General features: G+C 70.4%; 48 protein-coding genes, 1 pseudogene and 1 riboswitch (1 of these 50 running past the window's edge). Of the genes and pseudogenes, 21 read left to right on the top strand and 28 right to left on the bottom strand.

What is annotated here, in order from left to right; all coding sequences use genetic code 11:
* Both JI746_RS18110 and JI746_RS18105 read left to right on the top strand, forming a co-directional pair.
* Window positions 1-379: the 3' portion of a glutathione peroxidase gene (locus JI746_RS18110; protein ID WP_201691550.1), read on the top strand. It extends 107 nt beyond the left edge of the window; the window shows 379 of its 486 coding nt (coding positions 108-486); its start codon lies beyond the left edge, outside the window; its stop codon occupies window positions 377-379.
* A complete protein-coding gene (locus JI746_RS18105) occupies window positions 379-876 on the top strand; it encodes an RDD family protein (protein ID WP_201691548.1) in 498 nt (165 codons plus the stop codon). The genes JI746_RS18110 and JI746_RS18105 overlap by 1 nt, the downstream gene beginning before the upstream one ends.
* A 6-nt stretch (window positions 877-882) precedes the next feature.
* Here JI746_RS18105 and JI746_RS18100 read toward each other — a convergent pair whose 3' ends face one another.
* Window positions 883-5,127, bottom strand: coding sequence for an ATP-binding protein (locus JI746_RS18100; RefSeq protein WP_201691546.1), 4,245 nt, complete (start codon window positions 5,125-5,127; stop codon window positions 883-885).
* Between the two features lie 173 nt (window positions 5,128-5,300).
* Here JI746_RS18100 and JI746_RS18095 point away from each other — a divergent pair, with 173 nt between their 5' ends.
* The gene (locus JI746_RS18095; RefSeq protein ID WP_201691544.1) at window positions 5,301-6,086 is read left to right on the top strand and encodes a hypothetical protein; all 786 of its coding nucleotides are present in this window, start codon (window positions 5,301-5,303) and stop codon (window positions 6,084-6,086) included.
* Here JI746_RS18095 and glcF read toward each other — a convergent pair.
* The 7 genes from glcF to JI746_RS18060 all read right to left on the bottom strand — a co-directional run bounded on the left by glcF (window position 6,059) and on the right by JI746_RS18060 (window position 12,877).
* Window positions 6,059-7,312, bottom strand: a complete 1,254-nt coding sequence (glcF, locus tag JI746_RS18090) for a glycolate oxidase subunit GlcF (protein WP_201691542.1) — start codon at window positions 7,310-7,312, stop codon at window positions 6,059-6,061. The genes JI746_RS18095 and glcF overlap by 28 nt on opposite strands.
* Window positions 7,312-8,397, bottom strand: a complete 1,086-nt coding sequence (gene glcE, locus JI746_RS18085) for a glycolate oxidase subunit GlcE (protein ID WP_201691540.1) — start codon at window positions 8,395-8,397, stop codon at window positions 7,312-7,314. The genes glcF and glcE overlap by 1 nt, the downstream gene beginning before the upstream one ends.
* A gap of 43 nt (window positions 8,398-8,440) precedes the next feature.
* Window positions 8,441-9,364 carry an SMP-30/gluconolactonase/LRE family protein gene (locus JI746_RS18080; protein ID WP_201691538.1) on the bottom strand — a complete coding sequence of 308 codons (924 nt, stop codon included), beginning with the start codon at window positions 9,362-9,364 and terminating at the stop codon, window positions 8,441-8,443.
* Complete coding sequence (locus JI746_RS18075; RefSeq protein WP_201691536.1) at window positions 9,361-10,215, bottom strand: aldose 1-epimerase; 855 nt, start codon at window positions 10,213-10,215, stop codon at window positions 9,361-9,363. Before JI746_RS18075 ends, JI746_RS18080 begins: the two co-directional genes overlap by 4 nt.
* A 108-nt stretch (window positions 10,216-10,323) precedes the next feature.
* Window positions 10,324-11,739 (bottom strand): ammonium transporter, encoded by a 1,416-nt coding sequence (gene amt, locus JI746_RS18070; protein ID WP_201691535.1) that lies wholly within the window; start codon window positions 11,737-11,739, stop codon window positions 10,324-10,326.
* 30 nt (window positions 11,740-11,769) lie between these two features.
* Window positions 11,770-12,108 (bottom strand): P-II family nitrogen regulator, encoded by a 339-nt coding sequence (gene glnK, locus JI746_RS18065; protein WP_130374102.1) that lies wholly within the window; start codon window positions 12,106-12,108, stop codon window positions 11,770-11,772.
* A gap of 25 nt (window positions 12,109-12,133) precedes the next feature.
* Complete coding sequence (locus JI746_RS18060) at window positions 12,134-12,877, bottom strand: TorF family putative porin (protein ID WP_201691533.1); 744 nt, start codon at window positions 12,875-12,877, stop codon at window positions 12,134-12,136.
* 224 nt (window positions 12,878-13,101) lie between these two features.
* On the opposite strand from JI746_RS18060, the gene JI746_RS18055 reads away from it, so the two are divergent.
* The 3 genes from JI746_RS18055 to JI746_RS18045 all read left to right on the top strand — a co-directional run bounded on the left by JI746_RS18055 (window position 13,102) and on the right by JI746_RS18045 (window position 15,267).
* Window positions 13,102-14,649, top strand: a complete 1,548-nt coding sequence (locus JI746_RS18055; protein WP_201691531.1) for a YifB family Mg chelatase-like AAA ATPase — start codon at window positions 13,102-13,104, stop codon at window positions 14,647-14,649.
* Window positions 14,650-14,759: 110 nt separating this feature from the next.
* The gene (locus tag JI746_RS18050; RefSeq protein WP_201691529.1) at window positions 14,760-15,035 is read left to right on the top strand and encodes a BrnT family toxin; all 276 of its coding nucleotides are present in this window, start codon (window positions 14,760-14,762) and stop codon (window positions 15,033-15,035) included.
* Entirely contained in the window at window positions 14,959-15,267 is a 309-nt protein-coding gene (locus JI746_RS18045) for a BrnA antitoxin family protein (protein ID WP_201691527.1), read from the top strand. Before JI746_RS18050 ends, JI746_RS18045 begins: the two co-directional genes overlap by 77 nt.
* Window positions 15,268-15,343: 76 nt before the next feature.
* Here JI746_RS18045 and JI746_RS18040 read toward each other — a convergent pair whose 3' ends face one another.
* From JI746_RS18040 to JI746_RS28235, 3 genes are all read right to left on the bottom strand, one after another.
* Complete coding sequence (locus tag JI746_RS18040; RefSeq protein ID WP_201691526.1) at window positions 15,344-16,123, bottom strand: hypothetical protein; 780 nt, start codon at window positions 16,121-16,123, stop codon at window positions 15,344-15,346.
* A 13-nt stretch (window positions 16,124-16,136) separates the two neighbouring features.
* The gene (locus JI746_RS18035; protein WP_201691525.1) at window positions 16,137-21,674 is read right to left on the bottom strand and encodes a DUF7379 domain-containing protein; all 5,538 of its coding nucleotides are present in this window, start codon (window positions 21,672-21,674) and stop codon (window positions 16,137-16,139) included.
* Window positions 21,675-21,789: 115 nt separating this feature from the next.
* Window positions 21,790-23,463 carry a methyl-accepting chemotaxis protein gene (locus JI746_RS28235; protein ID WP_201691524.1) on the bottom strand — a complete coding sequence of 558 codons (1,674 nt, stop codon included), beginning with the start codon at window positions 23,461-23,463 and terminating at the stop codon, window positions 21,790-21,792.
* A gap of 186 nt (window positions 23,464-23,649) precedes the next feature.
* Here JI746_RS28235 and JI746_RS18025 point away from each other — a divergent pair, with 186 nt between their 5' ends.
* Complete coding sequence (locus JI746_RS18025; protein WP_201691523.1) at window positions 23,650-24,837, top strand: MFS transporter; 1,188 nt, start codon at window positions 23,650-23,652, stop codon at window positions 24,835-24,837.
* 122 nt (window positions 24,838-24,959) lie between these two features.
* On the opposite strand, the gene metH is transcribed toward JI746_RS18025, so the two are convergent.
* The 3 genes from metH to JI746_RS18010 form a co-directional block, all read right to left on the bottom strand.
* A complete protein-coding gene (metH, locus tag JI746_RS18020; protein ID WP_201691522.1) occupies window positions 24,960-27,680 on the bottom strand; it encodes a methionine synthase in 2,721 nt (906 codons plus the stop codon).
* A gap of 20 nt (window positions 27,681-27,700) precedes the next feature.
* Window positions 27,701-27,772, bottom strand: a riboswitch (S-adenosyl-L-homocysteine riboswitch).
* Window positions 27,773-27,904: 132 nt separating this feature from the next.
* Complete coding sequence (locus tag JI746_RS18015; RefSeq protein ID WP_201691521.1) at window positions 27,905-28,354, bottom strand: Lrp/AsnC family transcriptional regulator; 450 nt, start codon at window positions 28,352-28,354, stop codon at window positions 27,905-27,907.
* A 227-nt stretch (window positions 28,355-28,581) separates the two neighbouring features.
* Complete coding sequence (locus JI746_RS18010; RefSeq protein ID WP_201691519.1) at window positions 28,582-29,628, bottom strand: homocysteine S-methyltransferase family protein; 1,047 nt, start codon at window positions 29,626-29,628, stop codon at window positions 28,582-28,584.
* A 57-nt stretch (window positions 29,629-29,685) separates the two neighbouring features.
* Between JI746_RS18010 and recQ the strand changes: the two genes are divergently transcribed.
* On the top strand, window positions 29,686-31,545 hold the full coding sequence (gene recQ, locus JI746_RS18005) for a DNA helicase RecQ (protein ID WP_201691517.1): 1,860 nt from the start codon (window positions 29,686-29,688) through the stop codon (window positions 31,543-31,545).
* Between the two features lie 96 nt (window positions 31,546-31,641).
* Here the strand turns inward: recQ and JI746_RS18000 are convergent, their stop codons facing one another.
* Window positions 31,642-33,942, bottom strand: coding sequence for an ATP-binding protein (locus JI746_RS18000; protein ID WP_236599939.1), 2,301 nt, complete (start codon window positions 33,940-33,942; stop codon window positions 31,642-31,644).
* A 116-nt stretch (window positions 33,943-34,058) separates the two neighbouring features.
* Between JI746_RS18000 and JI746_RS17995 the strand changes: the two genes are divergently transcribed.
* The 4 genes from JI746_RS17995 (at window position 34,059) to JI746_RS17980 (ending at window position 38,136) form a co-directional block, all read left to right on the top strand.
* A complete protein-coding gene (locus JI746_RS17995; protein ID WP_201691515.1) occupies window positions 34,059-35,258 on the top strand; it encodes a threonine ammonia-lyase in 1,200 nt (399 codons plus the stop codon).
* On the top strand, window positions 35,258-35,662 hold the full coding sequence (locus JI746_RS17990; RefSeq protein WP_201691513.1) for a PaaI family thioesterase: 405 nt from the start codon (window positions 35,258-35,260) through the stop codon (window positions 35,660-35,662). Before JI746_RS17995 ends, JI746_RS17990 begins: the two co-directional genes overlap by 1 nt.
* Window positions 35,663-35,832: 170 nt before the next feature.
* Window positions 35,833-35,985 (top strand): hypothetical protein, encoded by a 153-nt coding sequence (locus tag JI746_RS17985; RefSeq protein ID WP_201691511.1) that lies wholly within the window; start codon window positions 35,833-35,835, stop codon window positions 35,983-35,985.
* 297 nt (window positions 35,986-36,282) lie between these two features.
* Entirely contained in the window at window positions 36,283-38,136 is a 1,854-nt protein-coding gene (locus JI746_RS17980; protein WP_201691508.1) for a phosphoenolpyruvate carboxykinase (GTP), read from the top strand.
* A 45-nt stretch (window positions 38,137-38,181) separates the two neighbouring features.
* Here the strand turns inward: JI746_RS17980 and JI746_RS17975 are convergent, their stop codons facing one another.
* Window positions 38,182-39,189, bottom strand: coding sequence for a cation diffusion facilitator family transporter (locus JI746_RS17975; RefSeq protein WP_201691506.1), 1,008 nt, complete (start codon window positions 39,187-39,189; stop codon window positions 38,182-38,184).
* 172 nt (window positions 39,190-39,361) lie between these two features.
* Entirely contained in the window at window positions 39,362-39,823 is a 462-nt protein-coding gene (locus tag JI746_RS17970; protein ID WP_201691505.1) for a hypothetical protein, read from the bottom strand.
* 187 nt (window positions 39,824-40,010) lie between these two features.
* Here JI746_RS17970 and JI746_RS17965 point away from each other — a divergent pair, with 187 nt between their 5' ends.
* Entirely contained in the window at window positions 40,011-40,361 is a 351-nt protein-coding gene (locus JI746_RS17965; RefSeq protein ID WP_201691503.1) for a hypothetical protein, read from the top strand.
* An 18-nt stretch (window positions 40,362-40,379) separates the two neighbouring features.
* Here JI746_RS17965 and JI746_RS17960 read toward each other — a convergent pair whose 3' ends face one another.
* The 4 genes from JI746_RS17960 to JI746_RS17950 all read right to left on the bottom strand — a co-directional run bounded on the left by JI746_RS17960 (window position 40,380) and on the right by JI746_RS17950 (window position 41,440).
* Entirely contained in the window at window positions 40,380-40,580 is a 201-nt protein-coding gene (locus tag JI746_RS17960) for a hypothetical protein (RefSeq protein ID WP_201691501.1), read from the bottom strand.
* A 179-nt stretch (window positions 40,581-40,759) separates the two neighbouring features.
* Window positions 40,760-40,975, bottom strand: a complete 216-nt coding sequence (locus tag JI746_RS17955; RefSeq protein ID WP_201691499.1) for a hypothetical protein — start codon at window positions 40,973-40,975, stop codon at window positions 40,760-40,762.
* A gap of 11 nt (window positions 40,976-40,986) precedes the next feature.
* Entirely contained in the window at window positions 40,987-41,118 is a 132-nt protein-coding gene (locus JI746_RS28040; protein ID WP_269129472.1) for a hypothetical protein, read from the bottom strand.
* A 10-nt stretch (window positions 41,119-41,128) separates the two neighbouring features.
* The gene (locus JI746_RS17950) at window positions 41,129-41,440 is read right to left on the bottom strand and encodes a hypothetical protein (protein WP_201691497.1); all 312 of its coding nucleotides are present in this window, start codon (window positions 41,438-41,440) and stop codon (window positions 41,129-41,131) included.
* A 118-nt stretch (window positions 41,441-41,558) separates the two neighbouring features.
* Here JI746_RS17950 and JI746_RS17945 point away from each other — a divergent pair, with 118 nt between their 5' ends.
* From JI746_RS17945 to JI746_RS17930, 4 genes are all read left to right on the top strand, one after another.
* Window positions 41,559-42,512: a LysR family transcriptional regulator gene (locus JI746_RS17945; protein WP_201691495.1), complete on the top strand. Its 954-nt coding sequence runs from the start codon at window positions 41,559-41,561 to the stop codon at window positions 42,510-42,512.
* An 80-nt stretch (window positions 42,513-42,592) separates the two neighbouring features.
* Window positions 42,593-43,573, top strand: coding sequence for a Bug family tripartite tricarboxylate transporter substrate binding protein (locus JI746_RS17940; protein ID WP_201691493.1), 981 nt, complete (start codon window positions 42,593-42,595; stop codon window positions 43,571-43,573).
* A gap of 67 nt (window positions 43,574-43,640) precedes the next feature.
* Entirely contained in the window at window positions 43,641-44,486 is an 846-nt protein-coding gene (locus JI746_RS17935; RefSeq protein WP_201691491.1) for a metallophosphoesterase, read from the top strand.
* A 121-nt stretch (window positions 44,487-44,607) separates the two neighbouring features.
* Window positions 44,608-44,745: a hypothetical protein gene (locus JI746_RS17930; protein ID WP_201691489.1), complete on the top strand. Its 138-nt coding sequence runs from the start codon at window positions 44,608-44,610 to the stop codon at window positions 44,743-44,745.
* A gap of 5 nt (window positions 44,746-44,750) precedes the next feature.
* Here JI746_RS17930 and JI746_RS17925 read toward each other — a convergent pair whose 3' ends face one another.
* Window positions 44,751-45,665, bottom strand: coding sequence for a LysR family transcriptional regulator ArgP (locus JI746_RS17925; protein ID WP_201691487.1), 915 nt, complete (start codon window positions 45,663-45,665; stop codon window positions 44,751-44,753).
* 79 nt (window positions 45,666-45,744) lie between these two features.
* Between JI746_RS17925 and JI746_RS17920 the strand changes: the two genes are divergently transcribed.
* Complete coding sequence (locus JI746_RS17920) at window positions 45,745-47,076, top strand: D-amino acid dehydrogenase (RefSeq protein ID WP_201691486.1); 1,332 nt, start codon at window positions 45,745-45,747, stop codon at window positions 47,074-47,076.
* A 160-nt stretch (window positions 47,077-47,236) separates the two neighbouring features.
* Here the strand turns inward: JI746_RS17920 and JI746_RS17915 are convergent, their stop codons facing one another.
* From JI746_RS17915 to JI746_RS17895, 5 genes are all read right to left on the bottom strand, one after another.
* Window positions 47,237-49,567, bottom strand: a complete 2,331-nt coding sequence (locus JI746_RS17915) for a xanthine dehydrogenase family protein molybdopterin-binding subunit (RefSeq protein ID WP_201691484.1) — start codon at window positions 49,565-49,567, stop codon at window positions 47,237-47,239.
* Between the two features lie 135 nt (window positions 49,568-49,702).
* Window positions 49,703-50,548, bottom strand: coding sequence for a M14 family murein peptide amidase A (locus JI746_RS17910; RefSeq protein ID WP_330893025.1), 846 nt, complete (start codon window positions 50,546-50,548; stop codon window positions 49,703-49,705).
* Window positions 50,545-51,792, bottom strand: coding sequence for an acyl-CoA dehydrogenase family protein (locus JI746_RS17905; RefSeq protein ID WP_201691482.1), 1,248 nt, complete (start codon window positions 51,790-51,792; stop codon window positions 50,545-50,547). Before JI746_RS17905 ends, JI746_RS17910 begins: the two co-directional genes overlap by 4 nt.
* A 62-nt stretch (window positions 51,793-51,854) precedes the next feature.
* Complete coding sequence (locus JI746_RS17900) at window positions 51,855-52,646, bottom strand: alpha/beta fold hydrolase (protein ID WP_201691480.1); 792 nt, start codon at window positions 52,644-52,646, stop codon at window positions 51,855-51,857.
* Window positions 52,643-53,683: a peptidase M29 gene (locus tag JI746_RS17895; protein ID WP_201691478.1), complete on the bottom strand. Its 1,041-nt coding sequence runs from the start codon at window positions 53,681-53,683 to the stop codon at window positions 52,643-52,645. The genes JI746_RS17900 and JI746_RS17895 overlap by 4 nt, the downstream gene beginning before the upstream one ends.
* A 59-nt stretch (window positions 53,684-53,742) precedes the next feature.
* Between JI746_RS17895 and JI746_RS17890 the strand changes: the two genes are divergently transcribed.
* The 3 genes from JI746_RS17890 to JI746_RS17880 are packed head-to-tail and all read left to right on the top strand — an operon-like array spanning window position 53,743 to window position 55,592.
* Window positions 53,743-54,252 (top strand): flavin reductase family protein, encoded by a 510-nt coding sequence (locus JI746_RS17890; RefSeq protein WP_201691845.1) that lies wholly within the window; start codon window positions 53,743-53,745, stop codon window positions 54,250-54,252.
* Entirely contained in the window at window positions 54,249-54,674 is a 426-nt protein-coding gene (locus tag JI746_RS17885) for a MarR family winged helix-turn-helix transcriptional regulator (RefSeq protein WP_201691476.1), read from the top strand. The genes JI746_RS17890 and JI746_RS17885 overlap by 4 nt, the downstream gene beginning before the upstream one ends.
* Window positions 54,675-54,692: 18 nt before the next feature.
* Window positions 54,693-55,592 carry a DMT family transporter gene (locus JI746_RS17880; protein WP_201691474.1) on the top strand — a complete coding sequence of 300 codons (900 nt, stop codon included), beginning with the start codon at window positions 54,693-54,695 and terminating at the stop codon, window positions 55,590-55,592.
* Window positions 55,593-55,676: 84 nt separating this feature from the next.
* Here the strand turns inward: JI746_RS17880 and JI746_RS28425 are convergent.
* A pseudogene (locus tag JI746_RS28425) lies at window positions 55,677-55,823 on the bottom strand (IS30 family transposase); the annotation flags it as partial.

Raw genomic sequence — 55,823 nt, 5'->3', positions numbered from 1 at the left:
CGGCTTCACGCCGCAGTTCGCCGGCCTGGAGGAACTGCACCGGCAGTACGGCCCGCGCGGGCTGGTGGTGCTCGGCTTCCCGTGCAACCAGTTCGGCTCGCAGGATCCGGGCAGCAACGAGGAGATCGCGCAGTTCTGCCAGGTGAACTACGGCGTGAGCTTCCCGATGATGCAGAAGGTGGCGGTCAACGGCGCCGAGGCGCATCCCCTGTACCGCTGGCTGACGGCGGAGGCCCCGGGCCTGCTCGGCTCCAAGGCCATCAAGTGGAACTTCACCAAGTTCCTGGTCGGCAAGGACGGCAGCGTCCTGAAGCGCTATGCGCCGCAGGACGCGCCGGCGAAGCTGGCCCGGGACATCGAGGCGGCGCTTTCGGCCTGATGCAGCCGGCTCCGCGTTACCAGACGGCCGGCCGCAGGGCGCTGGCGTTCGCGATCGACGCACTGGTGCTGGCGGCCCTGCACACCCTGCTGGAGGGCATGATCCGGCTGAGCCCGCATGCGCTCCTGAGCGTGCCGCTGGCCATCGCCTACAGCGGTTTCGGCGTCGCCTACTCGGTCTGCATGCACGCCCGCTTCGGCCAGACGCTGGGCAAGTGGATCGCCCGCGTGCGCGTGGTGCCGGTCAAGGGCGGCCAGCGCATCACCTACCGGCAGGCCATCCTGCGCGACATCGTGCCCTGCCTGCTGCTGCCCGTGGCCCTGTGGTATTCGATGGCCTTCGCGGTCGGCTTCGCGCCCGAGCCGGCCCTGTACCAGGCGGCCTGGAACCTGGCCTGGCTGTGGGCGATCCTGGAGCTGCTGACGATGATGCTGAACGACCAGCGCCGCGCGATCCACGACTGGATCGCCGGCACCGTGGTCGTCCGGGTCGCCTGAGCGCGTTCAGCGCAGGGCGACGTCGGCGTCGCGCCGGCGGTCCGCCACGGTGGCCAGCAACTCCTGCAGCGCCGGCAGGTCGACCGGCTTGACCAGGTGGTGGTCGAAGCCGGCCTCGCGCGTCCTGCGGCGGTCGTTCTCCTGGCCCCAGCCGGTCAGCGCGATCAGCGCGCCGGGCCAGTCCGGATGGCGGCCTCGCAGCTGGCGCGCGACCTGGTAGCCGTCCATGCCCGGCATGCCGAGGTCCAGCAGCACCGCCTCGGGCGCGAAGTCGTCGAACAGGCGCAGGGCGGATTCGCCGTCGTGCGCCACCCGCGCCTGCGCGCCCAGCAGGTCGAGCAGCATCCGCAGCGTGTCCGCCGCATCGCGGTTGTCGTCCACCACCAGCACGCGCAGCGCGGCCACGCCGGCCGCATCGCGCCGGGCCGGCGGCGGCGCCTGCGGATCCGGCTCCAGCGGCAGCGCCAGCGTGAAGGTGGCGCCGCGGCCGGGCCCTTCGCTGTGTCCCTCCAGCGTGCCGCCGTGCATCTCCACCAGCCGGCGCGACAGCGCCAGGCCGATGCCGAGGCCCTGCGAGCGCTCGCCGCGGCGGAACATCTCGAACAGCTGCGCGGCCTTGTCCTCCTCGAAGCCGATGCCGGTATCGCGCACCGACAGCAGCACGCGCCCCTGCTCCACGGCCGCCTCGAGGGCGATGCGGCCGCCGCGGTCGGTGTAGCGGCTGGCGTTGTTCAGGAGGTTGGACAGGACCTGCGCGAGCCGCGCCGCGTCGCCGTCCAGCCACAGCGCGGCGTCGGGCAGCGCCACCTGCAGCGTGTGGCCGCATTCCCGGATCAGCGGCTCGCTCGTCTCCACCGCGTGCTGCACCACGGCGTGCAGTTCCACCCGCTCCTTGCGCAGCGCCAGCGTGCCGCGGTTGATGCGCGCGATCTCCAGCAGGTCGTCGACCAGCCGCACCAGCTGGTTGACCTGGCGCGTCATCATCTCCAGCACGCCGCCGCCGGCCTCGGGCGAGCGCAGCTTGAGCAGGTGCAGCCCGTTGCGCAGCGGCGCCAGCGGATTGCGCAGCTCGTGCGACAGCGTGGCGATGAATTCGTCCTTGCGGCGGTCCGATTCCTGCAGCTGCTCGATCAACCGCAGGCGCTGTTCGTGCAGGCGCGCGTTGTCGATCGCCACCGCGGCCTGGGCGGCGATGCCGACGACGATGCGCTCCGCCTCCTCGGTGAACACCCCCGCCCGCGAGTGGCCGAAGAACAGGCCGCCCAGCACCTCGCCGGCGCGCGAGAGCACCGGCACCGCCAGGTAGCTGCGCACCGGCAGGTGCCCCTTGGGCATGCCGTGGTGCGGCGCGTTGTGGCCGTAGCGCGGATCCTGCGTGATGTCCGGCACCCGCACGACCCCCTGGCCGGCGAAGGTGGGACCGAACACGGCGGTGTTGCGCGGCATGCCGAAGCGGGCAAAGCGTTCGCGCGGCACGCCCGACAGCGTGTACAGCATGTACGACTCGCCGGCGGTGTTGACGACGTTGTAGAAGAAGGCGCCGAATTCGGCCGCGCTCAGGTCGGTGGCGACGTCGGTGACCGCCTGCACGATGCGCTGCAGGTCCGATTCGGCGGCCAGCGTGAGCCCCACTTCGTTGAGCTTCTCGAACCGCTGCGCCTGTTCCTGCAGCCGCAGCTGCGCCAGCTTGCGGTCCGTCACGTCGTACAGCACGGAGACGAAGCCGGTCACGCGCCCGTCCTCCCATTGCGGGATGTAGGTGCCGTGCATCCAGCGCGCGCCCAGCACCGGATACGGCACCCGGGCGTCGAACTCCACCCGCTGGCCGGCCAGCGCCGCGGCGACGTGCTCGCGCACCAGCGCGAAGGCCTCCTCGCCCAGCACCTCCGGGATCGTGCGGCCGACCAGGTCCTCCACGCGCCAGCCGACGCGCGCCGCATAGGGGCCGTTGACGAAGCGGTAGCGGGCCTGGTCGTCGAACTGCAGCAGCATCACCGGCGCGTTGTCGGTCACCATGCGCAGCTGCTGCTCGCGCAGCTGCGCCTCGCGGGCCGCCGCCCGGCGCAGCTGCGAGATCTCCAGCCGCGCCGCCACCCGCGCCAGCAGTTCCTTGGCGGCGAAGGGCTTTTCCAGGTAGTCGTCGGCACCGGCGTCGAGCCCGTCGATGCGGGCGCCCTCGCCGGCGCGGGCCGACAGCAGCAGCACCGGCAGCTGCGCGGTGGCGCGCTGCTGCCGCAGGCGCCGCACCAGCTCCAGCCCGTCGATGCCGGGCATCATCACGTCGCTCAGGACCAGGTCGGCGCCGCGGGCCTCGACCGCCTGCAGCGCCGCGAGGCCGTCGGCGACCGCTTCGACCTCGTAGCTGCCGGCCAGCAGGTTGCGGATGTAGTCGCGCATGTCGGCGTTGTCGTCGGCCAGCACGATCCGCGGGCGCGACCCCGCAGCCGCCGGGGCCTGCGTCGGCTGGCCGGGCAGCCAGCGCAGGGCCTCCTCGATGTAGGCGGAGCCGGCCACCGCGGTGCTGGCGAGCGTCGGCGCCGCGCCCAGCCGCGCTGCATCGAGGTGCGCATGACCGGCCGGGATGGTGACGGTGAAGCAGCTGCCCTCGCCTTCGCGGCTGCTCACCGCGACTTCGCCGCCATGCAGGCGCACCAGGTCGTGCACCAGCGCCAGGCCGATGCCGGAGCCCTCGTGCGTGCGGCTGCGCGTGCCTTCGACGCGGTGGAAACGCTGGAACACGTGCGGCAGTTCCTGCGCCGGGATGCCGACGCCCGTGTCCTGCACGCTCAACTCGAACGCGCCGGCGGTTTCGCGCAGCCGCACCGCGATCCGGCCTTCGAAGGTGAACTTGAAGGCGTTGGACAGCAGGTTGAGGACGATCTTTTCCCAGAAGTCGCGGTCGACGTACGCCGCCTCGCGCGTGGGCGGGGTGTCCACGAGCAGCCGCAGGCCGGCCTTCTCGATGGCGGAGCGGAAGCTGCTGGCGAGTTCCGCCGTCAGCGCCGCGAGGTCGGTGGCGACGTAGCTCGCCTGCGTCCGGCCGGCCTCGATGCGCGAGAAATCCAGCAGCGAGTTGACCAGCTTGTGCAGCCGCGCGCTGCTGCGGCGGGCCAGCTCGAGCCGTTCGCGCTGCACCGGATCGAGCGGGCGGGCCGCATCCGCGAGCGCGTCGTCCAGCGGCGCCATCAGCAGCGTCAGCGGGGTGCGGAACTCGTGGCTGACGTTGCTGAAGAAGGTCGTCTTGGCGCGATCGAGTTCGGCCAGCATCTCGGCGCGGCGATGCTCGTGTTCCGAGCGCCGTGCGCTGTCCAGGGCGGCCGCGATGTTGGAAGCCACCATCGCCACGAAGTCGCGCAAGTCGTCGTCGACGTGGCGGCGCGGGCTGGCGCCGCAGACGAGCCAGCCGTGGCCCGCTTCGCCGCTGCCGGACAGGGGCAGCACCACGGCCTCGCGCACCGGCTCCGGCCAGGGGCCGCCGTGCAGCGAACCGAGCGAGGCCAGGGCATCGCCGGAGAGCAAGGTGAGTTCACGCGCCAGCGGCCAGGCGCCGCCGCTGGCGGGCAGGCGGGCCGGCGCCGCCGCCGAGCCCTCCAGCCCGGACTGCGCCACCAGCGTGGCGCCGTCGCCTTCGTCCGGCGCGTACAGCAGGGCGAAGGGCAGGTCCTGCGCGTTCTCCCTGAGCACCGCGCCCACCTTGCCGAACACCTCCGCCGTGGTCTGCGCGTGCGCCGCGATGCGGGCGAGGTCGCGCAGGGTGCGCAGCCGGCGCTCGCCGATCACGCGGCCGGTCTTCTCGCTGACGATGCAGAACAGGCCGCCGACGCTGCCGGACTCGTCGCGCACGGGGTCGTAGGAGACGTCGAAATAGGTCTCCTCCCGGTAGCCGTGCCGCTCCATGAAGAAAGGCAGGTCCTGGGCCCAGAAGGCCTCGCCGGTCTGCAGCACGCCGTCGAACAGTTCCTTCAGGCCGGCCCGCCAGAGTTCGTCCCAGGCTTCGCGGATCGGGCGCCCCAGCGCGCCGGGGTGCTTGGCGCCGAACACGGGCCGGTAGGCGTCGTTGTAGATGGTGATGAGGTCCGGGCCCCAGAACATCGCGATCTGCGCCTTGGACGGCAGCAGGATGCTGACGGCGCTGCGCAGGCTCTGGGGCCAGCGTTCGATGGGACCGAGCGGGGTGGCGGCCCAGTCGAAGCTGCGGATGCGCTGTCCCATCTCGCCGCCGCCGGCGAGAAAATCCTGGCCTGCTGTCATGGGTCGGGGCGGTGCTTGGGTGGACTGCGTGTTGTACACCACCGATGCCGTTTGCTGGGGCGATGCCGCCGCGATCAGCTCGGCATTGATGCGGTGCGGGAACTTTCCCTGCCCGCGGCGAAACGTGCGCCGCAATGCGCCCGCGCGCGCCGACGCCAGCGCACAATGGTTCGATGCCCCGCTTCCGCTGGATCGTCCTCGCCACGCTGCCCGTGTGGTTCTGGCCCTGCCACGCGCAGGAGTTCGTGGACGACGCCTTGCGGCCGCTGTTCCACGGCGCCCTGCTCGCGCAGCAGGTGCGCGGCCCCTGCGCCGAGGTCGACCCGGCGCTCGGCGACGCCATCGACGCCGGCCTCGCACGCCTGAACGACAGCCACCGCGCCAACCTGGCCGCCGGCCGCGCGGCCGCCGAGCGGCGCGTCGGTCCGCAGGGCATGGAGCGCCTGGCCGGCACGCTCGCGCGCCGCTTCGGCGAACGCCTGCAACGGCAGGACACCGCCGGCAAGCGCACCGAGTGCGCCACCCTGGTCACCTGGCTGGAGACCAGCGCAGCGCGCACCCGGCAGGCCCTGGTGGAGGAGAGTTTCCGCAAGTGGCTGGCCCAGCAGCAGCAGGCGCGGCACATCGAATGCGCGAAGCTCGCTGGCACGGCGCGCGCGCTGTCGCGCCGGCTGCTCGCCGCGCTGGATGCAGGCGAGGCGGGTTCGCAAGGTCCGCCGGACCTGTTGCGCGCCGATGCCAGGACGGCCGAGCAGGCCGCCGCCTGGTGCCTGCAGGTGCAGGCTGCGGCGGCCCGCGAAGGCATCCGCGTGCCGGGCGACTTCGCACGGGTGCGGGAAACGGCCCGCATGATCGCCGACGCGGCGATGCCGCAGCTGTCCGGCCGCGACCCGGCGGCCGTCGTGCGGCGCGCCCGCGAGAGGGCCTTGCGCTACCTGGCCGAACGCGACTGGGTCTGAGAAGCTGCCAGCGCCTCGTCCAGCACTTCCACCCAGTGCCGCACGGGCAGCTCCGTGCCGCTTTGCAGGTGCGTGATGCAGCCGATGTTGGCGGAGAGGATGGCCTGCGGCTGCAGCGCGCCCAGGTGCCCCAGCTTGCGATCGCGCAGGGTGTGCGAGATCTCCGGATGCAGCAGCGAATAGGTGCCGGCCGAGCCGCAGCACAGGTGCGATTCGTTGATCGCCACGCGCAGCTCGAAGCCGAGCGCCGCCATGCCCTGCTCGACCCCGCCCCTGAGCTTCTGGCCGTGCTGCAGGGTGCAGGGCGCGTGGTAGGCGAAGACGCCCGGCCGCGGCCGCACCTTGTCCTGCAGCAGCGGCACCATCTCCGGCAGCAGCTCGCTGAGATCGCGCGTGAGCTCGCCGATGCGCCTGGCCTTGTCCGCATAGCCGGCGTCGTGCTGCAGGTAGTGGCCGTACTCGCGCACCGTCACGCCGCAGCCCGACGCGTTCATGACGATCGCCTCGACCTCGCCCCGCTCCACGGAAGGCCACCAGGCATCGATGTTGCGGCGCATCTGGGCGCGCCCGCCGTCGTGGTCGTTCAGGTGGAACTTCAGGGCGCCGCAGCAGCCCGCTTCGGGCGCGATCACGACCTGGATGCCGGCGGCATCCAGCACGCGTGCTGTCGCGGTGTTGATGTTGGGCATCATCGCCGGCTGCACGCAACCGGCCAGCATCAGCACCTTGCGCGCATGCGTGCGCGTGGGCCAGCCGCCGGCGGCGCGGCGCGGCGGCACCTTGTCGCGCAGCACTTCGGGCAGCGCGCCGCGCACGGCCTGGCCGGCCCGCATTGCCGGGGCGAAGCCGCTCGAGGTCAGGCCCTCCTTCAGGGCCCAGCGCAGCGCGCGGGATGGCGCGCCGCGCGGGACCTTGCGTTCGACGATGCCGCGGCCGATGTCCACCAGCCGGCCGTAGTCGACGCCGCTGGGGCAGGTGGTCTCGCAGTTGCGGCAGGTCAGGCAGCGATCGAGGTGCAGTTGCGTCTTGCGCGTGGGTTCCACGCCTTCGAGCACCTGCTTCATCAGGTAGATGCGCCCGCGCGGACCATCGAGCTCGTCGCCGAGGATCTGGTAGGTGGGGCAGGTGGCGGTGCAGAAGCCGCAGTGCACGCACTTGCGCAGGATGGCTTCGGCCTCGGCGCCCTCCGGCGTGCCCTGGAACTCCGGGGAGAGATGGGTCTGCATCAGAGATGGGGGTAGAGCCGGCCGCGGTTGAAGACGCGGTACGGATCGAACTGCAGTTTGAGTTGCTCGTGGATGGCGGCCAGGGGCGGCGCCAGGTGGGTCATGCGGTCGTGCGCGTCGGCGCGCGCGCTGCGGAACAGCGTGGCGTGGCCGCCCGCGGCCAGCGCCGCCTGCCGCACGTGGTGGCCGTCGGCCGGCTGCGCCCGCACCCAGCGCTGGGCGCCATGCCATTCGACGAGGGGCGCTTCTGGAAGTTGCAGCACCCGGGCGGTCTGCGGCACCGACAGGCGCCACAGGTCGCGCTCCCCGCCTTCGGTGAACCAGATCATGCCGTGGTCGCGGCAGGCGTTCCATTCCGCGGCGGCGCCGGCCGTGTCCAGCTGGTCCCCGCCGAGGCTGCGGCAGGCCGCTTCGACGGCCGCCACGGCGCCGCGCAGGCGCAGGTAGAGGGCGCCGCCGTTGCTCGGCTCCCAGCAGCTCGCATTGAGCGGCAGCGGCTGGCCGCCCCAGGCGTTCAGGCGCTCGAGCGCCTCCGCCTGCGGGATGCGAAAGCGCAGCGTGGCCTCGGCCGGCGGCACCGGCAGTACCTTCAGGCTCACTTCGGCAATCAGGCCCAGCGTGCCCAGCGCCCCGGCCATGAGGCGCGAGACGTCGTAGCCGGCCACGTTCTTCATCACCTGGCCGCCGAACACGAGTTCCTCGGCGCGCCCGTTGAGGAGCACGAGGCCCAGGATGTAGTCGCGCACGGCACCGACGCTGGCCCGCGCGGGACCGGAGAGCCCGGCGGCGACCATGCCCCCGACCGTGGCGCCCGGCGCGAAATGCGGCGGCTCGAAGGGCAGGCACTGCCCGCTTTCGGCCAGCACCTGTTCCAGTTCGGCCAGCGGCGTGCCGGCCCGCACCGTCACCACCAGCTCGCTCGGCTCGTAGCTCACGATGCCTTGCAGCCCGCGCGTGTCCAGCAGCTCGCCTTCCAGCCGTTCGCCGTAGAAGTCCTTGGTGCCGCCGCCATGGATGCGCAGGGGCGTGCCCTGGGCCGCGGCGGCGCGGATGCGGTCGGCAAGTTCGGCGAGGGCGGGATCCATGGCGCGCAATGTTACGGCCACGGCGCGGGTCGCTTGCGCAGCATCAGTCGACGAAGAAGTTGACGGGCAGCCCGGGCACGTCCACGGTCGTGGAAAAGACGCAGCCCGAATGCGGGAAGGCGGCCAGTTCCGCGGCGGGCCGGCCATGACGCGCCGTGGTGACGTACAGCGTGCGGCGGTCCGGGCCACCGAAGCAGGGCATGGTGGGGCAGCGCGCCGGCAGTTCGCATTCCGCCACCACGGCGCCGGCGGGCGACAGCCGCAGCAGGCGGCCGCCCTCGAACATCGCGATCCAGTAGTGGCCTTGCTCGTCCACCGCCGCGCCATCGGGGCGGCCACCGTAGCCGGGCTGCCCGGGCTGCCAGCCGGCCGGCTTGCGGTCGAAGCGGTGGAACACGCGGTGGTGCCGCATCGCGTTGCCGCGCGCGCCCCAGTCCCACGCATGCACCGTGTGGTCCGCGGTGTCCGCCCAGTACAGCGTGCGCTGGTCGGGCGACCAGGCGAGGCCGTTGGAGTTCATCGTGTTGGTGACCTTCAGCTGCACCAGGGCCTTGCCGTCGTTGCCGTTCTCGGGCCGGCAATCGATGCAGAACAGGTCGGCCTTGCGTGCGTCCTTGGGCTCGTAGTAGGTGCCGGCCCAGAAGCGACCGAGCGGATCGGCCTTGCCGTCGTTGAAGCGCGAATGCGCGCCATGGCTGAAGCGCACCAGCGGCTCCAGGATGCCGCCCCAGCTGCGCGCGCGGTAGATGCCGTCGCGCATCCCCAGCACCAGCCCGCCGTGCGCCGCCGGCGCGATGCAGCCCGCCTCCTGCGGCAGCTCCCACTGCTCGCGCGCGCCGCTGGCCAGATCCCAGCGCCGCACCCGCCGGCCTTCGATGTCGACCCAGTAGAGCCGGTTTTCCGCGGGATGCCAGAACGGCGACTCGCCGAGCGCGTCCGGCTCGGGCACCGCCACCTGCCACTTCATGCAGCCGGCTCCGCCTCGATGGACATCTCCGCGATCATGGTCTCGCCGGGCTGCAGCACGCGCAGCCCGAGCTCCTCCGCCGCGGCGCCGCGGGCGTAGAGGTGCACCGCGTTGTTGGCGTGGCTCACCGGCTCCAGCGCGATGCCCTCCCGGGCGGGGTTGGTGAAGACCACCAGCCGCGTGAGGCCGGAGCGGACGATCGCGTGCAGGCGCTCGTCGCGCAGGTGGGCGACGCCGTTCCAGCCGTCGTAGCAGTGGTCGACTTCCAGCGCGGCGCAGTCCACGTCGAGGCCGCCGCTGTCGCGCCGTTCCGTGGGCAGCTTGTCGGCGCCCATTTCCCACCGCCCGCGGGCCTCGAAGCTGAGATGGCTGTGCGGCCGCTTGACGAAATACGGGTGCCAGCCGAGGCCGGCCGGCGCCGGCTGGTCCGACTGGTTGGTGAGGGCCAGCGTCATCTCCAGCGCCGTGGCGGTGAGCCGGACCGTGTGCGAGCAGTCGAAGGCGAAGGGCCAGGACGAATCGGCGCCATGCGCGTACGAGAGCATGGCCGACGTCGCGTCGCGGTCGAGCACGTTCCAGGGCCGCTGCCAGCCGACGCCGTGGATCGCGTGCGGCTCGTCGCCGTTGTTGCGCACCAGAGGGTGCTGCGTGCCCTGCCATACCAGGCTGGCGTGGCCGATGCGGTTGGAGAAGGGCACCAGCGGATAGCACCCCGCCAGCCGCGCCGCCGCGAGCTGCGCGGCCGGCGTGGAGCGCAGGACCGGTTGATCGTCCAGCCAGAGGCCGGCAATGCAGCCGCCGAGTTCGGGCTTGAGTTCGCATCGCAGCCGTCCGGCACGCAGTTCGATCATGGGCCTGTCTCCTTTTCGGCCCATTGTGCCCGTGCGGGCGAGGCGCGCGAAAAAAACGGCCCGCCGAAGCGGGCCGAACATCCAAAGGAGACTCTTTGCCGGGCCGGATCAGCGGTTGTAGGCGGTTTCGCCGTGGCTGCTGATGTCCAGGCCCTCGCGTTCCTCTTCCTCGCTGACCCGCAGGCCGACGAGCAGATCGGCGATCTTGTAGGAGACGAAGGCCACGACGGCGGACCAGACCACCGTGAGCAGCACGCTCTTGAACTGGACCCACACCTGGCCGGCGATGGTGAAGGTGTCGGGCGTGGCGCCGCCGGTGCCGCCCAGGCTCTGGGCCGCGAACACGCCGGTCAGCAGCGCGCCGACGATGCCGCCCACGCCGTGCACGCCGAACACGTCGAACGCGTCGTCGGCACCCAGCATGCGCTTGAGGCCGCTGACGCCCCACAGGCACACCAGGCCGGCGATCAGGCCCAGCACGATGGAGCCCATCGGGCCGACGAAGCCCGCGGCCGGGGTGACGGCGACCAGGCCGGCGACGGCACCCGAGGCGGCGCCCAGCATGGAAGCCTTGCCTTTGGCCAGCGCTTCACCGGTGATCCACGACAGCGTCGCGGCGGCGGTCGCCAGCACCGTGTTGATGAAGGCGAGGCCCGCAGAGGCGTTGGCGGCACCGGCGGAACCGGCGTTGAAGCCGAACCAGCCCACCCACAGCAGCGAGGCGCCCACCATGGTCAGCGTCAGGGAGTGCGGCGTGAAGGCCTCCTTGCCGAAGCCGACGCGCTTGCCGAGGACATAGGCGCCCACCAGGCCGGCCACGCCGGCGTTGATGTGCACCACGGTGCCGCCGGCGAAGTCCAGCGCGCCGTCCTTGGCCAGCAGGCCGCCGCCCCACACGATGTGCGCCATCGGCACATAGGAGAAGGTGAACCAGAGCGCCGAGAACAGCAGCACGGCGGAGAACTTGATGCGCTCGGCGAAGGCGCCCACGATCAGGGCCGCCGTGATGGCCGCGAACGTTCCCTGGAAGGAGACGAACACGTACTCGGGGATCGTGGTGAGCGCGCCGAAGGTTTCCATCGTCACGCCGAAGAGGAACACCTTTTGCAGCGAGCCGAAGAAGTTGCCCTCGCCCGCGAACGCCAGGCTGTAGCCGTAGATCGCCCACAGCAAGCTGATGAGGGAGAACACGACGAAAACCTGCATCAGCACGGACAGCATGTTCTTCGAGCGCGTCAGGCCGCCGTAGAACAGGGCCAGGCCGGGGATCGTCATCAGGATCACCAGCATCGTGGAGGTCAGCATCCAGGCGGTGTCGCCGGAGTCGACCTTGGGTGCGGGCGTCGCTGCCGCAGGGGCGGCAGCAGCGGCGGCAGGGGCAGCCGGTGCCGCCGCACCAGGCGCGGCCGTGGTGGCGGCAGCGGCGGGGGCTTCGGTCGCCGGAGCGGCGGGCGTCTGGGCGACGGCAACGCCGCCGGCCAGGAGTCCGAGGCCCAGGGCCAGGGAGGCAAGAAGTTTCCTCATGTCGGTGCTCTCTGTGTGAAGGTGGAATGTCTAGAGCGCTTCCCGGCCGGTCTCGCCGGTGCGGATGCGCACGACCTGCTCGAGGTCGTACACGAAGATCTTTCCGTCGCCGATCTTCCCGGTGCGCGCCGCGCCCTCGACCGCCTCGATGACGCGTTCGACCAGGTCGTCCGCCACCGCCGCCTCGATCTTCACCTTGGGCAGGAAGTCGACGACGTATTCGGCGCCGCGGTACAGCTCGGTGTGGCCCTTCTGGCGGCCGAAGCCCTTGACTTCGGTGACGGTGATGCCCTGCACGCCGATGGCCGAGAGGGCCTCGCGCACTTCGTCGAGCTTGAAGGGTTTGATGATGGCGGTGACGAGTTTCATGGGGTTCTCCTGGAGGCGCGCGAACTCAGAACGCGTACTTGACGCCGGCGACCACGCCGCCGCGCGCGTTGTCCTTGCCGTTGGGGGCGCGAACGACGATGTTGGTATCGACGTAGGCCAGGCTGGCGCTGAAGCCGTTGCCGAAGTCCTTGCCGAGCGTGAGCGACCAGTCCGTGTACGAAAACGCGGAGTTGTGGCGGACCCTCTGGTGGCCGATGTGCGGCGTGAGCGTCAGGCCGTACCAGGGGAGCTCGAACGCGGCGCTCAGGTCGAGGTAGCCGCTGCCCTTGCTGTCCGGCGTGCCGAACAGGTCGGTGGTCGAGTGCGAGTACTTCAGGGTGGCCGGGCCCAGGGTGCCCGCGAGGTACACCTCGGTCGTGTCCGGGTTCACCAGGCCGGTAGCCGGAGAGAGGTCGGAGCCGGGGTAGAAATAGCGCAGCACGCCCACGTCGACGCCCACGCCGCTGAACGTGGTCTTGTAGCCGGCGTACAGGTCGACCTCGATGTTCGCGTCACCGCCTGCATCCTTGATCCACTTGATCGTCGACCCCCAGGTGCCGACATAGAAGCCGCTCTTGTGCGCGAAGTCGGCGCCGCCCTGCAGCGCGGGGCGCAGGCGGCTCTGCGAGATGCCGCGGTAGCGATAGTCGGTGACCGCGCCGACGTTGAACGACAGCGTGTAGTCGGGCTCGGGCGCGCTGGCCGCCTGGGCCATCACCGCGCCCGACCCGACCAGCATTGCCACCAGCACCGCAAGTTTCGCTTTCATGGATCCTTCTCCGTTCGTTCGTTGAGTTGGTTTCTTTCAGGGGGTCTTTAGCAGGACGCATGCCATCGCCCGGAGGGATGAAACGGTGCGTCATCGCGCCGCAGGTGCAGTCCGTTACCCATGGCAGGGCGATCGGCCTTGCGCCATCGCACCAGCGCGGTGCGACGCGGCGCCGGCGCGCGCACCAGCCCCTGACATGCACCTGAATAGGGAGGAGCCCTGACGTGAGCCTGTGTCTCGTGCAAAGCCGTGCGCTGGTCGGCCTGGAGGCCGCCGCGGTGACGGTCGAGGTCCACCTCGCCAACGGGCTGCCCAATTTCATGCTGGTGGGCCTGGCGGATACCGAAGTGAAGGAGGCGCGGGAGCGCGTGCGCTCGGCGCTGCTGAACTCCGGGCTGGAGTTCCCGCACAACAAGAGGATCACCGTGAACCTCGCACCGGCCGACCTGCCGAAGGACAGCGGCCGCTTCGACCTGCCGATCGCCATCGGCGTGCTGGCCGCCAGCGGGCAGATCGACGGCCAGCGACTGGCGGGCTACGAATTCGCGGGCGAACTCTCGCTGTCAGGCGAATTGCGGCCGGTGCGCGGCGCGCTGGCGACCAGCCTGGCGCTGCACGCCGGCGGCGTGGTGACGCGGCTCGTGCTGCCACCGGGCAGCGCGGAGGAAGCGGCGCTGGTGCCCGAGGCGCACGTCGTCCGGGCACGCCACCTGCTCGATGTGGTCCGGCACTTCGCGCCGCCGGCGCCGCCTTGCACGGACGCGCCGCCGCTCTCGGACGAACCCGATGGCTGGACGCGGCTGGTGGCCAGCGCACCCGCGGCTTGCGCTTCCTATCCGGACCTGGTCGACGTGAAAGGGCAGGCCGGGGCGCGGCGCGCGCTGGAGATCGCGGCGGCCGGGGGTCACAGCCTGCTTCTGGTCGGCCCGCCCGGGGCCGGCAAGTCCATGCTGGCGCAGCGCTTCGCGGGCCTGCTGCCGCCGATGACGGTCGCCGAGGCGCTGGAGAGTGCGGCGGTCGCCAGCCTCGCCGGCCGCTTCGCCTTGCAGCACTGGTCGCAGCGTCCGACGGAGTCGCCGCACCATTCGGCCAGTGCCGTGGCCCTGGTGGGCGGCGGCTCGCCGCCGCGGCCGGGGGAGATCTCGCTGGCGCACCACGGGGTGCTGTTCCTCGATGAACTGCCGGAGTTTCCCCGCGCCGCACTGGAGGCCCTGCGCGAGCCGCTGGAGACCGGCCGCATCACGATCGCACGGGCCGCCCGCCGCAGCGAGTTCCCCGCCTGCTTCCAGCTGGTGGCAGCGATGAATCCCTGCCCCTGTGGCTGGCTCGGATCGGCGCGCCCGTGCCGCTGCAGCCCGGAGCAGATCGCCCGCTATCAGGGTCGCCTGTCCGGGCCGCTGCTCGATCGCATCGACCTGCACGTGGAGGTGCCGGCGCTCGCGGCGGGCGAACTGCTGCAGGCGCCCGCCGGCGAGCCGAGTGCGCCGGTGCAGACGCGCTGCGTGGCGGCGCGGGCGCGCGCGCTGCAGCGGCAGGGCAAGGCGAACCACGCGTTGCAGGGCGCCGAGATCGACGCCCATGCGGGACTCGCGCACAAGGCCTCGGAGTTCCTGCGCAACGCCTCCGCCCGCCTGGGCTGGAGCGCGCGCTCCACGCACCGCGTGCTGAAGGTGGCGCGCACGATCGCCGACCTGGCGGGTGCGAGCGCCGTGGAGGTCGTGCATGTCGCCGAGGCGGTGCAGTACCGTCGGGTGCTGCCGGCAGGGTTGTAGGGGGCGCACCGAAAGTAGGCCCCGCATGCGCTGCCTGCCCGCCGACTTCGCCCTCATACCGCTGGGGTAGCCCGTTTGACGTCGCTACGTACTGTATATACACTTTTCGCATGGAGTTCACCTGGTCGGAGGTGAAGCGCGCAGCGAACCTGCGGGCGCATGGCCTTGACTTCGTTGATACGCCATTCGTCTTCGAGGGTGTGACCTTCACTTTCGAGGACGACCGCTTCTCCTACGGCGAGCAGCGATTCGTCACGCTGGGCTTGCTGGCCGGCATTCCCGTTTCTGTGGTTCACACGGAGAGTGAACATGAAATCCGCATCATCTCCTTCCGCAAAGCGACAAGGCGCGAAGCGCGCATCTACTTCGACCAGGTCCAGGACTGACTGGGATCGTCTGAAAGCCGACAGGGCCTCTGGCGCGACCGAACATCCCGAGGCGGACCTGAAGCACATCGTCCGCGGCGTGGTGCGGCGTGGATTGCAGCCGCTCCCTGCCAAGGCACTCATTTCATTGCGCGTGGACCAGGACGTGCTGGAGTGGTTCAAGGCGCAAGGGCCGGGCTACCAGACGCGAATCAACAGTGTCTTGCGTGCGTTCCGGGATGCGTCGGTCTGACACTCGTTCGGCAGGCGTCTTTCGCATGCGGCAGCCGACGCCTCGCTGATGGAACGGCGATTGCGCCGCGCCGCCCTCAAACCAGATCCGGCAGCGCCTTGACGAAATCGATCGCGTGCGCCGCCAGCTTCTGCCGCAGCGGCGCCCGCAAGGCATCCGCCACGGCGGCATCGATGCCGACCTGCCCGGAGCAATGGCGCAGGGTCACGTCGCTGGTGCGCCAGCGGAAGAACAGCACCTGCGTCATGCCGGCGTGGGCTTCCAGCCCGAAGGCGACGAGCGTGACGAAGGGCTCGCCGTCCGTACCCACGTCCACCGCCGTGACCTGGAAGTGGGCCTGCTGCGCCGACTGGCTCTCGCGCGCGAACAGCCGGATCCAGGGACTGTCGGCGTCCATCGACTGCAAGGCTTCCAGCGTGCTCGTGACCATCGCCAGCGCGGTGGCCGCCGGGCCGAGCACCGTCGCCAGCACGCCGATGATCGCCTTGTGGGCGTCGAAGTTCTGCCCCTGCTCGTTGTAGATCGCGAAGTCGCGGCCCTGCACCGCCCACCCGATGTTGGCGAGCGCATCGAAGTAGGCGTCGTACCAGTCGAAGATCCGGCTGCGGTCGCTCACCTTCTGGTTGGCCACCAGCTGCGCCAGCAGCGTGCTGTTCACCAGGTCCTGGCGGAACTGGCCGCTGACGCCATCGGCGAAGGCCACCACTTCGGAGGCCACCACGGCGGCCTGCTGCCGGGTGGTGTCGAGCGCGGACAGCACCGCGGCGCCGTCCACCGTGCCGCGCGCGCTGCGTGGCTGCGGGATCTCGGCGGCGTCGACGTACGAGCGCGCCTGTTCGGCGGAGAGCTGGCTCATGGAAGGCTCCTTTTCAGTGGGAGGACGCGACACGCAGCTGGCCGAAGCCGGCCAGCTGCTGCACCAGCCGCGCAGCCGCTTCGGCTTCCGGCGCGGGCAGCTGGTCGCGCAGGGAGAACACGAGGAACTGCAGCTGGTCGTGCAGCGTGCGCCAGTTGACGACGCGCGCCACGCGATCGTGCAGGTCCTGGAACTGGCCCAGGATCGCGTCGGCGTGCTGCGCCAGCACGCCGCGTTCGAGCGCATGCCAGGCATCGAGCTCGATGCCGGCAGCCACGCTCCAGAAGTCCGGGGCGCTGCGGCTCCTGCCCGCGACCAGGGCCTCCACCGCCGCAGCCTGGTCGGCCGGCAGCGGCTCGCGCAGGGCGACGCTGGCCGCCAGCACGTTCATGGCGGGATAGAAGGCTTCCCCCGCGGTGGCCGGCGCCGCGGCGTCCCAGGCCCGCTGGTAGCCCTTGCGCATGGCGAGGATGCTGTTGCGGGCGGCGCCAGCGTCGCCGAGCAGGTAGTGGACCATCGCCAGGCGCTTGTCGACCGAGGCGACCAGCGCGAGCCGTTCCGCGCTTTCGGCGACGGCCAGCAGGCTCTCCAATCCCTTGCGGGCCGCGGCCAGCGACGTGCGCGCCTGCGTGACGGCGTGTTGCTTGCGGCGCTGGCGCGTCGCCGCACAGGGCTGCGCGTCGGCGCCCGTCCCGGCGGCGCCGGCCAGCGTCTGGTCGCGCAGCGACTCCCAGGCCTGGCGCGCCTGCAGGTTGAAGAGGCGTTCGCTGCTGCGGTAGCTGGCGCCGCCGTCCCTGGCCAGGCGGGCCGCGCCGTACCAGCGGATCGCCTTGGCGTCGTCGCCGAGGGCCTCCCACGCGGCGCCGAAGGATTCGGCCACCGCGCCCTGGTCGCCCCACGCTTGCGCGAAGCGCTGCTCCAGTTCCTGGACCACACCCCGGTCCGCCTCCTGCGCCTGCGACTGGTAGGCGGCCCGGGTGGCCAGGCCGCGCAGCACCAGCTTCAGCCCGGACACGGAGGCGACCTGCGGGGTGGCGCTCGCCAGCGGCGCAGGGGGGCGCTGGGCATCGGCAAGCTCGCCGATCAGGCGCCAGTCGGGGTCGCCGTAGCACTGGTAGGCGCCCCAGGTGTTGTCGTCCGGCGACCAGGCCGCGCGGCGGGCCTGCGCCACGGCATCGATGAAGCGGGCCCCCTGCCCCAGCGCCGTGTAGAAGGCGCGGGCGAAGATCTCCGCCCGGCCGTCGTCGACGGCCCAGCCGGTCGCGACCACGCACTTGACGCCGATGCGGATCAACTCGGTGGCGACATTGGCGGCGAAGCCGGGCCGGCTGTAGTCGAGGACATTCTCTGCGCCGACCACCGCGGCGGCGTCCACGGCGCCGGAGAAGCAGCAGTTGACGAACACCAGTTCCGGCACCACGCGCATGCTCTTGATCTCGCGCGGGCCGAGGAAGGAGCCGCCGGACAGCACCACCCCGCGCGGATCGTCCTTGCACGGCTCCGCACCGTGGCCGGAGATGTGGACGATGCGCCAGGCGTCGTCCAGCAGGGTCTGGATCACGGTCGATTCATCGGCGCCGACCGTGCGCGGATCGTCGCTCGCGATCAGGGGCTTGAGGAGGCCCTGCAGGCCGCAGCGCTCCAGCGCCTCCCGCACCGCGCGCGCTTCCCGCCGCGCCCCGGGCAGGCGCGGGTAGCTCGCGGGGCAGGCGGGCTCGCCCAGCACCAGCACGCCGGCGATGCGCGTGGCGTCGCGCGTCTGCAGGCGGAAGTCGGTGGTGCGCAGCTTGCGCAGCAGCTTGCAGCGGATCGCCCAGGGCTCGCGCTCGCCCGGATGGTCGTCGTCGCGCGGCGTCTCCAGCAGCTCCCAGGGAACGGCGGCGGTGCGCTCGTCGAGTTCGAGCTGGGCGTCGCCGCTGCTGGCCATGAAGGGCACCAGGTCGAGCGGCACCAGCAACTGGAACAGCGTGCGCCCCAGCTTGCGCGTGTAGCCCTCGCGCGAGCCGCGCCGCAGCAGCTGCGCCAGCAGCGAGGCCTGCGTGGCCTGCCCCTGCAGCTCCGAGCGCGCGCGCCGCGTGCCCACGCGGTAGGTGATCTGGCTGCTGGCGCCTTCGCCCGACCAGGTCGCCATGATCAGGTCGTATTCGGCGCCGCGGTAGCTCGAGTCCAGCGGCCGCTCCAGGCCGCTGTCCGCGCTCTCGATGCGCTCGTCGACGCGGAACTCGGTGGGGCTGGCCGCCTGCAATTCCTGCAGCGCGCGCCATGCTTCGCTGGCGCGATCGAGGTAGAGATCGACCAGCCGCAGCCGGCGGATCACGGGCAGGCGCCGCGTCTCGGGCCGGCGCGGGTCCGAGGGGGCATCCTCGGTCACGTTGCGCAGGCGCGTGTTCGCCTCGCGGGCGGCACACGCGATGAGTTGCCCGGCCTGGCCCGGCGTGATGTTCATGCCGCCGCTGCCGATCAGCGTGGCCGCCATCTCGAGTTCGGCCGGCGGCTCGCGCCGGTCGTCCATCGTCAGCGCCCAGGAGACGATGCCGTTGGCGACCGCCTTCATCAGCGCCTCGGAACTGAGCTTGCCTTCAGGACCCAGGCCGACGACCACCACCGCTTCGGGCCGCGGCAGCTGCCACGGGTTCTCCTCGCGCAGCCGGGTGTTGTTGAAGACCCGCACCGTGCCCGCGTCCTGCGGGTAATCGCCGGCGCGCAGCGCCCGCAGCAGCTTGCCCCCGAGCAGGCGATTGACGGCCGCTTCCGAGCCGGTGACGGCCAGCGAGGCGTAGTGGCCCACCAGCAGGGGTTCGTGCACGAAGCTCAGGTCGCTGTTGTGGACGGTGATCCTGAGCGCGTCGCCGGCAGCGGCCTCGGCGCCGGCGGTGCCGGGCAGCAACGGGTCGGGGGCGGTGGGCGGCGTGCCGCGCGCCAGGCGCGAGGGCCGGCTGCGCTCGTGCAGGCCGGGCTGCACGGCCGTCGCGGCCGCCCGCAGGCCCTGGCCGACAGCGGGCAGCAGCTGCGTCTGGCCGGTGTTCAGCAGTTCCAGGTAGGCGGGCCAGGCCTCCTCGCAGCCGGGCAGCGAACCGTGCACGGCCGGCGCCCGCCAGGCCTGCACGCCGGCAAGCATGGCATTGCGGTCCGTCACGCGGCCGTCGCCGCGCTCCACGAGGTCCAGGTATTCGAGGCCGAGCTCGCCCATCTCGTAGCCGTCCGGCGTGCGGCTGGCGGTGCCCAGCACCATGCTCATGCGCTGGGCGAAGGCGGGCAGCACGTCGTCGCGCTGCGCGTCCAGGCGCTTGCGCAGCGCCACGGCGGCATCGAGCACCGCCTGCGGCGGCACGCCCCACTCGATCAGCGAGAGCTGCCGTTCGGTGAAGTGCCACGCACTCGCCTTGCGCGCCCGCTCGAGGTCGGTGCGGGCGAGTTCCTCCCAGGTCTGGCGCTGGTCCAACGCGTACCTGGGGTCCAGCAGGCCGCGCTGCAGTTGCAGCAGGCCGGGGAAGCCGGCCATCGCGGCGCGGGCCGCCTTGTCGCGAAAGGGTGCGCCGAAGGCGATCAGCGTGTTGCCGAAGGTGTCGTCGCCGCTCAGGACCTGCATCGGCGCCCAGGAACCTTCGTTGGGCGTGCCCAGCATCAGGACGCGGGCGCCGGGCTGCGCCATCCACGCGTTCCACACGTCGGGGCATTCGAGCTGCATCACGCGCGTGACCAGGCCCCCCATGGAGTGCGCCACCAGCCGCACCGGCTGGCGGCTCTCGCCGCGCGCCGCCATCGCCGCGGTGAGCACCTGGCCGAGCCGCTTCGCCTCCTCCTCGATCGGCAGCCGCCAGTCGAAGTCGAACGGGATGACCTCGTGCGTCGCCGACAGGAAGGCGATCAGCCCGTCGTAGGTATTGGCCATCACGCCATCGGGCTGCACGCGGTGGTCGGCCGGATCGTAGGCGAGCTGCAGGAAGCCGTTCACCAGCCGCCACGACAGCCAGATGCGGTGCGCATCCAGCTTCAGGTTGCTGCCGACGATGCCGGGCAGCAGGATCACCGCCGGACGTTGCGGCTGCGCCCCGCGCGGCGTGCCTTGCGGCGCCGCGCGCTGGCCGGTGGCCGACTGGCCGGCCCAGGACAGCTGGCCGATCGCCTGGAAGCCGGCGGGGGACTCCTTCAGCAGGGCGTCGAGCACGGCCTGCGCCGTCTTCTCGTTGCCGAAGTAGCTGAAATGCGAGACGGCGCCGCCGGCATCGAGCACGAAGGCGGCGTCCTGCGCGCGCGGGGCGCCGCCGTACATGGAACGCGTCTGCACCACGAGGTCGTTGTCCGTCCAGAAGAAGGAATCGGACATCAGCGTCTTGAGCCAGGACGTGAGCGAGTCGGGCGCCAGGTCGCCGGCGATGACGCGCAGTTCGCCCGCGATCGGCTCGCGCACCGCGTGCAGCCATTGCACCAGCGGGCTGTCGGGCACCTGCGCCGCCAGGCCGGGGATCTGCATGGGATCGAGCCGGTGCCGCGCCACGTCGCCCAGGAATTCGACGAACTGCGGCAGGATCGGCACCTTGGCCAGCTGCAGCAGCCAGCGCACGACCGAGAGGTAGGCGTCCAGCCGCCCCGAAGCGAGCAGCGTGCCGCGCGCCGGGCAGGCCACCCGCACCACGCGCTCCACGCGGATGCCGCGGGCGCGGACTTCGTCGAACAGGCTGCGCAATGCGTCGCGCGAGAGCGGGTCCGCCTCCAGGAGGGCGAAGTCGGCCTCGGTGCCTTGCTGCTGGGCGCAGGCGCGCGCCAGCACCTCGGCCACCAGGCCCCCGCGCGAGTGCGTGAGCAGGTGCAGCACGGCGCCGGGCGGCAGCGTGCGCGCCAGCGCCAGCGCGTTCTGCACCGGGCTTTCCCCCAGCGTCCTGTGCTCCAGGGCATAGACGTGCTCGCCGTAGGCGCGGAACAGCGCGGCCACCTTGTCGGCATGCTCGCTCCAGAGGCGCTGGAAGGTGCCCTCGGTGCTGGAGAAGGTGCCGTGCACCAGCACCAGGATGCGCTTGCCCGCCGCCGGCGCGGGGACCTGGTCCAGCGGCGTTCCCTGGCCGGCCGCGGGCAATCCGGCAGCCGTCAGCTTGTGCACGCCGGCCTTCACGGCGCCGTCGAACCTGGCCAGGATCGCGTCGACGGCGACCTCCTGCGCTGCGCCGCTGAGGATCTTCAGCGCGCTCAGGACGACGTCGCCGCCGCGCTGCTGCACCTCCTGCGGCGCCCGTTGCGGCCAGCGCAGGCGCGGCGGCAGGGAGACCTGCCCTGCCCCGGCGGCAACCGTGCCGCGGCTGGCGCCGTCCTGAGCGGCCAGCAGGTCGCGCGCGGTTTCGGGATGCAGCAGGAGTTCGGGGCCGTTGGCGATCTGCAGGCTCACCACGTCCTGGCCGGGTTCGGCCCGCACGGCCACCGTCTGGGCGCCATCGCGCTGCTGGGCGACGCGCACGGCGGCCGTCACCCTGCCGGCGCCCGGATCCCCCGCCGCCGGGGCGGCTTCCAGGGAAGCGAGCCGGTCGGCTGCTCCCGCAACGAGGAATTCGATGGCCATGGCCGCTCCTCCTCCTGCGCGCCGGGCGAGCGCGCCGGCGACTATGGCATGGTCTCGCAGCGCATGTCGAGGGGCGTCGCCACCATGGAGGAGCGGGCTGGCGGGGCCCGGCGCGTCAGAATTCGCGCCACTCGCCCGCGGGGCTTGCCGGCGAGGCGACGGCCAGCGGCGCGGGCAAGTGCGCCTCGTCGGGCACGGTGCGTACGCGCCGGGGCGTCACCATGCGCGCCGATGCGCTGGCAGGGGCTTCGTCGAGCTGGAAGCGGCTGACCGCACGCACCAGCGCCGCGGCCTGCTCCTTCATGGACTCGGTGGCGGCCGTGGCCTCCTCCACCAGGCTGGCGTTCTGCTGCACGACGTGGTCCATCTGCGAGACGGCGGTCGTGACCTGGGCAATGCCCTGGCTCTGCTCCTGGCTGGCGGCGGCAATCTCCGCCACCAGCGTGCTCACCTGCTGCACGGCCGCCACGATCTCCTGCATGGTGGTGCCGGCCGCATCCACCAGCCGCGTGCCGGCCTCGACCTGCTCCACCGAGCTGCCGATCAGCGTCTTGATCTCCCGCGCCGCGCCTGCGCTGCGCTGCGCCAGGCTCCTGACTTCCGCCGCCACCACCGCGAAGCCGCGCCCCTGCTCGCCGGCGCGCGCCGCTTCCACCGCCGCATTGAGCGCCAGGATGTTGGTCTGGAACGCGATGCCGTCGATCACGCCGATGATGTCGGCGATCCGGCGCGAGGAGGCGGAAATGCCGTCCATCGTCCGCACCACGTTGCCGACGGCTTCACCGCCCCGCGTGGCCACCTCCGAGGCGCCCGCTGCGAGCTGGCTCGCCTGGCGCGCGTTGCCGGCGTTCTGGTTCACGGTCGCGGTCAGTTCCTCCATTGCACTGGCGGTCTCTTCCAGCGTGCTCGCCTGTTCCTCGGTGCGCTGCGACAGGTCGATGTTGCCGTGCGCGATCTGCGCGCTGGTGTCGGCAACCGATTGCGCGCCGCCCACCACTTCGCCCACCAGCCCCCGCAGGCTGCGCTGCATGGTGGCCAGCGCCTCCAGCAACTGCCCCACCTCGTCGCGCGACGTCACCCGGATCGGCTGCGTCAGGTCGCCGCTTGCCACCGCCTCGATCGAGGCCACGGCGTCGTGCAGCGGCCGCGTGATCGAGCGCGTGAGCAGCAGGATCACGGCCGCGGCGGCAGCGAGCGCCACCAGGCCCACCGCGTGGACGAACCACCGCGAGCGCTTGAGTTCCAGGCCGAAGTAGTCGTCGGCCTGCATCACCTCGCGGTCCTTGCGGGCTATCAGCTTGTCCAGCGCCTGCACCGCCTGCGCAGCGGCAGGCTGGATCCGCTCGCTGGCCAGCCGCAGGGCCTCCTCGTTGCGACCGGCAGCGAGCAGCTCGAACCAGGTTCCGCGCGTCTCGCTCAGGCGGTCGAAGGCGGCGCCGAGTTCGCGCAGCAAGGCTGTCTCGTCGACGCCCAGGTCGCCCGCCTGCCGGTAGTTGAAGATGGCGGCGTCGAACTGCTTGCGGGTCGCGGCGGCCTGCTCCGCCGTCTTCTCGCGGGCGGCGGCATCGGACGCGGCGAGCGCCTGGGACAGGTGGGCGCGCAGCGCCCAGATCGCGCCGTTGGCCTGTGCCAGGGCCGCAGTCTGGTCGTGCCGCAGGGTGACCTCGGTGCTCAGGCCCCTGGCGTGTTCGATGTTGATGGCGGCGAGCGCCCACAGGGCGATGAAGGCCGCCAGGACGGCGGCGAAGCCGACGCCGAGCCGCGCGCCGATCTTCAATCCGGAAAGCATGATGGGCCTCTCTCGATGCGGCGGGACGCGCCGCTTCGACGCCACGAGCATGGCGCGTGTAACCACCTGTGCCAATGCGCTGGATCAAGCCCGCCGACGGCGCGCGCGCGACCGGTGCCTGGTGCGCGACCGACGGTCGGCGCGCCTTGCGCCACAATGCGCGTCCATGCCGTCGAGGGACGCTTCATGACTCCGCCCCCCGGCCACGACCGCCGTCTCGTGGTGTGGCTCTCGCTGGCCCAGTTGATCACCTGGGGCAGCGTCTTCTACACCTTCGCGCTGCTGATGGAGCCGGTGGAGCGGGAACTGGGGCTCACGCGGGCCCAGTCCTCCCTGGCCTTCAGCCTCGCCCTGCTGGCCGAAGGTGTGTTCTCGTACCCGGTGGGGCGCTGGATCGACCGCGGCCATGAACGCGCGGTCATGACCGGCGGTTCGCTGCTGGTCATCGCCGGCCTGCTGCTGCATGCCCAGGTCCGCTCCGCCACGGGCTTCTACGCCGTGTGGGTGCTGCTCGGGGCGGCGCTCGCGGCCACGCTGTACACGCCGGTGTTCGCGGTCGTCACGCGGCGCTTCCCGGGCGACTTCCGCCGCGCCATCATCACCCTGACCTTCCTGGGCGGCCTGGCCAGCAGCGTCTTCATTCCCCTGTCGGCGTGGCTGATCTCGACGCTGGGTTGGCGCCACGCGCTGCTGGCGCTGGCGGCCATCCACCTGCTGGTGTGCGTGCCGGTCCACTTCGTCTGCCTGCGCGGCGCCCCGCCGCCGACGCCGACGCAGCACCGCGAAGGCCACTCCCCCTCGGTGCTGCTGCGCAGCGCGCCCTTCCTGCTGATCGGCGTGTTCGTGGTGGGGATGATGGCGATCACGGCGGCGATCCCGCCGCACCTGATCAGCCTGCTGCGCGAAAGCGGGCTGCCGGAGGCGTGGGTGATCGCGCTGCCGGCGACGATCGGGGTGATGCAGGTGCTGGCGCGCCTGCTGCTGTTCTTCTTCGAGCACCGCTTCGACCTGCACCTGGCCAACCGGCTGATCCCGCTGCTGATGCCGCTCGCCCTCGGCACCCTGATCGCGGGCGCCACCTCGCCGGCGGGCGGCCTGCTGTTCGTGCTGCTCTATGGCATGGGCAATGGCATGCTCACGATCGTCAAGGGCACGGCGGTGGCGCAGTACGTGAACCGCCAGCACGTGGCTTCGCTCAATGGGGCGCTGGGGCTGCCGCAGGCGGTGGCGCGCGCGATCGCACCGCTGGCGCTCGGTGTGCTCTGGAATCCGCAGGTGGGCTACCGCTGGGGGCTGGCGCTGCTGCTGGTGGCGGGGATCGTCGCGGCGCTGGCGCTGGTGCTGGCGCAGCGAAGGTCGCTGCTGCCGACGTAGGCTGGCGGTGACGCGCGAAGCGCCGGAACCCCAGCGATCAGGAGCGCAAGCGCTGGGGTTCGGCCTTCGGCGCTCACCGCCAGCCTACGAAGCCGGCCGGCGCGCAGGAGCCGGCGGGCGCCTCAGAGATTGGGTGCCAGCAAACGCTGCAGGTCCGCGATCGTGGCGCCGCGGCGGCGCGCCTGGTCCTGCAACTGGTCCTCGCCGATGCGGCCGACGTTGAAGTACTGGCTCTCCGGATGCGCCAGGTAGAAGCCGCTCACGCTGGCCGCCGGCGCCATCGCCATGCTGTCCGTGAGCTCCATGCCGATCTCCTGCGGCTGCAGCAGCGCGAACAGGTCGCGCTTGACGCTGTGGTCCGGGCAGGCCGGATAGCCCGGGGCCGGACGGATGCCGCGGTACTTCTCGGCGATCATCTGCTCGTTCGTGAGCGCCTCGTCGGCGGCATAGCCCCAGAAGTCGCGCCGCACGCGCGCATGCAGCGCTTCGGCCAGCGCCTCGGCGAGGCGATCGGCCAGCGCCTTGAGCGTGATCGCGGAGTAGTCGTCGTGGTCGTCGAGGAAGTACTGCACCTTCTTCTCCACGCCGATGCCCGCGGTGACGGCGAAGGCGCCCACGTAGTCGTCGCGCACGCCCTTGGGCGCGACGAAGTCGGCCAGGCAGCGGCTGGGGCGCATCCGGCCCTCGATCTCCTGCTTCTCGGTCTGCTGGCGCAGGCCGTACCACGTCAGCACCGGCTCGCTGCGGCTCTCGTCCGCATAGAGCTGGATGTCGTCGTCGTTCACCGTGTTCGCCGGCCACAGGCCCATCACCGCGTTGGCCGTCAGCCAGCGGCCCTCGATCAGGCGCTTGAGCATGCGCTGGCCGTCGGAGAACACGCGCACCGCCTCGCTGCCGACCACCTCGTCCTTCAGGATGCCGGGAAAGGCTCCGGCCAGGTCCCAGGTCTGGAAGAAGGGGCCCCAGTCGATGTAGCGCGCCAGCTCCGCCAGGTCGTAGTTGCGGAACACGCGGCGGCCGATGAACTTCGGCTTCGGCGGGGTGTAGTGCGTCCAGTCGATGGGCGTCCTGTTCGCGCGCGCCTTCGCCAGCGGCCACAGCGGCACCTGCTTCTTGCTGGCGTGCAGCTGCCGCACCTTCTCGTAGTCGGCGTTGATCTCGGCGATGTACTTCGCGGCCTGCTCCGACAGCAGCGACTGCGCCACGCTCACGCTGCGCGAGGCATCGGGCACGTACACCACCGGCCCTTCGTAGTGCGGCGCGATCTTCACCGCCGTGTGCACGCGGCTGCAGGTGGCGCCGCCGATCAGCAGCGGGATCTTCTTGATCCGGAAGTGCTCGTCCTTCTGCATCTCGCCGGCGACGTACTGCATCTCCTCGAGTGAAGGGGTGATCAGGCCCGACAGGCCGACGATGTCCGCGCCCTCGACCTTGGCCCGGGCCAGGATCTCGTGGCACGGGACCATCACGCCCATGTTCACCACCTCGAAGTTGTTGCACTGGAGGACGACGGTGACGATGTTCTTGCCGATGTCGTGCACGTCGCCCTTGACGGTGGCGATCACGATCTTGCCCTTGGCGCGCACGTCCTCGCCGGCGGCTTCCTGCTGCTTCTTCTCTTCCTCGATGAAGGGGATGAGGTGGGCGACGGCCTGCTTCATCACGCGGGCCGACTTCACCACCTGCGGCAGGAACATCTTGCCGGCGCCGAACAGGTCGCCGACGATGTTCATGCCGTCCATGAGCGGCCCTTCGATCACGTGCAGCGGCCGGCCGCCGCGGGCCAGGACCTGCTCGTACATCTCCTGCGTGTCGGGAACGATGTGGTCCGTGATGCCGTGCACCAGCGCGTGTGCGAGGCGCTGCTCCACCGACAGCGCGCGCCACTCGTTCTTCTTCCCCTCGTCCTTCGCGGCGCCCTTGGCCTGTTCGGCGATCTCCACCAGGCGCTCGCCGGCGTCGGGGCGGCGGTTCAGCACGACGTCCTCGACGCGTTCGCGCAGTTGCGGCTCCAGCTCGTCGTACACGCCGACCATGCCGGCGTTGACGATGCCCATGTCCATGCCCGCCTTGATCGCGTGGTACAGGAACACGGTGTGGATCGCCTCGCGCACGGGGTCGTTGCCTCGGAAGGAGAAGCTCACGTTGGAGACTCCGCCCGAGACCTTGGCGCCCGGCAGGTTCTGCTTGATCCACCGGATCGCCTCGATGAAGTCGACCGCGTAGTTGTTGTGCTCCTCGATGCCGGTGGCGATCGCGAAGATGTTGGGGTCGAAGATGATGTCCTCGGGCGGGAAGCCGACCTCGTCGACCAGGATGCGGTAGGCGCGCGCGCAGATGTCGATCTTGCGCTGGTAGGTGTCGGCCTGGCCCTGCTCGTCGAAGGCCATCACGACCGCAGCAGCGCCATAGCGCTTGACCAGCGTGGCCTGGCGCCGGAATTCGGCCTCGCCTTCCTTCATCGAGATCGAGTTGACGATGCCCTTGCCCTGCAGGCAGCGCAGCCCCGCCTCGATCACCTCCCACTTGGAGGAGTCGATCATGATCGGCACGCGGGCGATGTCGGGCTCGCTGGCGATCAGGTTGAGGAAGCGCACCATGGCCGCCTTGCTGTCCAGCATGGCTTCGTCCATGTTGATGTCGATGACCTGGGCGCCGTTCTCGACCTGCTGGCGCGCGACGGCCAGGGCCTGCTCGAACTGGCCGGCCAGGATCATGCGCGCGAAAGCCTTGGAGCCGGTGACGTTGGTGCGTTCGCCGATGTTGACGAACAGGCTGCCGGGAACGATGGTGACCGGCTCCAGGCCGGACAACTTCATGGGGGGGACTTGGGGCTGCTGCATCTCACTCACCTCGTTGGGGGTCCGGGTGAGCGCGGTTGGGATCCATCTCAAGCCTGACGGTCGCGAAGACCGCTGCAGCGCTCCTTGAGCTGGGCGCATTTTACCAGCGGGATCGCGGGATCGTAGGCTGGCGGTGAGCGCGCGCAGCGCCGAACCCCAGCGCTTGCGCGCGCATCGCTGGGGTTTCGCTACCGCTCCACCGCCAGCCTACGCACCCAGCACGCTCACAAAGGCAGATCCGCCTTCTTCAGCGTCCGCAGCACGAACGACGACTTGCTGTGGCGGATGCCCTTGATCTTGTACAGCTTCTCGCGCAGCAGCCGCTCGTAGTCGCGCGTGTCCTTCACCGCCACGCGCAGCAGGTAGTCGTACTCGCCGGAGACGAGATAGGCCTCGACCACCTCGGGGATCGCCGCCAGCGTCTCGCCGAACTTCTCCAGCGTGTTGTCGGTGTGGCTGTCCAGGGTGACCTGCACCAGCACCGTGTCGTTCAGGCCCAGGCCCTGCGCGTTCAGGCGCACGGTGTAGCCCTCGATCACGCCGGCCTGCTCCATCTTGCGGATGCGCTCCCAGCAAGGCGAGGCGCTCAGGCCGACGGCCTGTCCGATCTGCTGCAGGCTGGCGCGGGCGTCCTGCTGCAGCACGGCGAGGATTTTGCGGTCGATGGCGTCCATGCCGCAGGATTCTCTGCCCAATTGCTCACTGCAGGAAGCTTTTCTGCATCCTCGGCGAAGCGCCGCAAATTCAGCAAGACTTTCTCCGCCCTGCGCCGCACACTTCCTGCATGGCACCGAGGGCTTACCGGCCCCGGCCGCGATGCGAGGCGCCAGCGGGTCACCGCCCGCTGGCCGACCCGGCAGGCATCCTCACGAGGGATGGCGTCGAAGAAGAAGGGGCCGCTCTACGCGGCTTCCTTGTAGAAGGGCTCGCGCTGCGTCGCGCGCGCAGCCAGCGGCTGCACCGCCTGGCGGATCGCCGCGATGTGGTCCGGCGTCGTCCCGCAGCAGCCGCCCACGATGTTCACCAGCCCCTCGGCCGCGAATTCGTGCAGCAGGCGCGAGGTGACCTCCGGCGTCTCGTCGAAGCCGGTTTCGCTCATCGGATTGGGCAGTCCGGCGTTCGGGTAGCAACTGATGAACGTGTCCGGCGCGACCCGGGACAGCTCCTGGATGTAGGGCCGCATCAGCGCCGCACCCAGCGCGCAGTTCAGGCCGACGGCCAGCGGCTGCGCGTGACGGACGCTGTACCAGAAGGCCGTGACGGTCTGGCCGCTCAGGATGCGACCGGACGCGTCAGTCACCGTGCCGCTGATGATGACCGGCAGGCGCTGGCCGCTGGCGGCGAAGTATTCGTCGATCGCGAACAGGGCCGCCTTGGCGTTGAGCGTGTCGAAGATGGTCTCGACCAGCAGCAGGTCGACGCCGCCCTCGACCAGACCTTCGACCTGTTCGTGGTAGGCCGCGCGCAGCTGCTCGAAGTCCACGTTGCGGGCGCCGGGATCGTTCACGTCGGGGCTGATGCTGGCCGTGCGCGGCGTCGGGCCGAGCGCGCCGGCCACGAAGCGCGGCTTGTCCGGCGTGGCGAATTTGTCGGCGGCGCTGCGTGCCAGCTTCGCGGCGGCGACATTCATCTCGCGCGCCAGCTCGCCCAGGCCGTAGTCCTCCTGCGCGATCCGGTTTGCGCCGAAGGTGTTGGTCTCGATGATGTCGGCGCCGGCGGCGAGGTAGCCCTCGTGGATGTCGCGGATCACTTCCGGGCGGGTGAGGACCAGCAGGTCGCTGTTGTTCTTCAGGTCCCTCGGATGGTCCTGGAAGCGTTGGCCGCGGAAATCCTGCTCGCCGAGCCTGAAGCGCTGGATCATGGTGCCCATGGCGCCATCGAGGATCAGGATGCGCTGCGCGAGGAGTTCCGGCAGGGCCTGGCCACGGGTATAGATCACAGGTTTCATGGTCGGCCCATTCTACGGACGGCGCGTTGGACAGGCGGCGTCAGGGAGAATCACCGCTTGGCCACCGCTCTCGCCCTCCTCAAAGACGTCTTCGGCTACCCCGCCTTCCGCGGGCAGCAGGCCGAGATCGTCGACCACGTCATCGCCGGCGGCGATGCGCTCGTGCTCATGCCCACCGGCGGCGGCAAGTCGCTGTGCTACCAGATCCCGGCGCTGGCCCGCCAGCAGGCCGGCCACGGCACGACCATCGTGGTCTCGCCGCTGATCGCGCTGATGCACGACCAGGTCGGCGCCCTGCACGAGGCCGGGGTGCAGGCCGCCTTCCTCAACTCCTCGCTCTCGATGGAGGAGGCCAACGCGGTGGAGCGGCGGCTCGCCCGCGGCGAGCTCACGCTGCTCTATGCGGCGCCGGAACGGGTGACCACGCCGCGCTTCCTGGCGCTGCTCGATGCGATGCATGCACAGGGCAAGCTGTCGCTGTTCGCCATCGACGAGGCGCACTGCGTCAGCCAGTGGGGCCACGACTTCCGGCCCGAGTACCGCGGGCTGGCGCTGCTGCACGGGCGCTACGCCGACGTGCCGCGCATCGCCCTCACCGCCACGGCGGACGGCGTGACGCGCGAGGACATCGTGGCCCACCTGCAGCTTGGGCAGGCGCGCCAGTTCGTCAGCAGCTTCGACCGGCCGAACATCCGCTACACGATTGCCGAGAAGAAGGATCCGACGCTGCAGCTGCTGCGCTTCATCGAGGGCGAGCACGCGGGCGAGGCCGGCATCGTCTACTGCCAGTCGCGCAAGCGGGTGGAGGAAGTCGCCGAATTGCTGTGCCGCGAAGGCCTGGATGCGCTCCCGTACCACGCCGGGCTCGACGCGCAGGTGCGCCAGCGCCACCAGGACCGCTTCCTGCGCGACGACGGCGTGGTGATGACGGCCACCATCGCCTTCGGCATGGGCATCGACAAGCCGGACGTGCGCTTCGTCGCCCACCTCGACCTGCCCAAGAACATCGAGGGCTACTACCAGGAAACCGGCCGCGCCGGCCGCGACGGATTGCCTTCGGACGCCTGGATGGCCTATGGCCTGCAGGACGTGGTGAACCAGCGCCGCATGATCGACGAGAGCCCGGCAGCCGAGGAATTCAAGCAGGTGCAGCGCGGCAAGCTCGATGCGCTGCTGGCCCTGGCCGAGGCCACGGACTGCCGGCGCGTGCGGCTGCTGGCGTACTTCGGCGAGCGGTCGCAGCCCTGCGGCAACTGCGACAACTGCCTGAACCCGCCGGCGGTGTGGGATGGGACGGAGGCGGCGCGCATGCTGCTGTCCACGGTCTACCGCGTGCAGCAGGCCAGCGGCCTGCATTTCGGCGCCGGCCACATCATGGACATCCTGCGCGGCAAGGAAACCGAGAAGGTGCAGCAGTTCGGGCACCAGCGCCTGTCCACCTTCGGCATCGGCGCGGAGTTCTCGGAGGCGCAGTTGCGCGGCGTGCTGCGCCAGCTGATCGCGACCGGCGCGCTGGCGGTGGATGCTTCGTCCTTCAACACCCTGCACCTGACGGCGGCCTCGCGCGCGGTGCTCAAGGGCGAGCAGCCGGTGCGGCTGCGCGAGTCGATCATGCAGCCGGCGGGGCGTTCGCGCCGACGCGAGCGCGCTGGCGCGAGGTCGGCGGTGCCCGCCGCGGCAGCGAGCCTCACGGGCGACGCGCAGCAGCGCTTCGCCGCGCTGAAGGAGTGGCGCACGCGCATGGCCCGCGAGCACAACCTGCCGGCCTACGTGATCTTCCACGACGCGACGCTGGCGGCGATCGCGGCGCTCGCCCCGCGTTCGCTCGGTGACCTGGAAGGCGTGAGCGGGATCGGGGCGAAGAAGCTGGAAACGTACGGCCCGGGGGTGCTGGACGTGCTGCAGGCGCTGGGGTAGCCGCCCCCCCGTCATACCCGCGGAGGCGGGAATCCAGGGCTCCCGATGAGCGCGCTATGCGCGCTTCCTGGATCCCCGCCTGCGCGGGGATGACGGTTATTGCACGAACCCGATGCTCCGCGCCTCCCGCACCTCCGGCTTGATCCGGTGTTCCGCCTCCAGCTGCTCCAGGAATTCCTCCGGCGTGAGCTGCGCGGCCAGGATCTCCACCTGCCGCTTCACGGCGGCGAAGTCGCCCGGGCAAAGCTGGTCCAGCCGCGCCAGCCGCGCCGCGGCCTCGGGCGCCAGCAGCGCCGCATCGCCGCCGAGCGCCTCCGTCACGAACATCTTCTCGCGCTGCGCGCCCGTGAGCGGCTTGAAGCGGATCTTGAAGGCGAAGCGCCGCAGCGCCGCCTGGTCGATGCGCTCCATCAGGTTGGTGGTGCAGACGAAGATGCCGGCGAAGCGCTCCATGCCCTGCAGCATCTCGTTGACTTCGGTGACCTCGTAGGTGCGCTGGGCGCCCCGGCGGTCCTGCAGGAAGCTGTCGGCTTCGTCCAGCAGCAGGATGGCCTTTTCCGACTCGGCCTCGCGGAACATGGCGGCCATGTTCTGCTCGGTCTCGCCCACGAACTTGCTCATGAGGTCGCTGGCCTGCTTGATCAGCAAGGGGCGGTCGAGGCTGCGGGCGATGTGCTCGGCCAGCGCCGTCTTGCCGGTGCCCGGCGCGCCGTAGAAGCACAGGGTGCCGTGGCCGCGCGAGCGCAGCGCCTCCACGATGCGCGGCACCTCGAAGCGCGACTCCACGTTCAGCATGTCGAGGTCGTAGGTGGTGACGCTGCGGCGCGCGCCGGCGTCCGCGCTGCGCGTGCCCAGGGCGCGGTCGGCGTTGCGCAGCTGGCGCTCTATCAGTTCTTCCACGCCGATGCTCTCGGCGGCCGCCAGCCCGGCGAAGCGCACCGCGGTGCGGATCTGCGCCGGCGTCAGCCCCTTGCGTTCGGTGAGCTTGGCGATGAAGGCTGCCGACACTTCGACGCCCTCGAGCGTCTTGCGCACGATGCCCTCGCGGGCGCCGGGCGGCGGCGACTTCAGTTCGAGGTGGTAGGCGAAGCGGCGCCGGAACGCCGGGTCGATCTGCTCGATCCGGTTGGTGACCCAGATGGTCGGCACCGGGTTGGTTTCCAGGATCTGGTTGACCCAGGCCTTGCCGCTCACGCTGCCGGAAGGCGGCGCCACCACCTGCTCGGCGCGGGCCATCATCTGCGCGGCCTCGCTGGAGATCGGTGGAAACACGTCCTCCACCTCGTCGAACAGCAGCGCGGCCTGGGCGCTGCCCTTGAGGAACACCTGCGCGATCTGCAGCGACCGGTAGCGGTCGCGGCCGGACAGCGAGTTGCCGTCGCGGTCGGCGTATTCGACCTCGAACAGCTCCAGGCCGGCGGCCTGCGCCACCACCTTGGCCAGCTCCGTCTTGCCGGTGCCGGGCGGCCCGTACAGCAGCACGTTCACGCCCGGCTCCTTGGATTCGACCGCGCGGCGCAGCATGTTGCGCAGCACGCTCGCGTCCTCGGCGACGAAGGAGAAGTCGTCCAGCGTCAGGGTGCTCTTGGCCGACGGCCGCGTGAACACCGCCATCAGCTCGCTCTGGTCCCGGTATTCGCGCATCAGCACCGGCGGCAGCTTCTCGCTGACCTTCATCAGGTCCGCCAGGTCCGTGATGTTGTGCTCGGAGATCAGGTTCTCCACCAGGCCGATGCGTTCCAGCCGCGAGCCGGCCCGCAGCGCCTCGCCGACATCGGCGGCGCTCACGCCGGCGACCTCCGCGATGGCGGCGTAGGCCTCCGGCGCGTTGTTCACCTTGAATTCGACCAGCAGGCTGCGCAGGTCGCGCTGGTAGCGCGCCAGCGTGCCGTACAGCAGCAGGGCGCGCTCGGCCTTGTTCAACTGCAGCAGGTTGGCCAGGGCGTCGATGTTCTTCTCCACCAGGGTGGAGTGCTTCTTCAGCGCGTGCGTGAGCCATTCGCCGGTGACCGTGAGCACCGACAGCAGGTCCTTGGGCTGGTCCTTGGCGTATTCGTCCAGGTAGAAGAACAGCGTGCCTTCCTCGTACGGCCCGCGCCAGACGCCGTGGCGCTCCAGGAATTCCCGGGTGGAGAGCTGCTCGTGGCCGCGCCAGAATTCGTTGTCCTTGCAGCGGCGGGCCAGGAACTCGCGCAGCCTCTCCAGCGAAGGGGGCGGCCAGACGAGATGGCGGCCTGCCAGCGACAGCAGTCCGTTGAGGTCGCGCCGCACGTTGAACTTCGCCCCCTGCTTGGCCGCCAGCGTCAGCACGAAGTGCGAACACATCAGGTCCAGCACCGGTGCCTCCTTGAGGCCCGGCGAGGGCAGCACTTGGGGATCCAGCGAACGCTTGGCCAATCGACCTCCGGGTCTGGCGGGCAGGGGGAGCGCGCCAACGATAGCGCGAGTTGATGCTACATGGAAGAACCGGCGGCCGGTCCCGCGCCGGCCGGCCGGGGGCCACAATGGGCCCCATGACCGGCCTGCCCGAGATCCGCGCCGCCGCCGCCCGCCTGCATGGCCAGGTGCTCGCCACGCCGTGCGTGGAATCGCGCACCCTGTCGCAGATGGCCGGCTGCCAGGTGTTCCTGAAATTCGAGAACCTGCAGTTCACCGCCTCCTTCAAGGAGCGCGGGGCGTGCAACAAGCTGGTGCAACTCAGCAGCGAGGAGAAGCAGCGCGGCGTGATCGCCATGAGCGCCGGCAACCACGCCCAGGGCGTGGCCTACCATGCCCAGCGGCTTGGCTTGCGCGCCGTGATCGTCATGCCGCGGTTCACGCCGATGGTGAAGGTGGAGCGCACCCGCAAGTTCGGCGCCGAGGTGGTGCTGCATGGCGACACGCTGGAGGAGTCGCGCGTGCACGCGATGGAAGTGGCCCAGCGCGAGCATCTCACGCTGGTCCACCCCTACGACGACGAGGCGATCATCGCCGGCCAGGGAACGGTGGCGCTGGAAATGCTGGAGGCCGTGCCGCAGCTCGATACTCTGGTCGTGGCGGTCGGCGGCGGCGGCCTGGTCGGCGGCATCGCGGCGGCGGCCAAGGGGCTGAAGCCCGGCATCCGCGTGATCGGCGTGCAGACGCTGCGCTTTCCCAACATGTACAACGCGATCAAGCACGCGGACGTGCCGCCCGGCGGGCCCACCATCGCGGAAGGCATCGCCGTCGGCCGGCCCGGAACGCTGACGCAGAAGCTGGTGGAGCGCTACGTCGACGACCTGGTGCTGGTCGACGAGGGCGACATCGAGCAGGCCATCGTGATGCTGCTGGATTACGAGAAGACCCTGGTCGAAGGCGCCGGCGCCGCGCCGCTCGCCGCCGTGATGAAGGATCCGGCCGCCTACGCCGGCCGCAAGGTCGGCCTGGTGCTGGGCGGCGGCAACCTCGACCCGATGCTGCTGGCGGCCATCATCCACCGCGGCATGGTGCGTGCCGGGCGGCTGGCGCGGCTGAAGGTGTGCGCGCGCGACGTGCCCGGCTCGCTGGCGAAGATCACCGGCGTGGTCAGCGAGGCGGGCGCCAACATCGACGAAGTCCACCACCAGCGCGCCTTCACGCTGCTGGCGGCCCAGAACGTCGAGATCGAACTGGTGGTGCAGACCCGTGGCCGCGAACACGTCCAGCTGCTGCTGGAGGCCCTGCGCGGCGCCGGCTTCCAGGCCGAGGAGGAGTGATGGAGCCGCAGACGCTGCAGGCCGCCCTGGCGGAGTACTTCGCGCCCTGGGTTCAGGCGCTCGGCCTGCGGGTGGAATCCCTCGATGCGGACAGCGTCACCCTGCGCCTGCCGCAGGACGAAAAGCTGTCGCGCGTGGGCGGCATGTTGTGCGGCCAGGCCATGATGGCTGCGGCCGATACCGCCATGGTGCTGGCCCTGATCCACCGGTTCGGCGCCTTCCGGCCCTGCACCACGGTGCAGATGAACACGAGCTTCCTCAAGCCCCTGTCGGGGCAGGATGCGCTGGTGCAGGCGCGCGTGATCCGCAGCGGCAAGACGCTCGCGTTCGGGGAGATCGACATCCGGGGGGCCGAGGATGGCAAGAGCGCGTGCCGGGCGTCGGTGACGTATGCGCTGCTGTAGGCTGGCGGTGAGCGCCGAAGGCCGAACGTAGGCTGGAGGTGAGCGCCGAAGGCCGAACCCCAGCGCTTCGCGCACCGCTGGGGTTCCGGCGCTTCGCGCTTCACCACCAGCCTACGGCCCGGTCTCCCCGCCTTGGGTAAAATCGGCTGAACCCAGAGAACGAGGACCGCATGACCAGCCCCAACGAGCCGCCCCAGCACGGCCACGACTTCGAGCCCCAGGATGCCGTCGAGGCGGTCGTCCCGGCCATTCCGATCGTCCTGCCGATGGTCGGCGCGGCGCTGATCTTCCTGCTGGCGTTCATCGCCGTCTACATGGCCTGAGCGCAGCTCGTCCACGCCGAAGCCCCGTGCAGCGATGCCGGGGCTTTTTTGTCGGCCGCACGCCTTGGGTCAGGCATAAGGCTATGCACGCTTTGCATGGAAACGCACCCGGACGGCGGGGACGGTCTGGCTCCCATCCCTAAAATGGGCACCCCTCCAGCCGACCCAGCGGTGGCGCCCGCCCCGCCCGCAGCCGACGGAGCCAAAGCCTGTTTTCAAAGGGCGTGCACCGGGCTGACGAGACACAGCCCGCCGGGCTCTCCTTTTCGAAACACGCTTTAACTCAGGAGCCCGAGGATGAATTCACCCGTCATGCAAGGTTTGAACCTCCAGACGCCCGCCTTCGTCAAGAACGCCCGCCTGGTCGCCTGGGTGGCCGACATGGTCGCCCTGTGCAAGCCGGACCAGGTCTACTGGTGCGACGGCAGCCAGGAGGAATACGAGCGCCTGTGCCAGCTGCTGGTCGACAAGGGCACCTTCAGGAAGCTGGACCCGGTCAAGCGTCCCGGCTGCTACCTGGCCCTGTCCGACCCGAGCGACGTCGCCCGCGTGGAAGACCGCACCTTCATCTGCTCGCAGCGCAAGGAAGACGCCGGCCCGACCAACAACTGGGTCGCCCCGGCGGAAATGCGCGCCACGCTGCAGCCCCTGTTCGACGGCTGCATGCGCGGCCGCACGATGTATGTCGTGCCGTTCTCGATGGGCCCCCTGGGCTCGCACATCTCGCACATCGGCATCGAGCTGTCCGACAGCCCGTATGTGGCCGTGAACATGCGGATCATGACGCGCATGGGCAAGGCGGTGTACGACGTGCTGGGCGTGGACGGCGAGTTCGTGCCCTGCCTGCACACCGTGGGTGCGCCGCTCGAAGCGGGCCAGCAGGACGTCACCTGGCCCTGCAACAAGACCAAGTACATCGTGCACTACCCCGAGACGCGCGAGATCTGGTCGTACGGCTCCGGCTACGGCGGCAACGCGCTCCTGGGCAAGAAGTGCTTCGCGCTGCGCATCGCCTCCAACATGGCGCGCGACCAGGGCTGGCTCGCCGAGCACATGCTGATCCTGGGCGTGACCAACCCGCAGGGCAGGAAGTACCACATCGCCGCCGCCTTCCCCTCTGCCTGCGGCAAGACCAACTTCTCCATGCTGGTGCCGCCGGCCGCATTCGAGGGCTGGAAGGTCACGACCATCGGCGACGACATCGCCTGGATCAAGCCGCACGCGGACGGCCGCCTGTATGCGATCAACCCGGAAGCGGGCTACTTCGGCGTGGCGCCCGGCACCAACATCCACACCAACCCGAACTGCCTGCGCAGCCTGGACAAGGACGTGATCTTCACCAACGTGGCCCTCACCGATGACGGCGACGTGTGGTGGGAAGGCCTGACCGACGAGGCGCCCGCGCACCTGGTCGACTGGCAGGGCAAGGACTGGACGCCGCAGATCGGCAAGGAGACCGGCGCCAAGGCGGCCCATCCGAACGCGCGCTTCACCGTCGCCGCCACCAACAACCCGGTGCTCGACCCGGCCTGGGACGATCCGGCCGGCGTGCCGATCGACGCCTTCATCTTCGGCGGCCGCCGCTCCACCACCGTGCCGCTGGTGACCGAGGCGCAGAGCTGGGTCGAAGGCGTGTACATGGCCGCGACCATGGGCTCCGAGACCACGGCCGCCATCGTCGGCCAGGTCGGCGTGGTGCGCCGCGACCCGTTCGCGATGCTGCCCTTCACCGGCTACAACATGAGCGACTACTTCCAGCACTGGCTCGACATGGGCAAGAAGCTGGAGGCGACGGGCGCCAGGCTGCCGCGCATCTTCACCACCAACTGGTTCCGCAAGGGCGACGACGGCAAGTTCGTCTGGCCCGGCTACGGCGAGAACATGCGCGTGCTCAAGTGGATGATCGACCGCATCGAGGGCAAGGCGGCCGGGGCGAAGAACGTGTTCGGCATCAGCCCGAAGTACGAGGAGCTGAACTGGCAGGGCCTGGCGTTCACGCCGGAGCAGTTCGCCAAGGTGATCGGCGTCGAGCGCGAGGCCTGGGTCAAGGAACTGCAGTTGCACCAGGAACTGTTCCAGCAGCTCGCCTACCACCTGCCGGCCGAACTCACGGCCACCAAGGCGCAGATCGAGGAGCGCCTGAACGCCTGAGGCGCCTGGCGCCGGGATGAAGAAGGCCACCTGCGGTGGCCTTTTTCATGGGCCGTGGTCGTGGGCGTGGTCGTGGGCGTGAGCGACGGCCGAAGCGACTTCGGGCACCCCGAAGTGGTGGGCCTCGTTCGTCTGGCCACAGGGCTCCAGCTCGCACTGCACGGTGATGTGCGTGATGCCGAAGTCCTTCGCCAGGCGGTCGCGGATGACCGGGAGGACGTGCCGCTCGGCGTCGATGTCCGGGTCGTTCACGACGTGGGCCGTCAGGCTCACCTTGCCGCTCGAGAGCGCCCAGACATGAAGGTCGTGGATGCTCCGCACGCCGGGCACCGTGCTCAGCGCGTGGCGGACGTCCGCCAGCCGGATGTCGTCGGGCACCCCCTCCAGGAGGATGTTGATGCTCGATTTCAGGAGGCTCCACGTTCGCGGCAGCACCCACAGGCCGATGAGGATGGCCACCACCGAGTCCACCCAGGCGAACCCCGTGAACTTGATGATGGCGGCACCGACGATGACGCCGAGCGAACCGAGCATGTCGCTCCACACTTCCAGGTAGGCGCCCTTGACGTTCAGGCTCTCGTCCCGGCCGCCCGCCAGGACCTTCATCGCCACCAGGTTCACCAGCAGTCCGACGACGGCAATCGCCAGCATGCCGGCCGGCTGGATGTCGGGCGGCGATTTCAGCCGCAGCCAGGCTTCGTAGACGATGAAGACGGCCGCGCCGAACAGCAGCATGGCGTTGAAGGCGGCGGCCAGGATCTCGAAGCGCGCGTAGCCGAAGGTGCGCCGGGCGTCCGCCGAGCGCCGGCCGACGCGGATGGCCATGAGGGCGATGGCCAGGGCCACGACATCGGTCAGCATGTGCGCCGCATCGGAGATGAGCGCGAGACTCTGCGTGACGACGCCGCCCACGAACTCCACCAGCAGGAAGGCCGTGGTGAGGCCCAGTGCGATCTTCAGCGAGCGCTCGTTGGCTCCCGCGGTGTGGTCATGGCCCGCATGGCTGCCGCCACCGTGGCCGGTGCCTTCGCCATGCTGGTGTTCGTGCGCCATCGTTGTTCTCCTTCGTGCCCGCGCCGGCGCAAGCTCCACCGGCGCATCTTCCCTGCGAGGGCGGGTCGACGGTATAGGACGGGCAGCACAAGCGAAGTCTGCGCCGTGAAGACACGATGCCGCGGCACACACCCCGGCGCTGGACCTCAGCGCCGGCAACGCCTCGCGCCAGCTAACCGAAGCTCGAGGGCCGCGTGAGCAGTGCGCTGGTCCGCCAGCGCGAGGGCTTGGTGCGGCCGAAGCTGATCACGCGGCTGCGGTCCTCGCCGGCTGCCTGCGCCTTGCGGGCCAGCACGCGGTCGACCTCCGAGCGCAGGTCCACCATCCGGCGGTGGTCTTCGTGCAGCAGCAGCAGGGTCGTGGTGAGTGCCTCGCGCTCCTGCAGGCGCAGGCGCTGGCCGACGGCGATCGCGCCTACCGACCTGCCATGCGCTTCACGGCAGCGTTGGCGAAAGACGACGCACGGCGGATCGTCGGCGACGCGCTCCAGCTCGGCTTCGATGCCCACGGCCACGCCGTCGATCTCCGCGGCCAGGCGCAGAATGTGGCGCGTGGCGTCCTCGTCCTCTCGCCGCTTCCAGAAGAACGCCGCTGCGGCACCGCTGCACACTGCGGCGGCGGCTGCGGCCGCCATGAGAGAGAGCATTTCCAACCGTCCGCTCCACCAGTCTGCCTGGGTTGAACACGGGTCCATGCCAGGAGCCGCCCCGCTTGCCTGCCTGACAGCCGCGCGGCCCCAAGACGGGCGGTAGCTGGCCGGCGTGCGGACGGCGTTTCCCGGGTTGTATTACGCGTCGTTACCTCACTACACTTGCGGCTACATGTTTCGCGTTCCTTCTTCCTGGAGCTGGTGGCAAGAGCCGCGGGATGACCGCGAGCTGGTCCGCCTCGACGTGGTCGGGCTCGCGGCGGAGATCGCCACGGTGGCCCGCAACATCGAGGACGTGCTGCCTCCGGTCGGCGCCTACCGCAACGCGGACCAGGTGCGCGCCCGCTGCCGCTCCTACCTGCACATGGCCTTGCTGGTGCTGTCGGCGGAGAAGAGCTTCGAGGACGTCAGCGGGGCGGAACTGCTGGAGGCGCTGGACGTGTTCCGCGACCTGCAGCGCAAGGTGGTCCTGCTGCGCGAAGAGGCCGAGCGCCTCGGCGACAGCCTGCTGCCGGTGTGCTGAAGCGCTGAAGGCCTCGCTTCAGTCGTGCGCCGGGGCCGGGCCTGAGGCCGGCGCCGGCCAGGGCGCATTGGCGGATGCAGCGGCACCGTGGGTCTGCGCCTTGGCCCGTTCCAGGCTGCGCAGGCGCGCCAGGGCGGACGCCGCCCCTTCGCCGGAGCCCTGTTCGACACCTTCCGGGGCCGGAAGGCCGGCCGCCTGCTGTTCGTCCTGGTTGCGCATGATTCACCTTGGTGCATGAGGCTACTGCAGCGCTGGAGTTCATCCGTACGCCACGGCAGAGATTGCGCGTAGGACGCGGCTGGCAAAGCGCGAGCGCCATGAGAAAAGCCGCCCCGGGGGCGGCCTTGCCTCGCGATCCAGTTCGCAAGCGCCGTCGAACGACGGCGCCGATCTCCGGCTCAGTCCCGCCAGGGCTTGAGGTGGTACACCGCGGCGCCGGCGGCATTCGCCTGCGTGGCGGCCTTCTGCTGCTGCCACTTGAGCTGGCGCTGCAGCGCCCGGCGGCGCGCGACCCGCAGCGACCACGCATCCAGGACGCGCAGCACGGGTGAGGGCAGGCTGTGGACCAGCTGATGGGCCACGTGGATGAGGCTGTTGTGGAGGCTGGCGGACATTCGCGATTCCTTCAGAAGTAGCGGCTGCCGTCTTGCAGCGCATCTCCGCTGTTCATGGAGCGGAGGAGATCGTCGAGGCTGGGGATCTGTTGGATCACCCGGGCCACGGCGACGATCAGGGCGTGGGTCAGGACGGCGGCCATGGCGCTGGGCTCAGAAGTAGCGGCTGCCGTCGCGCGCGGCGTCGTTGCTCATGGCGCGGCTCAGGTCGGCCATGACGCGGGCGTCGGTGAGGGCCAGGTCCCACAGCTTGCGGTCTTCCTCGCGCTGCTTGTGCTCTTCACGCCAGGCGGCGATGCCGGCGCGAGCGCGGGCGGCCAGGGCGGTGAAGGGCGTGCCCAGGACGGCCAGGCCGTGCAGCAGGGCCTGCGTGGCGCTAAAGCCGCCGATGACCTTGATCGCCTCTTCGAAGCGGGCGACGCCACCGTGCTGGGCCGGATATTCGATGCGGATGAAGCTTGCCATTTGTGATCCCCTTGACGCTGTTGCTTGTGGCGGTATTGCCAAGTGCGTGCTTGAATATTAGGAATCACCCTGATATTTGCCTAATTTTGATTAGTGATGCATATCATTCATTGATCGTATGAAAACGCCCAACTTCCGCACCCTGGACCTCAACCTGCTGCGGGTGTTCGACCAGATCATGGCCGAGCGCAACCTCACCCGTGCAGCCCGCAACCTGTCGATGACGCAGCCGGCCGTGAGCAACGCCCTGAACCGCCTGCGCGATGCCCTCGGCGACCGGCTGCTGACGCGCAGCGGCTACGGCGTGGAGCCGACGCCACGGGCCCTGGCCCTCTGGCCCGCTGTCAGCGACGCCCTGCGGCAGCTGGAAGCCACCCTGGCGCCGGGCGAGTTCATCGCTGCCGCCGCCACCAACACCTTCACGCTCGCCATGGCCGACGCCACCGCCGCCGAGGTCGTGCCCGGGCTGGTGGAGATCATGGAGCGCGACGCCCCCGGCATCTCGGTGCGGGTGCTGCCCCTGACCACGCGCGACCCGCGCCGGATCCTCGAGGAAGGCGTGATCGACCTGGCCGTCGGCTATTTCCCGGCCGTGCTGGCCGACATGACCGCCCAGGAACAGGCCACGGGCATGGGCGGCTTCGAGTCCGAGCGCCTGTATGACGGCGTCTATGTGTGCGTGATGCGCAAGGGCCATCCGCTGGCGGCACAGCCGTTGACCCTGGAGCGCTTCTGCGCCGCCCGCCACATGCTGGTGAGCTTCTCCGGCCGCCCCTTCGGCTTCATCGACGAAGCGCTGGCCGCCATCGGCCAGAGCCGGCGCGTGGTGCTGACCGTCAACCAGTTCTTCACCGCCGGCCTGGTGGTGGAAACCTCCGACCTGCTGACGGTGCTGCCCAAGCACTTCATCGGTTCCACCGGCCGGTCGGGGGCGCTGGAGCAGCGCGACCTGCCGTTCCACGTGCCGCCGGTGCACGTCGACGCCCTCTGGCATCGGCGCCAGGGGCAGCGCAGCGACCACGCCTGGTTGCGCGGCGCGGTGGCCGCCGCCGCTGGTAAAGCTTTTCACTAAAGGTTAGGCTTGCGTCAACACGGCTGTGGCATGCACGTCGCATGCTCCCGCGCCGGCATTCCGCCGATGGAGGACCCCGCATGCTCCGTAGCCCCGCCCCCAGCCGCCGCCGCTTCCTGCAGGTGGTTTCCGCCGGCGCCGCCAGCGTCGTCCTGCCCGCCGTGGCCGCCTGGCCCGACAAGCCGATCCGCATCGTCGTGACCTTCCCCGCCGGCGGCGCGAGCGACATCGTGGCGCGCGTGCTGGCGGAGCAGCTCGGGAGCAAGCTGGGGCAGGCCTTCGTGGTGGACAACCGGCCCGGCGCCGGCGGCAGCGTCGGCGGGCTGGTGGTCGCGCAGGCGCCGGCGGACGGCTACACGCTGATGCTGTCCAACTCCACGCCGATCTCGATCGGGCCGTTCGCGCTGGAAAAGCAGCCCTATGACCCGGTCGAGGGCTTCACCCACATCGCGCTGATCGGCAGCGCCCCCTGCGTGGTGATGGCCAACCCCAAGTCCGGCCTGAAGACGATCGCCGACCTCGAGGCGCTGGCCAGGAAGAACGGCCGGCTCGACTTCGGCTCCGGCGGCCCCGCCTCCATCGGCCACATCTACGGCGAGCTGATGAAGAAGGAGCTGGCCCTCAACATGGTGCACGTGCCCTACCGCGGCGGCGCACCGATGACGACCGACCTGATCTCCGGCGTGGTACCGGTCGGCATCGACGTGATCACCGCCTTCGTGCCCTACTTCAAGAGCGGCCAGATCGTGCCGCTGGCCGTGACCTCGGTCAGCCGCTCCCCGCTGGCGCCGGACATTCCCAGCGTGGTGGAGACGGGCCATCGCAAGCTGGTCCTGGACAATTTCTTCGGCCTCTCCGGGCCGGCGAAGATGCCGGCCGACGTGGTCGCGCGCCTGAACACCGCCGTCAACGAGATCCTCGCCAGCGCCGACATCAAGCGCAAGATGGCGGAGCTGGGCATCGCCACCTCGCCCGTGAGCCAGCCGGCTTTTGCCGGCTTCGTGAAGGAACAGGTCGGCCAGCTCGCGCCGGCCGTCAAGGGCGCGGGCGTCAAGCTGTAATCGTCCGACACCCGGAAGGCGGGCCGCCCGGCGCGGAGGCGGCCACGCGCGCCGGCACAATGCCGGCGTGAAGATCCAGCTGATGTCCGACCTCCACCTGGAGGGCCATCCCGGCTATCGGCCCACGCCGGCGCCGGAAGCCGACCTGCTGGTGCTCGCCGGCGACGTCGGCTCCTACCAGCGCAGCTCGAAGCTGCAAGACAGCGACTTCGGCCTGGCCCGCTTCTCGCCCGCGCGCGGCGCCTGGCCGGTGCCGGTGCTGTACGTGCCGGGCAACCACGAATACGACAACCTCGATTTCGACGCCACGCACGCACGCCTGCGCGAGACCTGCGATCGACTGGGCATCACCTGGCTCGAACGGGAGGTGCATGAGGTCGATGGCGTGCGCTTCATCGGCACCACGCTGTGGGCCGACTTCGACGCCCTGGTGCTGCGCCCCGGCCAGCCCGAGCCCACCGTGCAGGAGGCGTTGAAGCAGCGCCACAAGGCGTTCCGCGCCGCCAACTTCTACCTGCAGAAGGCGGCGGCGCTGCGGCACGGCGAGATGATGCTGGCGGAGGGCTGGCGCGAGCAGGCCCTGGTGTGCGAGGCGTGGCTGCGCGATGCACTGGCGCGCCCCTTCGACGGCACCACGGTGGTGGTGACGCATTTCGCGCCCAGCCTGCGCAGCCACGATCCGCGCTACGGCGTCACGCCGGCCACCGCGGGCTTCTGCAACTCGCTCGAGGACCTGATGGAGAAGGCGCAGTTCTGGCTGCACGGCCACCTGCACTGCCAGCAGGACTACGTCGAGCGGGGTTGCCGCGTGCTCGCCAACACGCTCGGTTACGCGAGCAAGGGAGAACAGGAAGGTTTCCGCGAGCGCTTCGTGGTGAACCTCTCGCGCGCCGTCGTCACGGCGCCCGTGTAAGCACGTTGCGTAAGCACGTGCGATTCGGAACAACTTTCCCGCGGGCTTTACACCGCTGCAGTGTGAACAGTACACGGGCAAGCGCACACTTACCAGAACAACAACTCCCGCGGAGGCTGTCATGAAGCCGCTCTGGACACAGACGCTCGCCTGGCTTGCCGCGGTCGTGGCAGCGTTCCTGCTCGCCTTCGCCTCTCCCGCGGATCTCTCGTACATGCCGGATGGCGACATCCCGCACGGCGCCGGCACGCCGCGCTGAGCCCCTCAGCCCGCGGTGAGCGCTTCGCGCGCCGCCTGCGCCAGCGCCGCGGTCAGCTGGTCGAGGACGGCCGACGCGAGGTTCCAGCAATGCCAATAGAGCTGCACCGGCACCTTCGCCTGCGGTGCGATGTTCACCAGCTCGCCCTGCGCGATCAGGCCGCGCACCAGCAGCTCCGGCACCACGCTGGCGCCCCAGCCGGCGAGCACCGCGCGCACCTGTCCTTCCGAGCTGGGGACGAACAACTGGTGCAGTGAGACGCGCCTGAGGCCGAAGGCGCGGCCGACGAACTCGGCCTGCATGTCGTCCTTGCGGTTGAAGGCCACGAAGGCCGTGTCGCGGAAGTTGTGCGGCGTCAGCCCCTGCGGCAGCCGCTCGCGCGCGTACGCCGCCTGGGCCACGCCCACGTAGTGCATCGCCCCGAGCGGCAGCACCTTGCATCCGCGCAAGGCCTGCTTGACCGTCGTCACGCAACCCAGCACCTGCCCTTCGCGCAGCCATTCGTGGGTGTGGTCCTGGTCGTCGGTGATGATCTCCAGCGGCAGGCCCTGGCGCGCCAGCGCATTCAGCGCCGGCAGCGCCCAGGTCGCGATGCTGTCGGCGTTGATGGCGATGGAGATGCGCTCTTCCTCGCGTGCGCCGCCGGTGGAGCTTGGCGCCAGCTCGCCCAGCTCACGTTCCACATCGGCCCGCAGCAGCCTCATCTGCCGGGTGTGCTTCAGCAGCAGCTGCCCCGCCGCGGTGGCCTTGACGGGGCGGCTGCGCACCACCAGCACGGTGCCGACCTGCGCCTCCAGCGCGCGCAGGCGCTGCGACACGGCGGACTGGGTGATGCTCAGGCGCTGGGCGGCACGGTCGAAGCCGCCCTCTTCCACGATGGCGGCCAGGCATTCGAGCGCGGCAGGATCGAAGGGCTGCATCCATTAGACGATCTGATGAAGGCGCAGACAGTTTAATTCGGCTTTTGAAAAACCGGGACTCGCCTCAAACTTTGAGCCTATGAAGACACTCGTTCTCGGCGCCGGCATCATCGGCATCAGCACCGCCTGGCATCTGGCCGAACGCGGCCACGAAGTCATCGTTGTCGATCGCCAGCGCGATGCCGCGCTGGAGACCAGCTTCGCCAACGCGGCGCAGATCTCGGTGAGCTACTGCGAGCCCTGGGCCAACCGCCACGCGCCGGCGAAATTGCTGAAGTGGATGTTCCGCAACGACGCGCCGCTGCTGTTCCGCCCCAAGCTGGACTGGCAGCAATGGCGCTGGGGCCTGGAATTCCTGGCCCAGTGCAACGACGCCGCCTTCGAGCGCAACGTGCAGCAGCTCGTCGCGCTGGGCGCGTACAGCCATTCCGCGCTGAAGGACGTGGTGGCTTCCACCGGCATCGAATACAACCGGCTCGAGAAGGGCATCGCGCACTTCTACACCGACCCGAAGGCGTTCGAGGACGCCGCCGTCGCGGCCGAACTGATGCAGAAGTACGGTGTCGACCGCAAGGTCGTCAGCCGAGACGAACTGTTCGCCATCGAGCCGGCCTTCCGCAACTTCGACGGCATCGTCGGCGGCACCTACACCGCGAGCGACGAGAGCGGCGACGCGCGCGTGTTCACGCAGAAGCTGGCACAGCTGTGCGCGGCCCGTGGCGTGCAGTTCCTGTTCAACCAGGACGTCGAGCGGCTGGAGACGGCCGGCGGTGACATCGCCGCCGTGCGCATCCGCGACCGTGCCACCGGCCTGGTGCAGCGCCTGAGCGCCGACGACGTCGTGGTGGCCTGCGGCTCCTACACTGCGCCGCTGCTGCGCCAGGTGGGCGTGGACCTGCCGATCTATCCCGGCAAGGGCTACAGCGCCACGTTCAAGCTGAAGAAGCCGGCCGACGCGCCCTTCGTGAGCAGCATCGACGACGAGGTGAAGGTGGCGATGAGCCGCCTGGGCGACGAGCTGCGCGTGGCCGGCACCATCGAGGTGTCGGGCTACGACGCGACGCTGGACTCGCAGCTGGCGCAGGACCGCTGCCGCATGCTGGCGGCGCGCATCGAGAAGGTGCTGCCGGGCGTGTGCGACACGCGGCTGCCGGAAGAAGGCGGCAACCCGCAGTTCTGGACCGGCCTGCGGCCCGCGACGCCGACCAACATCCCGTACATCGGCCGCACGCGGGTTGGTGGCCTGTGGGTCAACGCCGGCCACGGCACGCTGGGCTGGACGCATGGCGCCGGTTCCGGCAAGGCGATGGCGGAGCTGATCGGCGGCCGCAAGCCGGCGATGAACTTCCGGTTCTACGGTTTCGGGCAGGATGCAAGGATGCCGGAGGGGGAGCTGTCGCTCAATGCGTGAGCCGGTGATGGGACCCCGTGTTGAGGGGAAGATCCGTCACCCCCGCGCAGGCGGGGGCCCAGAGCAAAAGGCCGCGTACGCGGCCTTTTGTTTTGGGAGCCCTGGATTCCCGCCTCCGCGGGAATGACGGCGGGCGGGGACGGGGACGGCGGGCGGCGGATCAAGCGTTCAGGATCTCCCACACCTTCGCCGGCGTCAGCGGCATCTGGATTTCCGCCGCCGCCTGCTTCTTCCCCGCGCGCGCGAGCGCATCGGCCACCGCGTTGACGATGCTCGGCGCCGCGCCGATGGTGCCCAGTTCGCCGACGCCCTTGGTCCCCAGCGGATTGGTCGTGCACGGTACCGTCTGGTTCATCTCCGTCACGAACTCGCACTGCACGATGTCGGCGCGCGGCGCCGCATAGTCCATCAGGCTGCCGGTCACCGGCTGGCCGCTGGCGCCGTCGTAGACCATGTGCTCGCACAAGGCCTGGCCGATGCCCTGCACCGCGCCGCCATCGAGCTGGCCGCGCACGATCATCGGATTCACCACCCGGCCGACGTCGTTGACGCTGGCATAGCGCACCACCTGCACCTGGCCGGTCTGGGGATCGATCTCCACCTCGCTCACGTGGCAGCCGTTGGGCCAGCTCGGGCCCTGCACGGAACTCGTGTGGTCGGTGAAGATGTGCCCGCCCGGCTGCTTGGCGGCCAGTTCGAACAGGCCGATGCCGACATCGGTGCCCTTCACGCTGAAGCGCCCTTCCGCATACTCCAGGTCGGCGGCAGCGGCTTCCAGCGACTTCGCCGCCAGCTCGCGCGCGGTGTCCAGCGTCTTGACCGAACCCAGGTGCAGCGCCGAGCCGCCGGTGAAGAGCGAGCGCGAGCCGGCGCTGCCGAAACCGTCGCCCCGGTCCGTGTCGCCGAGCACCACGCGCACCTTGTCGATGGGCACCTTGAACACGTCGACGACGAGCTGCGCCAGGGTGGTCGCGATGCCCTGGCCCATCTGGTTGACGGCGGAGAAGACCTCGATCATGCCGTCGGCCTTGACGTCCACCGTCACGCGCTCCTCGAAGGCCATGCCGCTGGTCCATTCGAGGAAGGTGGAGATGCCCTGGCCGCGCAGCTTGCCGCGCGCCCTGCTCTCCGCGGCGCGCGCCTCGAAGCCGCTCCAGTCGGCCAGGTCCAGGCCTTCCTCCATGACCATGGCGAAGCGGCCGACGTCGTACACCTGCCCCATCGCGTTGGTGTACGGCATCTGCTCCGGCCGCACGAAGTTGCGCCGGCGCAGCGCGATGCGGTCGATGCCGGTCTGGCGCGCCGCTTCGTCCATCAGGCGCTCGATGATGAAGATCGCCTCGGGCCGGCCGGCGCCGCGATAGGCCGCGGTGCAGGCGGTGTTGGTCATCACGCAGCGGATGTGGAAGTCGATCAGCGGGATGTCGTAGACGCTGGTCTGCACCCAGGGCCCGACCACCAGCGGAATGGTCATGCCCGTGGCCGTGGCGTACGCGCCGACGTTGGCCAGCGTGCGCAGGCGCATGGCCAGGATGCGGCCCTCGCCGTCGAGCGCGAGTTCCGCCTGCGCCTGCTGGTCGCGGCCGTGGAAGGATGTCAGGAATTCCTCGCTGCGGTCGGCGATCCACTTCACCGGCTTCTTCAGCGTCCAGGCGGCCCACGCGGTCGCCGCATCCTCGGGGTAGATGCCGGTCTTCATGCCGAAGCCGCCGCCGACGTCGCCCACCGTCACGCGCACCTTGTCGCGGCCGATGCCCAGCGTGTCGTTGGCGAGCGAATTGCGCACGCCGGAGGGCATCTGGCTGCTCATGCGCAGGGTGAGGCGGCCGTCGTCGGCGACCCAGGCGAGCACGGAACGCGGTTCGATCGAGAGCGCGGCCACCCGCTGGTTGACCACCTTGAGCTGCACGACATGCGCCGCCTGCGCGAACGCGGCCGCCGCTTTCTGCGCGTCGCCGAAGCGCATCTCCGCGGCGACGTTGTCGCGCGCCTGTTCGCAGATCACCGGCGCGCCGGGCGTGGTCGCCTCCTCGAGGTCGACGACGTTCGGCAGCTCCTCGTAGTCGACCATGACTGCTTCGGCGGCGTCGCGCGCCTGCTGCAGCGACTCGGCGACGACGATCGCCACCGCCTCGCCGACATAGCGCACCCGCTCGTGCGCCAGCGCGCGGCGGTCGGCGGTGGCGGCGGGGGAGCCGTCGGCGCGCTTGAAGGCCGGATTGGTGGGGATGGGCTTCACGCCGGCCTGCACCAGCTCGGCCCCGGTCGCGACCTTCACGACGCCCGGCATGGACGCCGCACCGGAGGTGTCGATCGACAGGATGCGCGCGTGCGGATAGGGCGAGCGCACGAACACCGCGCGCAGCTGCCCGGCGGGTGCGATGTCGTCGGTGTACTGCCCCAGGCCCTTGAGCAGGCCTTCGTCCTCGATGCGCTGGACCGCCCGGCCGCTGCCGAAGCGCGTCACGATGTCTGGGGTGTCTGTGGTCATGGGGGTGGAGTCTGCCCAATTTCCCGCCGGCGCGCATGCGTCATTCCCGCGCAGGCGGGAATCCAGGGCGTCCGGACTGCCGCGCGCAGCGCGGCGGCTCTGGGTCCCCGCCTGCGCGGGGATGACGACTCCCATTCAGCGCGGATCGCCCGGAATCTTCGCGGCCGTCCAGCGCAGCAGGTCGAGCCACATCTGGCGCATCTCCGCGTCCAGCGGCGTGCGCAGGGCATGGGGCAGCTCGATGGTCACCACCGGCACGCCCTTGTGCACGCCGCCGTAGTTGCCGAGCGAACCCGGGAAGATTCCGACCTGGTCGAGGTAGAGGCGCCCCAGTCGCGAAGGCGGCACCGAGGGTCCGTCGAAATCGAGCACGCCATAGGGCGCGTGGATGGCCACGATCAGGTGCGGCCTGAAGCTCTGCATCTGCTCGTGCAGGAAGCGCGACTCAGGCTCCGACAGCGGCTTCGGCCCGGGCCAGCGCCGCGGGTCCTTGTGGGTGCGCTGCTGCCAGTAGCTCGCCGCATCGCGCTCCCAGTCGGGTGTCGGGAAGTTGCGGTTGAGGTCGACCCCATGCGCGTTGGTGCGTGTCGGTGGCTGCGCCAGCAGGCCATCGGGATTGAGCACCGGCACGAAGCGCCAGTGCACCTCCTGCGGCATCCGCACCTGCTCCTGCGCGGCCAGCTGGATCCAGTGCAGCGCCACCGAGGCGGCCGACAGCTCGTCGCCATGGATCGCGCCGGTGACCAGCACGCGCAGCTTCGCGTGCTCGGCGCCGATGTCGCGCAGGTAGATCGGCGTACCGTTCACGGACCGGGCACCGCTCTCCACCAGCCGGCTGGCCTCGCACAGCGGCGCCGTCACGTTCGGCAGCCGCCGCACCATCCGCTCGCAGGCGGATTTCCCCGGGAGCACCCGCGGTACTTCGGCCTGCGCCGCCGCTGCCAGCAGCAGCGCGGCGAACAACCCCCCCGACTTCTTCACTCGTCCCTTTCTCCGGCTTCGTAGAGGGCTTCACGGCCCATGCGGTCCAGCACCAGTTCGGCCGTCCACGGCAGCATCAGCGAGCCACAGCGGCTGTCGCGGTAGATGCGCTCCAGCGGCAGGTGCTTCATCATGCTCTGGCCGCCGCAGGTGCGGATGGCCAGCCGCGCGATGTCGTTGGCACCTTCCATCACGGTGTATTGCGCGGCGTACAGGCGCATCCTTTCGTCCTTGGACGGATTCGGGCGCGCCTCCAGCACCGCGCGCAGGAAGATGCTGCGCATCTGTTCGAGCTGGATGCGCATCTGCGCCACCGCGACCTGCTTGGTCGGGTACATGCGCCGCTTGACGGGCGGCTCGCCCGGCACCTCGCCGCGCAGGTAGCTGACGGTGAAGTCATAGGCGGCGTTGGCCAGCCCCAGGTAGGTGGGCGCCAGCGTGAAGAACATCGCCGGCCAGGTCTGCGCGCCCTTCCAGTAGACGCCGCGGGGCATCAGTTGTTCCGCGTCCGTGACGAAGACTTCCTGGAAGGTGAGGTTGCGGCTCACGGTGCCGCGCATGCCGAGGGGATTCCAGTCGCCGCTGACGGCCAGGCCTGCGCTGGTGGCCGGCACGGCCAGGTACAGGGTGTCGCGCGCGTCCGGCTTCTCGTCGCCCTTGTCCTCGGTGCACAGCACGCCGTAGTAGTCGGCCGCGCCCGAGAGCGAGGCGAAGATCTTGCGGCCGTTCACCACCCAGCCACCTTCCACCTTGCGCGCCGTGGTCCCGAACGGCGCCCGCCCGGCGGCTGCGGCGCTGCCTTCGGAGAAGGGCTGGGCGTAGACCGCGCCCTCGTCCACCACGCGCCGGAAATGCAGCTCGCGCCGCTGCGCGTGCTCGGCCCGCTGCGACTCCGTCATCGGGATGCCGTCGGCCAGCACGCCGGTCCACAGCGTGGAGCAGATGTGCATGTTGTAGGTGAGCGCGGTGGCACCGCAGAAGCGCCCGAGCTCCGCCGCCAGCATCATGTAGGTCGGGTAGTCGGCACCCAGGCCGCCGTGCGCGCGCGGCACGCACAGGGCGAGCAGGCCGGCCGCGCGCAGGTCCTCGTAGTTCGCGAACGGAAAGCTCGCTTCCTCGTCCCACTGCGCAGCGCGCGGCGCGAACCTGTCGCGCCCGAGGGTGTGGACGCGTGCCAGCAGTTCGCGCTGGGACTCGGTGAAAGCGTGGTCTCCCACGGCGGGCGTGAAGGCGAGCTCGGGCATGCGGGTGCTCCAGGAATCAGTCGTTGCACGGGGGCGCAGTCACGCGGGCGCGCCCGTGGGCCTCAGTGAAGCAGCGCGTTGGGCAGGTTCAGGAAATTGAGCACCAGGCCGTCGAAATCGTCGGGCGCTTCCAGGTTCTGCAGGTGCCCGACGCCCTTCATCTCGATGTAGGTGCTCCATGGAATCTCCTGCGCCATCTTCTTCATCACCGCGGGCGGCGCGTTGCGGTCATGTTCGCCCGCGACCAGCAGGGTCGGCACGTGGATCTCGCCGAGGTTGCGCCGGCGGTCGAAGGTCACGATGCATTCCAGCGCGCGCCGGTAGGTGGCCGCGGGCACCAGGCCCATGCAATGCGTGGCCAGGCGCACGCCTTCGGGCAGCGGCCCGGGGCCGACCATCTGCGGCACCAGCGTTTCGGCCAGTTCCGCCATCGAGCGGCCGGCGTCGAGCGGCGCCGTGCGTTGCGCGACGAACGCCCGCTGCCACTCGCCATCCGGCTTGCCGAAGGCGCTCGAGGTGCCGCACAGGATCAGCCGGCTCACCAGCTCCGGCCGGCGCGCCACCACCTCCTGCGCCACCATGCCGCCCATGCTGTGACCGAGCAGCACCACGCTGCCGCACTGGAGCGCTTCGATCAGCTGGATGCAGCTTTGCGCCAGGCCCTTGAAGGTGTAGGGCTCGATCGGCGCGCTGTGGCCGTAGCCTGGCATGTCCCAGGCGACGGCGCGGTAGCCGGCAGAAGCGAAGGTTTCCACCTGCGGCGCGAAGGCGAGATGGCCACCGCCGATGCCGTGCAGCATCAGCACGGTGGTGGCGCCGCCGCCGAGGGCGGTGAAGGCCGGCACGGGCATCATGCGAGCAGCTTACCGGCTTCGACCACCGTCGAGCCATCGAGGCGCACCGTGCAATCGCGCAGCGGCAGGTCGAAGTGGCCCGGCGTGTGGCGGCCCGCCACCTCGTTGGCGCCGGTGCTGTAAAGGAAGTTGCCGGCGAAGGCGCGCAGCTCGGTGCCGTTGAAATCGCGCTTGTCGTACAGGGCCATGCTGTCCCAGCGGGCGGCGCGGTTCAGGCCGTAGCCGACGTGGCTCACGGCATAGGCTTCGCGATCGCCCCAGGCGGCGATGTAGCTGCGCATCAGCTCCGCGTCGAGCCCCGTGCCCTCGATGCGCGTGACGTAGTCGTCCTCGATGCGCAAGGTGACCGGCTTTTCCAGGTAGCGCTTGAAGGTGAGGTTGACGTCGCCTTCGGCCAGCACCAGGGTGCCCTGCACGCTGCCGCGCGCAGGGAAGGCGAGCGCGAGGCCGCCGGGCCAGTGGGTCATCGTCCCGGGACGGGTGGTGTAGCCCCAGTTGCCGCCGCAGACGGCACCCTGCAGCGAAACGCAAAGATCGGTTCCGGCGGGCGAGGTGACGCGCATTTCACGCGCGCCGCGCAGGCGCTTCACGTGCTCCTTGACCAGAGGTTCCAGCGTTTCGTCCGGCAGCAGGCGGGCCAGTGCCTCGGGATGTTCGTTGCTGACGTAGAGGACGCGGGCGCCGCCCTTCAGGATGGCAGGCAATTCCGGCGCGTGCATCAGGCCCTCGACCGTGCAGTCCAGCACCAGCGTGCTGGCCGCGAGCGCGGCGACGACGGGGCCGATCTGGCGCAGCACCGGCGAGGCGCCGGTGGAACGCGCCACCGGCAGCCCGCCAGGCGCCGACACGCTGGGCAGCACGAGGCTGAATACCTGCGCGCCGCGGCGGGCGGCGGCGAGGCGCGCGAGTTCCGGCAGGATGGGGCGGCTCTGGCTTTCGCTCAGCACCGCGACGGTGTCGCCGGCCTGCAGGGCGCAGCGGCCGAGCACGGCTTCGAAGGCGTCCAGCCAGGCGGGTTCGAGGGTTTCCTGCAGCATGCGGTGAGGCGCCTTGTCCTGGTTCATACTACATGAAATTTCATGCAATCGGCCAGCCCATGAACCCGCCGCAGCAGGCGCAGCCGCCCACCTTTTCCGCGCAGGAATTCCGTGCCGCCCTGGGCATGTTCGCCACCGGCGTGACCATCGTGACCGCACGCACCACCGCGGGCGGCCTGATCGGGCTCACGGCCAATTCGTTCAACTCGGTGTCGCTGTCGCCGCCGCTGGTGCTGTGGAGCCTGTCCCGCGCCGCGGCGTCGATGACGGTCTTCAGCGCCGGCTCGCACTACGCGATCAACGTGCTGGCCGCCGACCAGAAGGCGCTGGCGGAGCGCTTCGCCACCCGCGGCGCGGACCGCTGGAGCGGCGTGGGCTTCGACGAGGGCGCAGGCGGCGCGCCACTGCTGCATGGCGCCGCGGCCACCTTCGAGTGCTTCAACCGCAGCCGCTACGAGGAAGGCGACCACATCATCTTCGTCGGCGAGGTGGAGCGCTGCGCGCACCGCGCGGGCGCGCTGCCGCTGCTGTTCCACGGCGGGCGCTACTACACGGAGCTGCCGCTGTGAGCAGCGAACGCTTCGTCGACGACTACCTCGGCTACCTGCTGGGGCAGGCCAATCACGCGCTGTACAAGAACTTCGACAGCCAGGTGCGCGCCGCCGGCCTGAGTTCGATCGAGTGGCGGGTGCTGGCGACGCTGCACGACAGCCCGCCGCTGACGGTCAGCCAGCTCGCGCACGAAGTGCTGGCCAAGCAGCCGACCGTGACCAAGCTGGTGCAACGCATGGCCGAACAGGGCTGGGTCACGCTGCTGGCCGATCCCGCCGACCAGCGCCGCACGCTGGTCGGGGCGAGCAGCGCGGGCAAGCGGCTGGTGCGCCCCTTGCTGGGAAAGGCGCGCGCGCACGAATCGCAGGTGCTGCGCTCGCTGGCGGCGTCGGAGCAGCAGGCGCTCAAGAAGCTGCTGGCCAAGCTCGCGGGGCTGTAGCGTCGCTACCATCGCGCGATGCGCGAAAGAAAAGAACATCTCGACGCCCTCGCCGTTTCGCTGCTGGTCGCCTGCTGCCTGTTCTGGGGCTTCCAGCAGATCCTGATCAAGACCACCGTGCCCGAAGTGCCGCCCCTATGGCAGGCGGCGCTGCGCTTCGCCGGCGCCACCGCCCTGCTGTGGCTCTGGTGCGCGTGGCGCGGCATCCGGCTGTTCGAGCCGGATGGCACCTTGCGCGGCGGCGTGCTCGCGGGCCTGCTGTTCGCCGCCGAATTCACCTGCATCTACCTCGGGCTGCGCGATACGGCGGCCTCGCGGCTGACGGTGTTCCTCTACACCTCGCCCTTCGTGGTGGCCCTGCTGCTGCCGCGCGTGTCGCCCTCCGAGCGGCTGCGGCCGCTGCAATGGATCGGCCTGGGCATCGCGTTCGCGGCGGTGGCGCTGGCCTTCAGCGAAGGCTTCACGGGCCACAGCACGCCGCGCCAGCTGCGCGGCGACGCCTTCGCGCTCGCCGCCGGCGTGCTGTGGGGGCTGACCACGATCGTGATCCGCGGCAGCAAGCTGGCGACGGCCAGCGCGGAGAAGACCCTGTTCTATCAGGTGGCCGTGACGACGATGGTGGCGCCGCTGCTGTCGCTGGCATTGGGGGAGAGCTGGTCGCTGCACTACTCCGCCTACGCCTGGGTGTCGATCGCGCTGCAGACGGCGATCGGCGCGTTCGCGAGCTACCTGGCGTGGATGTGGATGCTGCGGCACTACCCCGCGACGCAGCTGTCGTCGTTCACCTTCCTGGCGCCGCTGTTCGCGCTACTGTTCGGGGTGGTGCTGTTGAACGAGAGGTTGACGCCGCAGTTGCTGGTGGCGCTGGTGGCCGTGGCGGCGGGGATCGTGCTGGTGAACCGGAAGAAGGGGCGCTGACGCCACAAGCCGTCATTCCCGCGCAGGCGGGAATCCAGGAGCCGCGCCGCGCGCGGCCTTGGGGAGCCCTGGGTCCCGGCGGTCTCAACCGGTCAATGCAACGGTGGCTGCCAGCCTTTCGGCTGGTGACTCGAATCCCAAAGTCTCTCTGGGACGTGTATTGAGCTTTCTGGCGACCTGGTCTAGCTGCTCCTGCGTGTACAGAGACAGGTCGTCGGTTCGCTTTAGGTA

Origin of the sequence: Ramlibacter alkalitolerans (assembly GCF_016722765.1) — a bacterium.
Lineage (GTDB): Bacteria > Pseudomonadota > Gammaproteobacteria > Burkholderiales > Burkholderiaceae_C > Ramlibacter > Ramlibacter alkalitolerans.
The sequence above is the reverse complement of the archived record's forward strand: the minus strand, read 5'-3'. Positions and strand labels throughout refer to the sequence as shown.

What these genes read in the sequence shown, in the direction of transcription:
- JI746_RS17905 (WP_201691482.1), bottom strand. Translation starts at nt 51,792, where the DNA reads ATGCCCGAGCTCGCCTTCACGCCCGCCGTGGGAGACCACGCTTTCACC.
- JI746_RS18060 (WP_201691533.1), bottom strand. Translation starts at nt 12,877, where the DNA reads ATGAAAGCGAAACTTGCGGTGCTGGTGGCAATGCTGGTCGGGTCGGGC.
- JI746_RS17985 (WP_201691511.1), top strand. Translation starts at nt 35,833, where the DNA reads ATGACCAGCCCCAACGAGCCGCCCCAGCACGGCCACGACTTCGAGCCC.
- JI746_RS17940 (WP_201691493.1), top strand. Translation starts at nt 42,593, where the DNA reads ATGCTCCGTAGCCCCGCCCCCAGCCGCCGCCGCTTCCTGCAGGTGGTT.
- JI746_RS18105 (WP_201691548.1), top strand. Translation starts at nt 379, where the DNA reads ATGCAGCCGGCTCCGCGTTACCAGACGGCCGGCCGCAGGGCGCTGGCG.
- JI746_RS18025 (WP_201691523.1), top strand. Translation starts at nt 23,650, where the DNA reads ATGACTCCGCCCCCCGGCCACGACCGCCGTCTCGTGGTGTGGCTCTCG.
- JI746_RS17890 (WP_201691845.1), top strand. Translation starts at nt 53,743, where the DNA reads ATGAACCCGCCGCAGCAGGCGCAGCCGCCCACCTTTTCCGCGCAGGAA.
- JI746_RS18075 (WP_201691536.1), bottom strand. Translation starts at nt 10,215, where the DNA reads ATGATCGAACTGCGTGCCGGACGGCTGCGATGCGAACTCAAGCCCGAA.
- JI746_RS17955 (WP_201691499.1), bottom strand. Translation starts at nt 40,975, where the DNA reads ATGTCCGCCAGCCTCCACAACAGCCTCATCCACGTGGCCCATCAGCTG.
- JI746_RS18035 (WP_201691525.1), bottom strand. Translation starts at nt 21,674, where the DNA reads ATGGCCATCGAATTCCTCGTTGCGGGAGCAGCCGACCGGCTCGCTTCC.
- JI746_RS18015 (WP_201691521.1), bottom strand. Translation starts at nt 28,354, where the DNA reads ATGGACGCCATCGACCGCAAAATCCTCGCCGTGCTGCAGCAGGACGCC.
- JI746_RS17995 (WP_201691515.1), top strand. Translation starts at nt 34,059, where the DNA reads ATGACCGGCCTGCCCGAGATCCGCGCCGCCGCCGCCCGCCTGCATGGC.
- JI746_RS17980 (WP_201691508.1), top strand. Translation starts at nt 36,283, where the DNA reads ATGAATTCACCCGTCATGCAAGGTTTGAACCTCCAGACGCCCGCCTTC.
- JI746_RS17990 (WP_201691513.1), top strand. Translation starts at nt 35,258, where the DNA reads ATGGAGCCGCAGACGCTGCAGGCCGCCCTGGCGGAGTACTTCGCGCCC.
- JI746_RS18100 (WP_201691546.1), bottom strand. Translation starts at nt 5,127, where the DNA reads ATGACAGCAGGCCAGGATTTTCTCGCCGGCGGCGGCGAGATGGGACAG.
- metH (WP_201691522.1), bottom strand. Translation starts at nt 27,680, where the DNA reads ATGCAGCAGCCCCAAGTCCCCCCCATGAAGTTGTCCGGCCTGGAGCCG.
- glnK (WP_130374102.1), bottom strand. Translation starts at nt 12,108, where the DNA reads ATGAAACTCGTCACCGCCATCATCAAACCCTTCAAGCTCGACGAAGTG.
- JI746_RS18045 (WP_201691527.1), top strand. Translation starts at nt 14,959, where the DNA reads ATGAAATCCGCATCATCTCCTTCCGCAAAGCGACAAGGCGCGAAGCGC.
- JI746_RS17880 (WP_201691474.1), top strand. Translation starts at nt 54,693, where the DNA reads ATGCGCGAAAGAAAAGAACATCTCGACGCCCTCGCCGTTTCGCTGCTG.
- JI746_RS17975 (WP_201691506.1), bottom strand. Translation starts at nt 39,189, where the DNA reads ATGGCGCACGAACACCAGCATGGCGAAGGCACCGGCCACGGTGGCGGC.
- JI746_RS18080 (WP_201691538.1), bottom strand. Translation starts at nt 9,364, where the DNA reads ATGAAGTGGCAGGTGGCGGTGCCCGAGCCGGACGCGCTCGGCGAGTCG.
- JI746_RS17960 (WP_201691501.1), bottom strand. Translation starts at nt 40,580, where the DNA reads ATGCGCAACCAGGACGAACAGCAGGCGGCCGGCCTTCCGGCCCCGGAA.
- JI746_RS17900 (WP_201691480.1), bottom strand. Translation starts at nt 52,646, where the DNA reads ATGATGCCCGTGCCGGCCTTCACCGCCCTCGGCGGCGGCGCCACCACC.
- JI746_RS17945 (WP_201691495.1), top strand. Translation starts at nt 41,559, where the DNA reads ATGAAAACGCCCAACTTCCGCACCCTGGACCTCAACCTGCTGCGGGTG.
- JI746_RS17970 (WP_201691505.1), bottom strand. Translation starts at nt 39,823, where the DNA reads ATGGCGGCCGCAGCCGCCGCCGCAGTGTGCAGCGGTGCCGCAGCGGCG.
- JI746_RS17930 (WP_201691489.1), top strand. Translation starts at nt 44,608, where the DNA reads ATGAAGCCGCTCTGGACACAGACGCTCGCCTGGCTTGCCGCGGTCGTG.
- JI746_RS18095 (WP_201691544.1), top strand. Translation starts at nt 5,301, where the DNA reads ATGCCCCGCTTCCGCTGGATCGTCCTCGCCACGCTGCCCGTGTGGTTC.
- JI746_RS18010 (WP_201691519.1), bottom strand. Translation starts at nt 29,628, where the DNA reads ATGAAACCTGTGATCTATACCCGTGGCCAGGCCCTGCCGGAACTCCTC.
- JI746_RS18040 (WP_201691526.1), bottom strand. Translation starts at nt 16,123, where the DNA reads ATGAGCCAGCTCTCCGCCGAACAGGCGCGCTCGTACGTCGACGCCGCC.
- glcF (WP_201691542.1), bottom strand. Translation starts at nt 7,312, where the DNA reads ATGCAGACCCATCTCTCCCCGGAGTTCCAGGGCACGCCGGAGGGCGCC.
- JI746_RS28235 (WP_201691524.1), bottom strand. Translation starts at nt 23,463, where the DNA reads ATGCTTTCCGGATTGAAGATCGGCGCGCGGCTCGGCGTCGGCTTCGCC.
- JI746_RS17950 (WP_201691497.1), bottom strand. Translation starts at nt 41,440, where the DNA reads ATGGCAAGCTTCATCCGCATCGAATATCCGGCCCAGCACGGTGGCGTC.
- JI746_RS17920 (WP_201691486.1), top strand. Translation starts at nt 45,745, where the DNA reads ATGAAGACACTCGTTCTCGGCGCCGGCATCATCGGCATCAGCACCGCC.
- JI746_RS17895 (WP_201691478.1), bottom strand. Translation starts at nt 53,683, where the DNA reads ATGCTGCAGGAAACCCTCGAACCCGCCTGGCTGGACGCCTTCGAAGCC.
- JI746_RS17965 (WP_201691503.1), top strand. Translation starts at nt 40,011, where the DNA reads ATGTTTCGCGTTCCTTCTTCCTGGAGCTGGTGGCAAGAGCCGCGGGAT.
- glcE (WP_201691540.1), bottom strand. Translation starts at nt 8,397, where the DNA reads ATGGATCCCGCCCTCGCCGAACTTGCCGACCGCATCCGCGCCGCCGCG.
- JI746_RS18050 (WP_201691529.1), top strand. Translation starts at nt 14,760, where the DNA reads ATGGAGTTCACCTGGTCGGAGGTGAAGCGCGCAGCGAACCTGCGGGCG.
- JI746_RS17925 (WP_201691487.1), bottom strand. Translation starts at nt 45,665, where the DNA reads ATGCAGCCCTTCGATCCTGCCGCGCTCGAATGCCTGGCCGCCATCGTG.
- amt (WP_201691535.1), bottom strand. Translation starts at nt 11,739, where the DNA reads ATGAGGAAACTTCTTGCCTCCCTGGCCCTGGGCCTCGGACTCCTGGCC.
- JI746_RS28040 (WP_269129472.1), bottom strand. Translation starts at nt 41,118, where the DNA reads ATGGCCGCCGTCCTGACCCACGCCCTGATCGTCGCCGTGGCCCGGGTG.
- JI746_RS17915 (WP_201691484.1), bottom strand. Translation starts at nt 49,567, where the DNA reads ATGACCACAGACACCCCAGACATCGTGACGCGCTTCGGCAGCGGCCGG.